Raw genomic sequence first — 57,495 nt, 5'->3', positions numbered from 1 at the left:
ACCCGTATGACGCAGTCCGAGCGCCGCACGAGCGCGGTCGTCCTCGCGGCTGCCGGCTCCCGCGACCCCGACTCCGCCGTCGACACCCGCCGCACGGCCCAGCTCCTCGCCGAACGCCTGGGCGTCCCGGTGGTCCCCGCCTACGCCACCACGGCCGCCCCGACCGTCCCCACGGCCATCCGCGCCCTGACCGCCCGAGGCCGCCACCGCATCGCCGTGGCCTCCTACTTCACCGCGCCGGGCCGCTTCGCGACCGAGTGCGCGCAGGCCGCCCCCTGGATCGCCTCGGCCCCCCTGGGCACCCACGAGGCGATGGCCCGCCTGATCCTGCACCGCTACGACCAGGCGCTGACCACACCGGTGAGCACGACCCCGGAGCTGGCGTCCGCGTAGAAGGGGCGCGACGGCGGCCCACGCGGCATTGTCACCCCGTGCCCTTACTGTCGAGACATGGAAGGCACCCAGACCCCCCACACCCACGCGAACCACATCCCACCTCCCGCCTACACCCCCACCTCCGTGGCCCGCTGGGCACCGGAGCCCGACAAACGCCCCGGCCGCACCGCCTTCCAGAGGGACCGCGCACGCGTCCTGCACTCCTCCGCCCTGAGACGCCTCGCCGGCAAGACCCAGGTCGTCGCCCCGGGGGAACTCACCCAGGCCTGGGACGCCACCCCCCGCACCCGCCTGACCCACTCACTCGAATGCGCCCAGGTCGGCCGCGAACTCGGCGCCGCCCTCGGCTGCGACCCCGACCTCGTCGAGGCCGCCTGCCTCTCCCACGACCTCGGCCATCCCCCCTTCGGCCACAACGGCGAACAGGCACTGAACGCCTTCGCGCAGGACTGCGGCGGCTTCGAGGGGAACGCCCAGTCGCTCAGACTCCTCACCCGCATCGAACCCAAGCGCTTCGTCGCCGAGGGCTCCGTCGGCCTCAACCTCACCCGCGCCACCCTCGACGCCGCCACCAAGTACCCGTGGCCCCGCGGCGCCCACCCCACCGACCCGGCGTCCCCCAAGTTCGGCGTCTACGAGGACGACCGTCCCGTCTTCGACTGGGTCCGCGAGGAGGCCCCCGGCACGCGCATCTGCTTCGAGGCGCAGGTCATGGACTGGTCCGACGACGTGGCCTACTCGGTGCACGACGTGGAGGACGGCCTGCACGCCGGCCACATCGACCCCAACTGCCTGCAGGCGGAGCCGGAACGCCAGGAGATCTTCCGCGTCGCCGTCGGCCGCTACGTCCCCGCCGGCACCGACCCCGCCGAACTCGCCGCCGCCCTCGACCGCCTCCAGGACCAGGAGTGGTGGCCGCACGGCTACGACGGCACGGCGGTCGCCCAGGCCCGTCTGAAGGACGCCACCAGTCAGCTCATCGGCCGCTTCTGCCTCGCCGCAGAGGGCGCCACCCGCGCGCGGTACGGGTCGGGGCGCCTCACCCGCTACGGCGCCGAACTCGTCGTACCGCACGAGACCCGCCTGGAGTGCGCGGTCCTCAAGGCCGTCGCGGACCGGTACGTGATGCAGCGCGCCGAGCAGGCGCGGCTCCGCGCCGACCAGCGGGTCGTCATCGGCGAACTGGCCGAGGCGCTCACCGCCCGCGCCCCCGACGGCCTCGACCCCCAGTTCCGCGCGCTGTTCGACCGGGCCCCCGACGACCGGGCCCGCAAGCGGGTGGTCGTCGACCAGATCGCCTCCCTCACCGACGCCTCGGCCCGCTCCCTGCACGCCCGCCTCACCGGACGGACGTGACGAAGGCCCGGGACACAAGGGGCGGATACCCCCGAAAAGACACGAATGTGACAGTGTCTGGCCTGATCGGGCCACGTCCTCTTCCCCCCTCACGTCGCGTGCGGGACGCTCGGATGGCGGCACGTTTACGAGGAGGCATCACGTGGTCGACGCGGATCGGACATTCGTCATCGTCGGAGGAGGCCTGGCCGGTGCCAAGGCGGCCGAGACGCTGCGGGCGGAGGGCTTCACCGGCCGCGTCATACTGATCTGCGACGAACGCGACCACCCCTATGAGCGCCCGCCGCTCTCCAAGGGCTTCCTGCTCGGCAAGGAGACCCGCGAGAGCGTCTTCGTGCACGAGCCAGCCTGGTACGCGCAGAACGACATCGAACTGCACCTCGGCCAGACCGTCGACGAGATCGACCGCACCGCGAAGACGGTCCGCTACGGCGACGACGGCACCCTCGTCCACTACGACAAGCTGCTGCTGGCCACCGGTGCCGAGCCCCGCCGCCTGGACATCCCCGGCACCGGCCTGGCCGGCGTCCACCACCTGCGCCGCCTCGCGCACGCCGAGCGCCTCAAGGGCGTCCTGGCCGCCCTGGGCCGCGACAACGGCCACCTCGTCATCGCCGGGGCCGGCTGGATCGGCCTGGAGATCGCGGCGGCGGCCCGCGAGTACGGCGCCGAGGTCACCGTCGTCGAACCGGAGCCGACCCCGCTGCACGCCGTCCTCGGCCCCGAACTCGGCAACGTCTTCGCCGAACTGCACCGCGAGCACGGCGTCCGGTTCCACTTCGGCGTCCGGCTCACCGAGATCATCGGCCAGGACGGCATGGTCCTCGCGGCCCGCACGGACGACGGCGAGGAACACCCGGCGCACGGCGTCCTCGCCGCGATCGGCGCGGCCCCCCGCACGGCCCTGGCGGAGGCGGCCGGACTGGAGCTGGCCGACCGCGCCCACGGCGGCGGTGTCTCGGTGGACGCCCGGCTGCGCACCTCCGACCCCGACATCCACGCGGCCGGGGACGTCGCGTCCTTCCCGCACCACCTGTTCGACACGACGTTGCGCGTCGAACACTGGGCGAACGCCCTGAACGGCGGCCCGGCCGCCGCCCGCGCGATGCTCGGCCGGGACGTCACCTACGACCGCGTGCCCTACTTCTTCTCCGACCAGTACGACCTGGGCATGGAGTACAGCGGATGGGCGCCGCCCGGGACGTACGACGAGGTGGTGATCCGGGGAGACGCGGGCAAGCGGGAGTTCCTCTCGTTCTGGCTGAGGGACGGACGCGTGCTGGCCGGGATGAACGTGAACGTGTGGGACGTCACAGAGGCCATCCAGAAGCTGATCCGGGCGGGGGCGCCGGTGGACACGGAGGCGCTGGCGGATCCCCGCGTCCCGCTGGAAAACCTCGCACCTTAGGTGTCGGTCCGCCCCCGTAGAATTCACGCGTGGCAGGACGGATCAACGACGAGGACGTGAAGGCGGTACGGGACGCGGTCCCGATCGACGCCGTGGTGTCCGAGTACCTCCAGCTGCGGGGCGCGGGCGGCGGCAACCTCAAGGGCCTGTGCCCCTTCCACGACGAGAAGTCGCCGTCCTTCCAGGTCAGCCCCAGCAAGGGCCTCTTCCACTGCTTCGGCTGCCAGGAGGGCGGCGACACCATCACGTTCGTGATGAAGGTCGACCACCTCACCTTCTCCGAGGCGGTCGAGCGCCTGGCCGCCCAGGCCGGCATCACCCTGCGTTACGAGGAGGGCGGTTACAACCCCGCCCACCAGCGCGGCGAACGCATCCGCCTGGTCGAGGCCCACAAGATCGCCGCCGAGTGGTACGCCGAACAGCTCGCCACCAGCCCCGAGGCCGACACCGGCCGGATCTTCCTCGCCGAACGCGGCTTCGACCAGGCCGCCGCCGTCCACTTCGGCGTCGGCTACAGCCCCCAGGGCTGGGACCACCTCACCCGTTATCTGCGCGGCAAGGGCTTCACCGACAAGGAACTCCTCCTGTCCGGTCTCGCGCAGGAGGGCCGCCGCGGCCCCATCGACCGCTTCCGCGGCCGGCTGATGTGGCCGATCCGCGACATCGGCGGGGAGGTGGTGGGCTTCGGCGCCCGCAGGCTCTACGAGGCCGACAACGGGCCCAAGTACCTCAACACCCCCGACACGGCGATCTACCGGAAGTCCCAGGTCCTCTACGGCATCGACCTCGCGAAGAAGGAGATCGCCAAGACCTCCCGCGCGGTCGTCGTCGAGGGCTACACCGACGTCATGGCCTGCCACCTCGCCGGAGTGACGACCGCGATCGCCACCTGCGGCACGGCCTTCGGCGGCGACCACATCAAGATCCTCCGCCGCCTGCTGATGGACAACGGCTCCGCCCGGGTGATCTTCACCTTCGACGGCGACGCCGCCGGACAGAAGGCGGCCCTGCGCGCCTTCGAGGACGACCAGAAGTTCGCCGCCGAGACGTACATCGCGATCGCGCCGGACGGCATGGACCCCTGCGACCTGCGCCTGGCGAAGGGCGACGACGCGGTGGCCGACCTGGTCGAACCCCGCACCCCGCTCTTCGAGTTCGCGCTCCGCCAGATCGTCCGCCGCTACGACCTCGACACCCCGGCCGGCCGCGCGGCGGCCCTGGACGAGGCCGCCCCGATCGTCGCCCGCATCAAGAACAGCGGCGCCCAGCACGAGGTCGCCGTGCAGCTCGCCGGCATGCTCGGCATCCTCGACACCCAGTTCGTCGTCAAACGCGTGGCCCAGCTGGCCCGTTGGGCCCGCGACCGCGGCGGCAAGGGCCCGGCGCCGGCCCGCGGCGCCACCGCCCAGTCGTACGAGGCCGCCCCCCGCCCCGCCACCTCCGGCCCCGCCCTCACCCTCCGCAACCCCGTCTACGCCACCGAACGCGAACTGCTCAAACTCGCCCTCCAGCGACCCGAGCTGGTCGCCCCGGCCTTCGACGCGTACGGCGTCGACGAGTTCACCGCCGCCCCCTACGCCGCCGTACGCCAGGCGGTCCAGGACGCGGGCGGCGCCGAGTACGGCGTACCGGACGGGCAGGAGTACCTGATCCGGGTCCGCGACGCCGCGCCCGACGACACCGTCCGCGCCATGGTCACCGAGCTGGCCGTGGAGCCGATCATGCGGCGCGCGGTGGACGAGGTGTACGCGGGCACGGTCCTCGTCCAGGTCCGCCGCCGCGCCGTCGAGCGCCGCATCCGCGACATCCAGTCCCAGCTGGCCCGCCTCGCCGCGGGCGGCGACCCGGCCCAACTGGCCGCCGTGCAGAACGAACTGTGGGTGCTTCAGCAGTACGACCAGGCACTGCGCGAGCACGGAGCCGCCGCTCTCTGACCCGTACCGACCGGCACGGTCACCACGCGGTCACGGACCGGACGCAAAAAGTCATCGCACGCCCCTCGTGGCAGCGATGTGTCGTACTCCACACTGGGTCCGGTGCCTGAGTCCTCGGAGCGCGGCCGATCCGTCCCCAGCGGGTCCCACACCCCCGCGGTTCCGCTCATCGCGTACGGGACGGACAGCGGCGAGGCCGCCGACTCCGCTCCCGAAGCAGCGCTGCCGCACACCTCAGCAGCGATCATCCTGGAGGTCGCCCCCGTGCAGACCCAGACCCTCACCCAGACCGACACGCGTACCGACGGCACGGAACCGGACGCCGAGACGGACGTCCTGGTCGCGGTCCCGCCGCAGAACCGTGCCGTGCACCACCCGGAGACGGAGACGGAGACGGAGACGGAGGGCCCGCCCGCCGACGCTCTGGAAGAGCCGGCCGAGGCCCCCGAGCCCGTCGTGACGCCCGCCCCCCGCGCCGCCGACACGGCCGGCCCGTCCTCCGACCTGTTCCGCCAGTACCTGCGCGAGATCGGCCGGATCCCGCTGCTCACCGCGGCCGAGGAGGTCGAACTCGCCCGCCGCGTCGAGGCAGGCCTCTTCGCCGAGGAGAAGCTGGGCAACACCCCCGACCTGGACAGCGAACTGGCTCTCGACCTCGACCGGCTGGTCGTCATGGGCCGCATGGCCAAACGCCGCCTCATCGAGGCCAACCTGCGTCTCGTCGTCTCCGTCGCCAAGCGGTACGTCGGCCGCGGCCTGACCATGCTCGACCTCGTCCAGGAGGGCAACCTCGGCCTGATCCGGGCGGTCGAGAAGTTCGACTACGCCCGCGGCTACAAGTTCTCCACGTACGCCACCTGGTGGATCCGGCAGGCCATGTCCCGGGCCCTCGCCGACCAGGCCCGCACCATACGGGTCCCCGTCCACGTCGTGGAGTTGATCAACCGGGTCGTCCGCGTCCAGCGCCGCATGCTCCAGGAACGCGGCTACGAGCCGACCGCCGACGAGGTCGCCGCCCAGCTGGACCTGGCGCCGGAACGCGTCGGCGAGGTCCTCCGCCTCGCCCAGGAACCGGTCTCCCTGCACGCCCCGGTGGGCGAGGAGGACGACGTGGCCCTCGGCGACCTCATCGAGGACGGCGACGCGGCGAGCCCCGTCGAATCGGCGGCGTTCCTGCTGCTCAGGGAACACCTGGAAGCGGTCCTGTCGACCCTCGGCGAACGCGAGCGCAAGGTCGTACAGCTCCGCTACGGCCTCGCCGACGGCCGCCCGCGCACCCTGGAGGAGATCGGCCGCATCTTCGGCGTGACGCGCGAGCGGATACGGCAGATCGAGTCGAAGACCCTCAACAAGCTCAGGGACCACGCCTTCGCGGACCAGCTGAGGGGCTACCTGGACTGACCGGGGGCCGCCCCACGGCGGCCCCCGGCCCTCCTCTTCCTCCGGCCTAGTCGACTTCCGCGACCGCCTGCGCGAACTGCGCCTGGTACAGCCGCGCGTACGCCCCGCCGGCCGTCAGCAGGTCGGCGTGCGCGCCCTGCTCGACGATCGACCCGTTCTCCATCACGAGGATCGTGTCGGCGTCCCGGATCGTCGACAGCCGGTGCGCGATGACGAACGACGTCCGCCCGTGCGCCAGCTTCGCCATCGCCTTCTGGATCAGCACCTCCGTACGGGTGTCGACGGAGCTGGTGGCTTCGTCGAGGACGAGGATCACCGGGTCGGACAGGAACGCCCGCGCGATGGTGATCAGCTGCTTCTCACCGGCGCTGACCCCGCTGCCCTCGTCGTCGATCACCGTGTCGTAGCCGTCGGGCAGCGTCCGGATGAACCGGTCCGCGTGGGCCGCCCGCGCCGCCTCCTCGATCTCCCCACGGGTGACCTCGCGCGCGGCGCCGTACGCGATGTTCTCCGCGATGGTGCCGCCGAACAGCCAGGTGTCCTGGAGGACCATGCCGATCCCGGCGCGCAGTTCGTCCCGCGACATCGCGGCGATGTCGACGCCGTCGAGGGTGATGCGCCCGCCGGAGACGTCGTAGAACCGCATGAGCAGATTGACCAGCGTGGTCTTCCCCGCTCCCGTGGGACCGACGATCGCGACCGTGTGCCCGGGCTCGACGACCAGCGACAGGTCCTCGATCAGCGGCTTCTCGGGGTCGTAGCGGAAGGAGACGTGCTCCAGCGCCACCCGCCCGCGCAGTTCCTCGGGCCGCACCCCCGTCACCGGGTCGGGCTTCTGCTCCTCGGCGTCCAGCAGCTCGAAGATCCGCTCGGCGGAGGCGACGCCCGACTGCACGAGGTTGGCCATCGACGCGACCTGCGTCAGCGGCATCGAGAACTGGCGCGAGTACTGGATGAACGCCTGCACGTCACCGATGGACAGCGAGCCGGACGCGACCCGCAGACCGCCGACGACGGCCACCAGCACGTAGTTGATGTTCGACACGAAGAACATCAGCGGCTGCATGACCCCGCTGTTGAACTGCGCCCTGAACCCGGCCTCGTACAACGCGTCGTTCTGCTCGGCGAACTGCCGCGCCGACCCCTCCTGCCGGCCGAACACCTTGACCAGCGTGTGGCCGGTGTACATCTCCTCGATGTGCGCGTTCAGCTTGCCGGTGGAGCGCCACTGCTGCACGAAGTGCGGCTGCGACCGCTTGCCCACCTTCGCGGCGACGACCGCCGACAGCGGGACGGTGACCAGCGCGACCAGCGCGAGGATCCACGACACCCAGAACATCATCGCCAGCACACCGATGATCGTCAGCAGCGAGTTGATGAGCTGGCCCATCGACTGCTGGAGGGTCTGCCCGATGTTGTCGATGTCGTTCGTCGCCCGGGACAGCACCTCACCGCGCTGCCGCTTGTCGAAGTACGACAGCGGCAGCCGCGACAGCTTCGTCTGCACGTCCTCGCGCATCCGGTACATCGTGCGGTTGACGGACGCGTTCACCAGCCGCGTCGCCACCGCCATCAGCAGACCGGCGACGAGGAACACCCCGACCGCGAACAGCAGGACGTTCCCCACGGCATCGAAGTCGATCCCCTTGCCCGGGGTGAAGTCCGTGCTCCGCAGCATGTCGGCGACCTCGCCCTCGCCGCGCTGCCGCATCGAGTCGAGGACCTGCTCCTTGCTCGCTCCCTCCGGCATCTCCCGCCCGACGATGCCGGCGAAGACCAGGTCGGTGGCCCTGCCGAGGATCTTCGGCCCCACGACGTTGAGGCCGACGCTGAGGACCACGCAGAGCAGCATGGCGTAGAGGGTGAGCCGCTCCGGCTTGAACTGGGCGAGCAGCCGCCGCCCGGACACCTTGAAGTCCAGCGAACGGTTCTCGGGGCCGGTGCCGGCCATCATCCGCCCCATGGGCCCGGCCATCAGGCAGCCTCCGCTTCCGTCAGCTGGGAGAGCACGATCTCCCGGTAGGTCTCGTTGTCCGCCATCAGCTCCTGGTGCGTGCCCGTGCCGACGACCCGGCCCTCGTCGAGGACGACGATCCGGTCGGCGTCGCGGATGGTCGCCACCCGCTGGGCGACGATGACGACGGTCGCCTCGGCGGTCTCCCGCCCGAGCGCCGCGCGCAGGGCCGCGTCGGTGGCGTAGTCGAGGGCCGAGAAGGAGTCGTCGAAGAGGTAGATCTCCGGCCGCTGCACGAGCGTCCGGGCGATGGCGAGCCGCTGCCGCTGACCACCGGAGACGTTCGTCCCGCCCTGCGCGATGGGGGAGTCCAGCCCGTTCTCCAGCCTCCGCACGAACTCCCCGGCCTGCGCCACCTCCAGCGCGTGCCACAGCTCCTCGTCGCTCGCGTCGGGATTGCCGTACCGCAGATTGGTCGCGACCGTCCCCGCGAAGAGATACGGCTTCTGCGGCACGAGTCCGACGGTCCGTGCCAGCAGCTCCGGCTCGATGTCGGCCACCGGCACCCCGTCGACGAGCACCTCGCCGTCGGTGGCGTCGAACAGCCGGGGGACCAGCCCGAGCAGCGTGGACTTGCCGCTGCCGGTGGAGCCGATGACGGCGGTCGTCTCACCGGGCCGCGCGACCAGGTCGATCGCCTTGAGCACGGGCTCCTCGGCACCCGGATAGCGGAAGCCCGCGCCCCGGATCTCCAGATGCCCGTGCCGGCGCAGCTCCCGCACCGGCGCGGGCGGAGGCACCACGCTCGACTCCGTGTCCAGGACTTCCTGGACGCGCTCGGCGCACACCTCCGCGCGCGGCACCATCATGAACATGAAGGTGGCCATCATCACGGACATGACGATCTGCATGAGGTAGGCCAGGAAGGCGGTCAGGTCACCGATCTGCATCCCGCCGTCGTCGATCCGGCGGGCGCCGAACCACACCACGGCGATCGACGACAGGTTCACCGTCGTCATGACCACCGGGAACATCAGCGCCAGCAGGTTGCCGCTCTTGAGCGAGATGTCGGTGAGGTCGGCGTTGGCCTTCCGGAAGCGCTGTTCCTCGTACGCGTCGCGGACGAAGGCGCGGATGACGCGGTTGCCGGTGATCTGCTCGCGCAGCACCCGGTTCACCGTGTCCAGCCGGTCCTGCATGGACCGGAACAGCGGCCGCAGCCGGCGCACGATCAGCGTCACGCAGACGCCCAGCACGGGCACGACGGCGACCAGTACCGCGGACAGCGGAACGTCCAGGCCGAGCGCCATGACGATGCCGCCCACGCACATGATCGGCGCCGACACCATCAGGGTGAACGTCATCAGCGCCAGCATCTGGATCTGCTGGACGTCGTTGGTGGTCCGCGTGATCAGCGAGGGCGCGCCGAAGTGGCCGACCTCACGGGCGGAGAAGGACTGCACCCGGTCGAAGACGGCGCCCCGTATGTCCCGGCCGAGCGCCGCCGCCGTTCTCGCGCCGTAGTACACGGCACCGATGTTGCACACGACCTGCACCAGCGAGATGCCGATCATCAGGCCGCCGTAGGCCAGGATGTAGCCGGTGTCCCCGTTCACGACGCCGTCGTCGATGATGTCGGCGTTCAGGGTCGGCAGGTAGAGGGTGGCGCAGGTCTGCAGGAACTGCAGCAGCACCAGTAAGGCGATGGGTTTCTTGTAGGGCCTGAGATAGGTCCGCAGAAGTCGTATGAGCACGCTACGTCTCTCGGAGTCGGCGGGAGGGGCATCGGTTGCCCCTGGCCCCTATCGTCGGACACTCCACCCGCGTTACCTCAACTGATTAACCCGACGGCGACGTGCTATGGGCGGGTCCTACGCGCGGAACGCCGACGGATGCGTCTGTTCCCGCACCGACACGAACTGCTGCCGCACCGCCTGCCCGACGGCCAGCTCCTCGCCCGGCTCCAGCACCTGCGCCGCCGCCCCGTGCCAGGCCGGCGGCGTCCTCGGATCGAGGGTCCCCTGCGTCACCCCGAGCGCCCAGGCGGCCTGGCGCGCCGCCCCGATCGCCGCGTAGTCGGCGGGCTGCGGTACGACGACCTGCGTGCCGAACAGCGCGGGCGCCGCCGCCTGCACCGCCGGCAGCTCGGCCGCCGCACCCAGCAGGAAGATCCGCCGCACCTCCACGCCCCGCCCGCGCAGCACGTCCAGCGCGTCCGCGAGCCCGCACAGCATGCCCTCGAAGGCGGCCCGCGCGAAGTGCTCCGGCTTCATCGACTCGCGCCGCAGCCCGGCCAGCGTGCCCGCCGTGTGCGGCAGGTTCGGCGTGCGCTCACCCTCCAGGTAGGGCAGCAGCACCAGCCCGTGCGCCCCCGGCGTCGACTTCATCGCCAGCTCGGACAGACTCTCCAGATCCGGCACCCCGAGCAGCTCGGCGGCCCCGCGCAGGGTCCGCACGGCGTTCGACGTGGTGACGACCGGCAGATGCATGCCCGTCGCGTCCGCCAGTGAGGTGATCATGCCGTTCTGGTCGACGAGCGCCTCGGGATGAACGGCCATCACCGACCCGGAGGCCCCGAGCGACACGACCGCGTCGCCCATGCCGAGCCCCAGCCCGAGCGCGGCCGCCATGGTCTCGCCGGTCCCGGCGGAGATCAACAGGCCCTCCGGGGTCGTACCGGCCGCTTCGGAGGGGCCGATCACCTCGGGCAGCATGACCTGGTGGCCGAGCGCCAGCTCGACGAGGTCGGGCCGGTAGCCGCCGGTCGCGGCCGACCAGTACCCGGTCCCGGAGGCCCCGCCCCGGTCGGTGGTCCGGCGCACGGGCCGCCCGAGCAGCTGCCACACCAGCCAGTCGTGGGCCTGGAGGAGAACGGCGGTACGCAGGGCCGCGTCGGGCTCGTTCTTGGCCAGCCACCGCAGCTTGGTCACCGGCTGCGCGGCCTGCGGCACACAGCCCACCGCCTGTGCCCACGCCTCGCGCCCCCCGAGCGCGTCGATCAGATCGGCCGCCGCGACCTGCGCCCGTTTGTCACCACCGACCATCGCCGGCCGCACGGTGTTGCCCTGCGCGTCCAGCGGTACGACCGCGTTCTGCTGCGAGGAGACCCCGATGGCCTGCACACCTTCGAGCAGTCCACCGCCGGCCGCTTCCCCGAGGGACAGCAGCCAGGCCTGAGGATCGACATCGCTGGGCCGCCCCCCGGCCTCCGGACTCTCCACCGGATGCGGCGCATATCCCTGCCTGAGCACGGCCCCTGTGTCCGTGTCGCAGACGACGATGCGAGTGAAATCGGGCGAACTGTCCAACCCGGCGACTATCCCCATGGCGAAAATTCTGCCGCACCGCGGGGGGTGACCGTGTCGGCTCGGGACCCCTACGTGTTACTGGTGCCCCAGTCGTCCGACCCGTTGCTGTGCGCGGAGCGCGCCCGCAGGGACCGCACCCGGTCCGCGACCGAGTCGGGCATCCGGTCCCCGACCTTGTCACTCACCACGTGATAGGCCCTTCCCGCGAACTGACGGCCCTGCTGTGCCGCCGTCTCCGCGGTGTTGCGGACCGCGGGGTTCTGCGCGACCTGCCGGGCCGACTTCTTCAGCTGTTCGTAGCGTTCGCGCCCGGCGCGCGTGCCCAGCACGTAACCCAGGGCGAGTCCGACGACGAACGTGAGCCGGTAGCGCATGGCGGCCACCCTTCCCTCGTGTAGGTCTGTGGTGCGACATCGGTGCCGGGGGGGAACCGATTGGCGGAGCACCCCCCTGCTTGCGCTAATGTATGTGTCGCAGCGAGCGCCCGCCCTCTGGCGAATACCCAGGTAGGCACGTTCGATGCAACGAGGCATTCCTCCGTAGCTCAATTGGCAGAGCAGCCGGCTGTTAACCGGCAGGTTACTGGTTCGAGTCCAGTCGGGGGAGCTCGGTCCTCCGTAGCTCAATTGGCAGAGCAGCCGGCTGTTAACCGGCAGGTTACTGGTTCGAGTCCAGTCGGGGGAGCATCGTGATCGAGGACCCCGTAGGGGTCCTTTTTCATGTCGGTTCCACAACACGGGTGGGAACCACGCAGGTCGCAGGACGGTCCTCACGGTCGGGCGACGTCGGACCAGGCGGAGCGTGAGATCGTATGAGCGGCTATGCTGCGGCAGACGGCGCGCACACATGTACGCGACACGCCGCTATGGGGCGGTAGCTCAGCCGGTTAGAGCAGCGGACTCATAATCCGTCGGCCGTGGGTTCGAGTCCCACCCGCCCCACCTGTGCAGGTCTCTGACCTGCGGAAACGTCTCCTCTGAGGTGTCGGAACGTCAACTCGGGCTCATCGGACCGAATCCGCTGCTCGCGAGTTCGACGGCGAGCGACGGGTGGCGGTAGGCACTGCGCTGACCTGCGTGAATGCGCCGGAGCGTGGTGGGGAAGGAGCCCAAGAGCGGCTTCAGCGAGGAGCCGGAGGCGTCCTTGAGGACGCTGTGAGGACGCAGGTATCGCGAAGTCTGCCTTCGAGTCACCTCAAGGCAGCGTGCACGCTGCGGGCCCAGTGCCATGGCTGCCCGGCACCCATCCGAAGTGCCCGTCCTCGGCTACCCGGGACCGAGAGCAAGGGGTCACGAGCAAGGTTGATGAACGGTACGGGCCGCGGGCGAGTTCCCTGGTTGGCCGATCATTCCCGTGGCTCGGGCGACCGGGTTTCGGCTGAGTCCTCGACAGGCCGTTGCCGCGGGCCACCCCGTTCCTCATCGCCGACTGTGCGGCTGTGGAGGCTCTACTGCCTGAGGTCGATCGTGCGGACCGGCTGTCCCGTGGTGCGGGCGATGGTGTCGAAGTCGTGGTCGCAGTGGAGCAGTGTGAGACCCGCTTCCTCGGCGGCGGCAGCCACTAGGAGGTCGACGGGGCCCGCGCTGCGGTGCTCACCCTTGGCGGTCAGCTGTTCCTGGACGACTCGGGAGCGGCGGTAGACGCCGTCCGGCATGGGGCACCAGACGTAGTGGGCGTCGAGCGCCGCCTTCACACGCGTACGGTCTGCGGCCGAACGGGCTGAGTAAAGGACCTCGAGTTCGGTGATGTCGCAGATCGCGACGAGGCCGGCGCCGATCCTGTCATCCCAGTCGGCCGTGTTCTGGCGGAGCAGGACGCGGACGAGCGCGGAGGTGTCGATGAGGTAATCGGCGACGGTCACTCATGCGCTCCGGTGTCGGAGGCGGCGTCGGCTGTGCTCGTGGGCCGGTACTTGCTCTTGTCCAGGAGAAGGTCCATGTCCAGCGCGCCGTCGGTCACCAGCTCGCGGGCTTCGTCGAGCGCGCGCAGACGCCTATAACGGGCCGTGACTTCCCGCAGCGCGGTGTTGATGGTCTCGCGCTTGGTGGTGGTGCCGAGTTCCTTGGCCGCTTCTTCCAAGGCCTCGTCGTCGAGGTCGATCACGGTACGACTCATGGGTGCCCTCCTATGTATATCAACTGGAGTATACCAAGATACAAGATCTTTTGTATATGGCCGAATGCGGCCCGGCGCCACTGGACGGCGGTCTGGGACAGGTCGAGGCGGGCCAGCGCCGTACCGGCGCTCACGAACGGAATCCATGTGATCGTCGGGTAGAAGCCGGTGAACAGCAGATCGGGCACTCCCACGTCGATGACGCTCGCTCGCGCCGTGCCCGCGCTGATCGACCATGACGACCCCGATACCGGGCAATCAGCCGCGAGGCCACCACCTCCCACTCGCCCGCAGGACCGGCCAAGCCGTGCAGCAGCACAACCGGCTCCCCCGGCCCGCGTCCCGGCAGACAAGCCGAACCCCGTCGCGCACCACCACACGCTCGGACCGCCCCCAGGAATCGTCTCGCCCCGATCATGCCCCGACAGCCACGAGCCGCGCTCAAGGCCGCCCTTCTCGAAGGCGCGCCGCCATGAAACACCGGCCACGTCCGCGGCGACGGTGCCCTGCGACCGCAGCGGGGAGACTGCCACTGTCAGACCCAGGTGGCAGCATCACCGAAGTGAACGCCCTGAGGCGTCCTCAACTCACCTCCGTAGCAAACGAAGAGGAGCATTCCCCTTGCGACTGCATCGCGTAGCGCCCGGCATCGCCGCGGGCATCCTCGCCCCGGCCCTCCTGCTCGCCACCCCGTCCTTCGCCGCCACGGCGGCACCGACCGCGGTGACGGGCCCCGCGGTGTCCTCGTCCGCGGACGAGCCGGACGCCGACGACCTGAGGGTGGCCATAGCCCGGATCCTCGCCGACCCGGACAGCGGCCGGCGTGTGACACGAGAAGCCAACGCCCTCCTGGACCGCGACGACCCCGAGGCGATGCGCGCCTGGCTGGAGACCGGCTACCGCATCGCCCAGGCCGAGGACGACCGCGTCGCCATCTCGCGCCTGCTCGCCGACCCCGACAGCGGCCGGCGCGTCATCGCCGAGGTCAACGCCCTCCTGGACGCCAATGACTCCGACGCGATGCGCGCCTGGCTGGAGACCGGCTACCGCATCGCCCAGGCCGAGGACGACCGCGTCGCCATCGCCCGCATCCTCGCCGACCCGTCCATCAGCCCGGCCCTGCGCGCGGCAGCCAACGCCGCCCTCGACGACAACACACCCGAAGCACTGCGCCACTTCCTGGAAGTCGGCAGGTACCAGGTCGCCTGACCGGCACGGCGTCGCACCACAGCGCGTCGCCCGGGTGGCGCCCCCTGCCGCACGCCCGGTCGCGGGAGCGCCGAGAATCCGGGCGGGGCCGCCTGCACCTCTGTGTGCCGGCGGCCCCGCCCGGCAGACCCTGTGCCGGCTCGGCGCCCTCCGCAGAGCTCTGTGGTCTCGCCGCCCGGTGCGGCATGGGCCACTGACACCTCCGACAGCAGAAAGCACATTCTTCGATGACCACACAACTCCTACGCACCGAGCGCAGCGGTCCGCAGACCGCTTCCGTCGTGACCGACCTGCCGTTCAAGCCTCAGCTCGTCAAAGCGGTGTTCAGGGACGTGACCTCGTTGCACGTCTCCCGGCCGGCCGCGTGGGCCGCCGCGTCGGTGACGCGGACCGTGCTGACGGAGATCATCGACCGCGCGAGAAGCGCGGCGGTCGAGGAGGCCAGGACGAGGCTGATTCCCAAGGACCTCATCTCGGCGATCGACCGGAACGTCGAGGTGGAGGTGGGATCGGCGTGGTACCTGCACAGCCCGACCTTCCACGGCCTGATGGGCGAGGTGCGCAACGCCGATGGTGCGCTCGTGTCTCTTCGTGAGCGCCGCGGGGCGCGTACACCGAGTGGTGTGGCTGGCGCCCACCGGTTCGAGGCCGGGGTGAGAAGGCTGCTGGGGAGCCGGGGGGTGAGGGCCGTCCCGGCGATGGTCCGCGACCTGGACGGAATCGCGAGCGTGTTCCTGACGGCCCTGGCCCGGGGCGCGGCCAAGGTCGTCCGCGAGGGCGGGGTCAAGCGGTTCGGGACGGTCAGTCTGGTGGTGCCGGGCGAGCCAGCCCCGGCCCCGCTGCTCAAGGACCCCCTCCTCGCCCTGTCCACCCGCCGCGGGGACGGGCGGACTGTCGGCGGGGACGACGTCCTGGCCGCCGTCACGATGCAGCTGTTCGGCGATCTCAGACAACGCGCCATCACCGAGGCAGCCGAGATGACACGGAACACCTCGGCCAACTGATCGGGCCCGCCCCTGCGCTCTGCCCGCTGCGCACGGTTCCCACGTGTGCGGCTCCCCGAATCCGCCCCCCGCATTCGGCTCCGGTCGGCTCGCGAGAACGGGCTCGTCGCATGGGCGCGGACCGCCGGCCGCAGGCACCCCACGGGGAAGACCTCCCTTGAATGGCCGTGTTGAGGACACAAGGACAGGAACAGAGCGACAAAGATCAGCTGATCCCAACGCCAACGCTGAAGAGCACGTCTGACCTGCAAGAACGCCATGGATTGGCGTAGAGACGCAAGGGCCGCCAAGATCCTCAAAGGACTCATAATCCGTCGGATGACGTGATCCGGTGTGCAGGCGCGGGCGGGCTTGGATTTACCGACGGGACCCGGCACCAGAACCGGCAGGGTTGTGATGTTGAGCAGCAGTCACTCCCGGTGTACGGACTTTCCGGGGTGCCCGCCCGGGCTCAGCGGACGCGGTTCGCCATAGGGACATGGTTCCGACGGCGATGACTGGCGCTGCCAGTCGGCGCAGCACCGGCAGCCGGTCCACGGCCACCGTCAGGCACAGGATCACGGTGATCGCGACACCCAGGCAGCCGAAGAGGCCGAACGTGGAACCGCTGTGCGGCTCGGCCGCCAGCAGCCCCCAGCCGTCGGGGTCCGACAGCCCACTGCCGATCGGCAGGTCGAAGGATCCCTCTGCCATGCCGGGATCCTGCATGGCACTGCGGTCCTTGAGGACGTCGAAGTCCTTCATGCCAGGCAACCCGGCCATGATCTCCTTGGCGCCGCCGGTCAGCCGGAGCGTCAACCACGAGACGCCTCGTCCGAACGCGATCAGCGCGGGACCGACCACAGCCAGCCGCCGCACGGCGCCCGAGGACAGATCGAGCACGCCCACGCCGGAGAGGCGCGCGATCGGGTCGTAGGAGTCGATGGTGTTCACGATCGATTCGCTGAGCAGCGCCCGCAGGCAGTACGCCACCTGCGGCGCCATGACCGCGAGCGCGACCGCGATGGTCGCGAGGGTCCTGGCCCGCAGCAGGGCAGGGCCAGCAGGAAGTACACCGCGTAGAAGTTGATGATGACGCCGCCGTCGAAGTTGGTCATCGCCGGCGCGGTGCCCACCACGAGCAGGATCACGGCCCGGATCACGATCCTGGCCTTCGCCTGCCGACCCGCCAGTCCGGTCGTCGGCTCCAGGCGGCCGGTGATCAGCACCAGCGAGAATCCGGCGAGGGTGGCGAACGGTACTGGTCGCCGCGATGCCGCGGGTCGGCAGGCTCACTACGAGCCGGCGGTTCTTCCGCTCCGCCTGAAAGGCGAGCGGCGGGGTGACGTCCGAACTCGCGTCGGAACGGCATCCGTGGGAAGTGACCCACCTCGGTGCGTCTTATCGGATGCGGTGGGCCAGCTCGGTCGCCCTGCCCATCAGCCATTCGAGCGGCCCCCGCCGGAAGAAGCGGGACCAGATGGTGGCGAGGACGGTGACGGACGCGATGAGGCCGAGCAGGATGGGCAGCGGCGGGACGGCCGATTGCTCGGTGTCCAGGAACCAGATGGCGACGATGTGGTAGACGTACGCCGTCAGTGACATCGAGCCGACCGCGATGACGGGCTTGGCCAGGCGGCGCAGCCTGGGGAAGCCGTCCATGGCGGCCAGGCACGCGGTGATCACAAGGATCGCCACACCCGTGGCGGCCATGATGGACAGGGTCGCCTCGCTGTGCGGGGCTGAGGCCAGCATCCCGGCGGGGGTGTCGCCGAAGATGCCGATGCTGTCAGGTGATACGGACGACACCGACGACATCCCCGGCCCCTCTTCGGCTGTCCGGACGGCTTCGGCGGCACCGGGTACAAGACGCACCGCCAGCCAGGAGCCGCCGTAGCCGGTGACGGCGAGGGCGACGCCGGTGAGGGCCAGGCGTATCCGGACGGACGTGGCAGCCAGGTCGCAGCGGGCGAGGGCCATACCGGCGATCACGAAGGGGACCCAGGTCAGGGCCGGATAACCGCCGGTGAAGAACAGCGAGACGGGGCCGTCGGCCTGGCCGTAGGAGAGGAACACGCGGCCGCCGACCACCGGCTTCAGCGCGTACAGCAGCTGCGGACCCATCAGGGCCCATCCTGCGGCGAGCAACGCCAGTGGCTTGGCGCCCAGCCGGTACAGCGGCAGCACGAGCAGGAAGAACAGTCCGTAGAAGGCGAGGATCGGCACGACCGGGGTGCCGGTCATGGTCAGGGCGGTGCCCAGGGCAATCAGGATCACGGCCCTGATGATCACCTTGGCGACGGCCTGGCGGCCGGCCAGGCCGGTCTTCGGTGTGCGGCGGCCGGTGATCAGGGCGACCGCGAAGCCGGCCAGGACGGCGAACAGGGCGGAGGAGCGGCCCTGCGCCAGCTCCATCATGAAGCCGATGACCCCGCCCTGGCTGGGGGCGGGGCCCACATGAACCGCGTACATGCCGAAGACGGCCAGGCCGCGGGCCAGGTCCAGCCCGATCAGCCGGCCCACGCCGGGCGCGCCGGTCGAGGGCTCACTGCGCTCGCGTTCGGGGGACGGCGCGTCGGCCGTAAGGGGTCCTTTCACTATGCGCGTCCGATCAGGTCGCGCGACCCGGGCGGGCATAGTGAAAGGACCCCTAAGGGGCCGGGAGTCTGGGTGCTGGGTCATGGCCCTCAGGGTGGAAACTCGGGCCGATCATGGACTATCCGGCAGAAGGCTGCCGTGTCCCTGCCGAGTGGTGGGTGCTACCCCGCCGTGTGGCTGGAGCTGCCGCTCGCCGGGTCGCAAGGGCTCTGCGTGGCTTTAGGGTCGAGTCGGCATGGGCCGTAGGCATGAACGAGGGTGAGGCGGAGCGCGTGATCCGGGTAGTGGTGGTCGACGACGAGGCACTCGTCCGCTCGGGCTTCGAACTCATTCTGGGCGCGTCCGAGGACATCGAGGTCGTCGCGACCACGAGCGGCGGCGAGGCGGTGGAGACCGTCCGGCGGGAGCGGCCGGACGTGGTGCTGCTGGACATCCGGATGCCGGACGTCGACGGGCTCACCGTCCTGCGCGAGTTGCGGACGATGCCGGATCCGCCGGTGGTGGCGATGCTGACGACGTTCGACGCCGACGAGTACATCCTGACCGCGCTGCACTCCGGTGCGGCCGGTTTCCTGCTCAAGGACACGGAGCCGGAACAGCTGGCCCACCTGGTGCGGACCCTGGTCGCGGGCGGTGTGGTGCTGTCGCCCAAGGCGTCGCGGACGCTGCTGCACAGCCATCCCGGCACCGAAGCGGCCGTCGACGAGGAGGCCGCGCGGGTCCGGCTGCTCACCGCGCGGGAGCGCGACGTCCTCGTCCTGGTGGCGGAGGGGCTGTCGAACGCCGACATCGGGGCGCGCATCCACCTGGGGGCGGGCACGGTGAAGGACCACGTCAGCGCGATCCTCACGAAGCTGCGGGTGACGAGCCGGGTGCAGGCCGCGCTGCTCGCGCAGCGGGCCGGGCTGCTCGACGAGCGCACGCGGTCGGAGGCCGGCCGATGAGCCGTGCCCGTGCCGTGTGGCAGCGGGTTCCCGCGCCGGTCGTCGACATCGTCCTGGTGGCGGTGGCGGCCGTGGATGTGCTGGTGGTGGACATGTGGGAGCACACGCGCCCCGAGGCCACGCTGGCCGCGGTCGGCTGCGCCGCGTTGGCGTTCCGGCGCAGGTTCCCGCTCGGCGTCTTCCTGCTCACCCTGCCCATCGCACTGATGCAGGATGTCGCCGTCGCTGTGCTCGCGGCGCTGTTCACGCTGGCCGAACGCTCCCGCAACCGCCGTCTCCTCGCGGTGTGCGTCGTCCTGGCCGCCGTCGCGAGCAGTACGCCGTGGCCCCTGGCCGAGGCGGACCGGACCATGACGCTGGTCTTCTTCGTGTACGGCCTGGCAACCAGCGTCGCCCCGGTCCTCTTCGGCCAGCTTCTCCAGGCACGACGGGACCTGGCGCGGCGGCTGGCCGAGGTCGAGGAGGCCAGGGAGCACGAGCGGACCCTGCACGCCCAGGCCGTGCTCGCCCGTGAACGCGCCCAGCTGGCCCGCGAGATGCACGACGTGGTCTCCCACCAGGTCAGCCTGATCGCCGTACGGGCCGGGGCGTTGCAGGTCGCCGCCAAGGACGCGGACGCCAAGGAGGCCGCCCGCACGATCCGTTCGCTGAGCGTCACCACCCTCGACGAGCTGCGCACCATGGTCACGCTGCTGCGCGCCTCCGGCGGCAGATCCACCGAGCTGACGCCGCAGCCCACCTTGGCCGACCTGCGCAAACTGGTGGAATCCAGCGGCACTCACACGGAGCTGACGGGTGAGCTGCCGGCCACCGTGGGCACACCCACCCAACGCGCCCTTTACCGCACGGTCCAGGAGGCGCTGACCAACGTCCGCAAGCACGCCCCCGGCGCCAACGCTCGCGTGGAGCTGTGGCAGGACGCGGACGGTATGGGAGTGACCGTCACCAACACCCCTCCCACGCGCCCCTCCCTCTCCCTGCCCGGATCGCAGCAGGGCTTGGTCGGTCTGCGCGAACGGGCCGAGATCCTGCACGGCACCCTGGACGCGGGCCCGACCGCGCAGGGCGGCTACCGGGTGCGGCTGAGGATTCCCCTCAGCGCGGACTGACATGCTGTTCCGTCGGCTTGCGGCTCACAAGACCCACGCGTGAGCCGCGGCCGGCAACGGACGCCGGCGCCCCTGGACCGGGCTCCGCCGGCTCGCCCGCTCGTCCAGCTCCCCGTCCTGACCGTGTCCGGTGCCACGTCAGCCCGGTGAGGATCCCGGCAACAGGCTGACAGTCCTGATCGCCACCTCATTTCAGCAGGGTGCTGACCAAGGCGACGGCCACTCCCAAGAGCGCGTCAGTACCGCCGATCCTGACGGCTCGTCCCCACGTACGGCCTGCGGCCCGGGAGGCGAGCAGGCCCCAGCCCAGCAGCAGGACGGTGTTGATTCCGAAGGCGACGTACTCGATGCCTGCGGAGCGCCACCAGCCAAGGCCCGCCCCGCACAGCAGCAGTGTGGTGGGCAGCGCCGCCACTACCAGCGGCCATTCGGCGAGCACGGCACGCACCACACCTCGTACGCCGGGATGGCCCTGCGCGTCGCGGTGGGCGATCTGGTGGGCGTACCCATGAGCCAGGGCCGAGGCAAGGGCGGTGAACAGGACCCACACGGCGTCGTCCATGCGCGCCGCTCGAGTCACCTCGCCGAACTGCGTGAGCGCGGCAACGGCCGAACTCGACACCAGGAGCCCGTACACGCCACCGAACAGCGCAGTCGGCTGGGCCGGCCGGTCCCCTAGGCCCTGTCGTCACATTCCCGCCTGCTCGGCGACGACAGGGCCTAGCCCACGTCTGCAACGGATGGCGGACTCGGTGCGCACAGGCGGCCTTTCGGGGTCTTGGCTTTTCGTGGGTGTCGGTGCGTGGGTTGTCCGGCCGGGACCGGGGCAGTGGACGACCGGACAACCCTGCGTGTGGTGGGTCATCGCGCGGGGGCCAGGAGCTGGGTGGCCGCCAGCCGCGCGTACAGCCGGTCCTGGTCCACCAGTTCCTCATGGGTGCCCACGGCCCGGACCCGGCCGGCGTCCATGACGACGATCCGGTCGGCGCCCGTCACCGTCGACAGGCGGTGGGCCACCACCAGCACAGTGGTCTCCCGGGCCACGTCCGCGATGACGTCCCGCAGCGCCGACTCGTTGACGGCGTCGAGTTGCGAGGTCGCCTCGTCCAACAGCAGCAGCCGGGGCTTGCGCAGGACGGCGCGGGCGATGGCGATGCCCCCCCACCTTCGGCGGGGGGACCCCCAGCCGCTCACCGCCCGACAGCTTCGAGCCGCGATGGCCGACCGGGGCGTCCAGGCCGTGGGGCAGACGCTCCACGAGGGTGTCGAGCTTCGTGCGGGGCAGTCCTCGCGCTCCTCGTGCCGGCGCGGTCTGTCATGCCTCCAGCCTTCAAGCCCGGCCGCCACGCGCCCATCCGGCAACCGTCGGGTCCACCCCCGCCAAGTGGCTGAACAACACCGTCCGTCCGGTCACACCGGACCGACGGGTCGGACGAGACTCCGCCGGTCGGCAGGGCGGTACCCGCCGATCGGCGGGAGAGAGCCCGAAGACTGCCGGATGGTCCGCCCCCGGACGCCCACGCGAGGTTCTCCGTATGACACAGACACAGCCGCCGCAGGAGACGTCAGCTCCGCAGGAGAACTCGCCTCCGCCGCCCCAGACCTCCCCCGAGTCCCCGGCCGCGCCCGGTCCCTCGATGGGACGCCTCGTCGGGGTGGACCTGGCCCGCGCGCTGGCGGTGTTCGGCATGTACGTCGTGCACATCGGCCCCCCGCTGTCCGCCACCACTGGCGTCGCCAGCTGGATCCGATACATGTCGGACGGCCACTCGTCGGTCCTGTTCGCCACCCTCGCCGGGTTCTCACTGATGCTGCTCGCCGGCCGCCGCGAGCCCAAGACCGGCCGGGCGGGCCGGCAGGCGAGGGCCCGCATCGCGATCCGCGCCGTGATCCTGCTGGCGCTGGGCACCGTGATGGCGATGGAGTACGGGGGCGTGATCATCCTCGGCTTCTACGGCGTCTACTTCCTCCTCGCCCTGCCCCTGGTGCGACTGAGCGCCAGGAACCTCGCGATCATCGCGGCCGCGTTCGCCCTCGTCACACCGCAGCTGGCGTTCGTCCTCACCTCGCTGCTGACCCCGTCGGTTCAGCAGAGCATCAACACCTACGACCCGCTCCGCCACCTCAGCGAGGTCGGCGTCCTCGATCTGCTGCTCACCGGCTTCTACCCGGCGCTCACCTGGATGTCGTTCGTCATCGCGGGCATGGCGCTGGGCCGCCTGGACCTCTCCTGCGGCACCATCCAGAAGCGCCTGGCCGTGCTCGGCGCCACCCTGACCGCGGCCGCCTACGGCATGTCCCTGCTGCTCGCCGGCAAGGGCGCGTTGCGGAGCCTCGCGGAAGACGGGCCGTCGTCCGGCGGCTCCGGGTCGGTGCCCCTCGACAGCGGGTCGGTGCCCGACGGGGGGTCGTTCCCCGACATGCCGTCGTCGACGCTCCTGACGGCCGGCCCGCACAGCGGCACCACGTTCGACATCATCGGCAGCGTCGGAATCGCGATCCTCGTGATCGTGGGCGCGACGGTGGCGATGGACCGCCTGCCGCGACTGCGCCGCCTGGCCAAGCCGGTCATCGCCGTGGGCACCATGTCCCTGACCGCCTACGTCGGCCACTTCCTCGCACAGACCGCACTGTCCACGCCCGCCGGAACCGGCACCCAGCAGTCCTGGCTGCCCCTGATCATGTACGTCCTCGCAGCCATCCTGTTCGCCGCGATCTGGTCCCGCTTCTTCCGCCGCGGCCCCCTGGAGTACCTGCTCAACGCCGCCACCAAGCCTGCGAAGCACATCCGATGAGACCCGGGCCGGGGTGTGAACCTCCACACTCCACCCCGGCCCGGGCCGCTCATGGATCCAGCATCTGCCGCTGCTGGGCGAGGGCGGAGGTGTCGATGAGGTGGTCGGCGACGGTCACTCGTCCGTTGCTGTGCCTGGCGGGCGCGGCAGGGCCCGCGTTCAGCTGATCGTGGCGGCGAAGGCGCCGGTCCGCGGACGCTCACCACTCCGGACAAGACCGCTTGCCGTCCTTCTCGGCGTTCCTTCGGGTCAGGATGTCGTCAGCTTCACCTGCCTCGCGGCACACCTCCTTCTCCTGTGGGGACCGTGACCGGGGGATGGTCGCGGGCATGGCCACCCCCGGTGACCGGGTCCAGGATGACCCCCTCAAAACCGGTCGCATAGGCTGGTCTCATTGTCGCCGGTAAAGAGGCGCAGGCCGCGGCAGCGTGCGCTCGCCGTCCGTCCGAGGGAGGCGTTCGAGTGGCAGTTGCCGGGGGCCGGTCGACGAAGCGGCTCCAACGGGGAACCCTTTCCCAGGGGCTCATCGTGGGGGCTGCGCTGCGGATCCTCGACGAAGACGGGCCGGACGCGCTGACCTTCCAGCGACTCGGCAAGGAACTGTCCTCCTCCGCAACCGCGGTCTACCGGCACTTCGCGAATCGCGACCACATCATGGTCGCCGTCGCCGAGGAGCTCGACAGGATCTCCCTCGAGGGGTACGAGCCGCACGAGTCGTGGACCGAGTCGCTGCGGGACCTGGCGATCCGTGCCTGGAACACCGCGCTGGACCACCCGGCGGCCGCCGCGCTCTGCATGGGGAGAGTCACCCGAGGCGTTCACGAGTTGCGCGCCGTCGACGCGGTCCTGGAAGCGTTCCACCGCGGCGGCTGGCGCGGACGGGCGGCCGTCCTGCACTACCAGGCGTTCTCGAACTTCATCCTCGCCATGGCGAGCAACAACGCCTGGCGGCTCGTCAACCAGCGGTTCGGCGCCGAAGTGAACTGGGTGCAGGAGTACCAGCCGGCGGATCCGACCACGTACCCCTACGCCGAGGCGGCAAAGGAACACCTGCGCAGCATCGACATGACCGACGTCTTCCACCGACAGATGGACATCCTCCTGGCGGCCCTCGAGGCGGAGGCGGCGACGCTCCCGCGCGACTGACGCGCGCCCTCTGCCAGGCTTCACGGCTACCGCCCAGCAACGTTCCGCGCGTGGCGCGCACAAAGATAGTTAACGCTATTGACTACGTCGTTCACTTGGCTGCATCCTCTCCACACCGATTGCTCCACGGCTCGCTCCTAGGCGGCGCCCACCGAGGGCCGCGCGCACCGCCTCCGCCCTGAACTGCTCGCGCTCGTCTCTCCCGATCCCGCCCGATCCCATGCGACCTGCGCAGAGCCCGACTCCCTCTCCAGGAGCACCCATGCGCCAGACCCGTACCCGCGCTGTCCCTGTGACCGCAGCCGTCGCCATGACGGCCGTGCTCGCCGGCTGCACCACGACGGGATCGACGTCCGGAGACCCGAGCAGCGGCGGTGCCGCAACCGGGACGAAGATCCGGACGACGATCGACGTGCCGGCCGGCTTCGACCCGGCCAAGGCCTTGTCACTGCCGGACTACCTGCTCGCCCGGAACAGTTACGACACCCTCGTGCGCAAGGACGACGGCGGGCTCGTCGGCGGGCTGGCCACCAAGTGGACGAATACGCCGACCTCGGCAACGTTCACCCTGCGCACCGACGCTACGTGCGCCGACGGGACGCCGATCACGCCGACGGTCGTCAAGGCGTCCCTCGACCGCTACGTCGACCCGAAGACGGCGGCGCCCGATCTTCCAACGGTCTTCGGCCCCGGCAACACGGTGAGAGTGACCGCCGACGACACGGCGCACACTGTGAAAATCACGCTCGCCAAACCATGGGGCGACATGGTCACAGGCCTGTCGATCGCCAGCACGGGCATCGTCTGCCCGGCGGGACTCAAGGACCTCAAGGCCCTTGCTGCCGGCAAAGCCACGGGCTCGCAGTCCGGCCCCTACCTTCTTCAGAAGTCCCAGTCCGGCGTCTCGTACTCATACACGCTTCGCCCCGAGTACAAGGCATGGCCGGCCTGGCGCACGAAGATTTCCGGCAAGGTCGCCAAGACCCTGGAGTACCTGGTCTCGCCCGACCCGACGGCGACAGGCAACCTGGTGACAAGCGGCCAGCTCGACATCGGCAAGATCGACGCCTCCGGCATCCCGCGCTTCGACGGCGTGGGCGGCCACAGCGTGAGCATCAGCCGGTTCTCCGACTTCTACCTGCTCTTCAACGAACGACCCGGCACGGTCTTCGCGGACGTCGCCACCCGCCGGGCAGTCGCCCAGGCCGTCGACCGCGCCGCCTTCACCAAGGTCGTCTCGAAGGACACGGGTGAGCCGTCGACGATGTTCGTGCAGAAGAGCACTCCCTGTAACGACCCGAGCACCTCCTTCCTCGTACCGACGGACAAAGCCGCGGCGGCGGCCGTGCTCAAGGGCAAGAAGATCCGCCTCGTCGGCCCCCAGGTCGTCGGGCCCGCCGGCGCCGGAAACCAGTACATCCAGGAGGCGCTGCGGGCCGCGGGCGCGGACGTCACCCTCGCCAACGTCGACGTCGGGGCCTGGGTCGGGACCGTGTTCGGCAAGCCTGACGCCTGGGACCTCACGGTCTTCGCCGACCTCAACTTCCTCGGTAGCCTCGCGGGCCCGCTCGCCCACTTCGTGGGCCCGACCGTCCCCGAAGGCGGCGGCAACCTCGGCGCGGTGAAGAACCCCGCGTTGAACAAGGCCTTCGCCCAGGGCGCCGAGGCGACGACCGACAAGGCCCGCTGCGCCGCCTACCAGAAGGCCGCCAAGGCCGTGATCTCGCAGGTGGACGCGGTGCCGCTGGTCAACGACCCGTTCATCTACGCGCTGCGCAAGGGCTTCAGCGCACAGATGCTCGGCGGCTCGCTCGACGACCCCATCCTGCGCATCACCGGCTGACGGACTGGCTGCCCGCACACGGCAAAGACCCCCGCGGCCGGACCCGACCGTCCGGCACGGAGACTCCCCGCGCCGTTCCGCCGCCCCGCGCCGAGACCCTTGCACCTTTCCGACAGGAGCCCTCTGGTGATCGACCCATTCAGTACCGCCCAGCAGATCGCCGACCTCGTGCGCACGAAAGAGGTCAGCCCGGTGGAGGTGGCCGAGACCTACCTCGACCGCATCGAGCGGATCAATCCCGTCGTCAACGCCGTCGTCTGGCTCGACGCCGAAGCCGTGCGCGCGGCGGCCGTCCGGGCCGAGCAGGCGGTGCTGCGCGGCGATCCGCTCGGCCCGCTGCACGGCGTCCCCGTCCCCATCAAGGACCTCAACTCCGTCGCGGGACAACCCAACACGATGTCCTCACTGGCCATCCGGGACACTCCGCAGATGGTCACGGACCCCGACGTCCAGCTCCTCCTGAATGCCGGCGCGATCCCCCTCGGCCGGACGAACTCACCGGAGTTCGGCGCTCTGACCGTCTCCGAGAACGCCCGGCACGGCAAGACACGCAACCCGTGGAATCCGGCGCACACCTCCGGCGGGTCGAGCGGCGGCGCTTCGGCGGCCGTCGCTGCCGGGCTGGCCCCGGTGGCACACGCCTCCGACGGCGGCGGATCGATCCGGGTCCCGGCGTCCGTCACCGGCCTCGTGGGCCTCAAACCGAGTCGGGGACGCGTGCCCGCGTTCGTCCGGGGCTGGGAACACTCCACGACCGAAGGCGCGATCACCCGCACCGTGCACGACGCGGCCCTCATGCTCGACGTCATGGGCCGTGCCGACCGGCTCGCCTGGTACAGCGCGCCCGAACCGCGTCGCCCGTACATCGAGGAGGTGGGTGCCGATCCCGGGCGGCTGCGGATCGGCCTGCTCCTCGACGCGCCGACCGGGCTGCCGGTCGACGAGGAGTGCCTCAAGGCGGCGCTGACGGCCGCGCAGGCACTGCGCGACCTGGGACACGACGTCGTCGAGGCCCGCCCGAAGATGTTCTCGTACGAGGCGATCATGGGCTTCACCTGGACGATCATCAGTGCCTCCACCTACGCCATCGAGGTCGACGATCCCGATGCGGTGGACCCCTACATCCGGCGCCGCCGGGAAACCGCCCTCGAGGTCACCGCGGGCGACTACGCCCGGGCGGCGGCCCGTCTGCAGGCCGAGTCACGCGAGGTGGTCGCCCAGTGGGGCCGGGACTTCGACGTTCTCCTCACCCCGACCACGGCGGTCGTGGCGCCACCGGTCGGCCCTGTGTACGACGAGGCGAACTCCGACCCGGACGGCCCGCGGCACACCGAGACCCGGATGGTCTCGTTCACCGCGTGGGTCAACATCGCCGGGCTGCCCGCCGTCTCGCTGCCCGTCCACACGACCGCGGACGGACTGCCGGTCGGTGCGCAACTCGTCGGCGCGCCCTACGACGAGGCGACGCTGCTGCGACTCTCTGCCCAGCTCGAACCGCGGTTCCACTGGTACGAGCGGCATCCGGACGACGCGGCACTCGTGGGGGCGCTATGAGCGCCGGGGCCGCCGTCCCGACCGGGCCGCTGCCGGCCGCACCCGTCCGGCGCATCCCCCGGCTGCGGCTGCGCGGTGGCTGGGCCGGGTTCGCCGTCCGCCGGGCGGGCGGCCTGCTGATGTCCATGCTGCTGCTCGTCCTCGTGACGTTCCTCATCGTGCCCCTGCTGCCCGGGGACCCGGCCCGAGCGATCGCCGGCACCAACTCGTCCCCGGCCACGCTCGCGGCGATACGCGAACGACTGGGCCTCGACGAGCCGCTGGCGACGCGGTTCGTCCACTACCTCGGCGACATCGCGTCCGGACGCCTCGGCACCTCGTTCCGGTTCGACACCCCGGTCGCGGACATCGTCGCGACCCGGTTGCCGTACACCGTCCAGCTCGTCATCCCGGCCGTCCTGCTCTCCCTGGTCATCGCCGTCCCGCTGGGCATGACCGTCGGTGTCCTCACCCGTGACGGACGCTGCCGCCGGCTCGGCGTCGGATTCGGCACGGTCGCCGGGCTCCTGGCGTCGGCGCCGGTCTACGTCGTCGCGACCCTCCTCATCGTCCTGTTCTCGATCAGCCTCGGGCTGCTGCCGTCCGGCGGCGCCACGACGCCGAGCGCGCTCGTCCTGCCGATCGCCGCGCTCTGCATCGGCCCGGCCTTCGCCATCGCCCGGGTCGTCCGGCAGGAGACGGCCTCGGTGCTCGCCCAGGACTACATGAGGACCGCCCGCGGCCACCGCCTGGGATCCGTGCGCCTCCACCTCCGCCACGCACTGCCCAACCTCGTGACGAGTGTCCTCACCCTGAGCGGTCTCGTCCTCACGTCCCTGCTCGGCGGGACGATCATCCTGGAGAACGTCTTCACCTATCCCGGGCTCGGCACCGAGGTCGTCCAGGCGATCATCTACACGGACTATCCGGTGATCCAGGGCATCATCCTCGTCGTCGGCATGCTCGCCCTGCTCGTCAACCTCCTCGTCGACGTCATCCTCGGAATCGTCGACCCCCGCACTCTCGAGGGAGGTCGTCGTGGCCACTGACGCGACCGCGCGCCGATGGCGCCGCAACCCCTCGCTGCTGTCCGGCGCCGTGATCCTCGGACTGCTCCTCGTCGTGGCCCTCGTGGCCCCGCCGCTGCTGAGCGGTTCCGCCGAGACCCTCACCGACGACGCCCGGCTGGGGCCCGGTGCCGAGCATCTCCTCGGCACCGACGCCTTCGGCCGTGACGTCCTCGCCCGGGCCCTCGTCGCGACCCGGCTCACCCTGCTCATGGCCGCCGCCGCCACCGCCGCCTCGTTCGTCGTCGGCGTCGCGATCGGCGCGCTCGTCCACCTGGCCCCCGGGTGGCTGCGCGAGACCTGTCTGCGGCTCATCGACTCGGCGGTGGCCTTCCCCTCGCTCGTGCTCGCCCTCGTCATCGCGGCGGTGCTCGGACCGGGCATGGGGTCCGCGATCGTCGCGATCGCCATCGCCGGGGTCCCCGGGTTCGCACGGTTGACGGCGAATCTCGCCGCGACCGTCGCGGACAAGGACTACGTGCTCACCGCGCGCCTGCTCGGCGTTCCCGGCCTGCGCATCCTGGGCCGCCATGTCCTGCCGAACATCAGCGGGCCTCTGCTGGTGCTCCTCGGTTCGAGCTTCACCCTGTCCCTGCTCGACATCAGCAGTCTGTCGTTCGTCGGCCTCGGTGTGCAGAGCCCGCAGTACGACTGGGGCCGACTGCTCAACGAGGCGCTGCCGTCGATCTTCGCCCAGCCGTCGGTCGTCCTCGCTCCGTCGATCATGCTCATCGTCACCGGTGTGGGCGCCATGCTCCTCGGAGACGGCGTGGCGTCGCTCGTCGATCCGCGAACCCGCGGCACAGCGCCCGCAACGGGCGGGACGGCGGACGCGGCGGGACCGGCTGACCCGGCACAGGCGCCTCGGGCGCTTCAGACGTCGGGCGGTGCGGGGGCGGCGGCCGGCGCGGAGCCGGACGGTCTGCTGACCGTCGCCGGGCTGACCGTGCGGGCCGGTGACCGGACACTCGTCGACGACGTGTCGTTCACCATCGGGGCCGGTCGGATCGTAGGCCTCGTCGGGGAGTCGGGCTCGGGCAAGTCCACCATCGCCATGGCGGTCGCGGGCCTGCTCCCAGAGGGTGTGCGGGCGAACGCGTCGCGCCTCGCCCTCGGCGACCTCGACCTGCTCGGAACACCGCCGGAGCGACGCCTCGCGACCGAGATCGGCATCGTCTACCAGGACCCGATCGGCACGTTCAACCCCGCGCTGAGGCTCGGCACCCAGCTCACCGAGGTGGCCAGGGTGCACCTGGGGACGCCCCGGCGTCAGGCCGCGCAGGACATGGTCCGCGCCCTGGCAGACATCCACGTCACCGAGCCCGACCGGCGGCTGCGCCAGCACCCGCACGAGCTGAGCGGCGGCATGCTCCAGCGTGCCTCGATCGCCTCCGCGATGACGACGAACCCGCGGCTGCTCATCGCCGACGAACCGACGACCGCCCTCGATGTCACCGTCCAGGCGGAGGTGCTGCGCCAGTTCCGGCGCATCAACCGCGAGCACGGCACGGCGATGCTGTTCATCTCGCACGACATCGGCGTGGTCGGCGTGCTCTGTGACACCGTCCTGGTGCTCCACGGCGGCCGGGTCGTCGACAGGACGACGGGCGGCGACCTGCGCCGGGGGACGGTCACCCACCCGTACACCCGCGCGTTGCTCGCGGCGACGCCCGCCGCGGTCGAGGCCGGCGGAACCCTCAGCGCGGTCCGATGGACGGCCGACGTGCACGCGGCGCAGCCGAACGGAACGCCGCCGGACGACCTTTTCGACAAAGCCGCGGACCGCCCCCCGGCCGCGGAAGGGAGCCGCTGATGTCCGCCACCGCCACCGCACCGGACCCGCAGACGGCCGCCACGCTGCTGCGCGTCGAGGACCTCACCGTCGACCTCGGCCACGGCGCCGCGGCCCGCAGGGTGCTCAAGGGAGTCTCGTTCGACATCCCCCGGGGCAGCACCCTCGCACTCGTCGGCGAGTCCGGGTCGGGCAAGACGACGCTCGCGCGGACACTGGTCGGCGTCCACAGGCCGTCGAGCGGTCGGATCCTCGTGGACGGCGCCCCGCTGCGCACCGCGCGCGGACGGGCCGGAGCCGCCACGGTCCAGATGATCCCGCAGGACCCGTACTCCTCGTTCGATCCGCGGCGCACCGTCGCGCAGTCCCTCGCCGAGGCACTCGATCCGATCCGGGCCAGGGTCAAACCGGCCCGGACCCGGATCGCCGAACTGCTCGGCCAGGTGAGCCTCGACCCGGACAGCATGGACCGCTACCCGCACGAGTTCTCCGGCGGTCAGCGGCAGCGGCTGGCGATCGCACGGGCCCTGGCACCGCGTCCCCGGTTCGTCATCGCCGACGAGATCACCTCGGCCCTCGACCTGACGACCCAGGCCGAGATCCTCAACCTGCTCGCCGATCTGCGCCGTCGGCTCTCGCTGACGATGCTGTTCATCTCGCACGACCTGGCCGTCGTCCGGCACGTGAGCGACACGGTCGCGGTCCTGCTGCACGGCGACCTCGTCGAACTCGGCCCGACCGGGGAGACCTTCGCCGAGCCGAACCACCCGTACACCGCTCAACTCCTTGCGTCCGTCCCGGGCGACCCGAGGTTCCGCCTCGACGACGAGCCCGCCACGACGTGAATGACCGGACGCGGTGCGGCTTCCGGACCGTCGACCGGCCCATGCCGGTCGGCGGGTCGTGCCCGCGACGGTGCCCGGCTCGCGGAGGCCGTCGAGCGCGCCAGATCCGTGCCGGGCCCGGACGACGTGCTGCCGGGTGTCGCGGACGTCGTCACCGAGGTGCATGTCGAGGCGGTCTTCGACGACGGTTCGCGGCTCGCGGTCGTGAGCGAGCCGATCGGCGGGAGTCTCGGTGAGCGGGCTCCGGGCGCGCTGCTGCCCGGGCCCGGGCACGCCGAGCCCGAGGCGGCCGTCCGGCTGACGGTCACCAACACCGCCACCGTGCCCGTCTCCGTCACTTCCCACTTCCACTTCCCGCGTCCCCTGGCACCCCTGGCCCTGCACGGCCGCCGACTACCGCACGGCGGTCGCCGCCACCCGACTGGCGCCGCCCCTGCGGGCCGCGGCAGGGGCCCCGTCGGCGGTGGCCCCATGGCGGGCTCGGGAGATCGCCAGGGGACACGCAGGGGACGGAAGGACCCGCTGTCCTGCCGCAAGGGCGGCACCGGATCCGGCCGCCCGTCGGCCGACGTCAGAACGCGCCCCGGTCCTGGGCGGGGCCTCTGCCCTCGGACGCCTCGGACGCCTCGAGCGCCTTGTTGCGGCGCACGGAGGACAGGAACGAGGCCGCGATCAGGAAGACGCCGATCAGGCCGGTGACGATCTCGCTGATCTGGTGCTGGATGGTGATCAGCAGGATCGTGGCGAGGGCACCGATGGCGTAGTGGGCGCCGTGCTCCAGATAGACGTAGTCGTCCAGGGTGCCCTGGCGGACCAGGTAGATCGTGAGGGAGCGGACGTACATGGCGCCGACACCGAGGCCGAGCGCCATCCAGAAGACGTGGTTGGTGATGGCGAAGGCGCCGATCACTCCGTCGAAGGAGAACGACGCGTCCAGGACCTCCAGGTACAGGAAGAGGAAGAACGCGGCCTTGCCGGCGAGGGCGACCGCCGGGACCGGCTTGCCCTCGGCCCTGGCCTTCTCCTCCGCCTCGTGTTCGTGCTCCTCCTCTTCTTCGAGCTTGTCCTCGAAGTATCCGGACAGGCCGCCCACGACCAGGTAGGTGATCAGACCGGCGACGCCGGAGAGCAGCACCGTGGCGGACTTGTCCGCATGGCCGGTGCTGACGTGTGCGTGGGTGGCGAACGTCGTCGCGGAGACCAGCAGCACGATGAGCGCGACGCAGACCGACAGCATGTCGATCGTGCCGAGCCTGGCCAACGGCCGCTCCAGCCGGCCGAGCCACTGGATGTCGCGGTGTTCGAAGATGAAGTCGAGGAAGATCATCAGCAGGAACATGCCGCCGAACGCCGCGATGGCGGGGTGGGCGTCGGTGACGAGGTCCTCGTACCGCTCGGGCTGGTCGATGGCGAGCTCGACCGCCTCGATGGGACCGACCTTGGCACTGATGGCGACGATCACGACCGGGAAGACCAGCCGCATACCGAACACCGCGATCAGAACGCCGATGGTGAGGAAGATCCTCTGCCAGAAGGCGTTCATCTTCTTCAGGATTCCGGCATTGACGACGGCGTTGTCGAAGGACAGCGAGATCTCCAGGATCGACAGGAGCAGTACGATCCCGAACGCCTCCCATCCCCACTGCCACGCGGCGAAGGCGAGGCCGAGCGCCGTGACGGCGAATGACCAGCCGAATGTTCTCAAGATCATCCTTGTCCCATACGGTGAGAGTGAGTTCCGAGGGGCTGACAGCCCACGGCGTCGCCGGTGTCATGGAGTCGGCCGGCCGAGGGCACCCGCCGGCGCGCGGGGGGTGCCCTCTCGAGCCGGCCACCCGGGTGGCCGGGTTCTTCAGGAGTCGGCCTTCACGGCGAGGACCGGGCAGCCGGTCCCCAGCAGGATCCGCTGCGCGGCGGAGCCCATGATCAGCTTGCCGACCGCGCTCCGGCGCCGGAGCCCGATCACCACCAGGGACACATCGGCCTGCTCCGCCAGGTCGATGATCTCCTCGGCGGCGTCGCCTCCGCCGAGCACCTGGCGGATGTCGAACTCGATCCCCAACGCGGCCAGGTCCGCGCGGACATGGGCCAGATCGGGCTCCTGAGCGAAGCGCGGGTCCACGTAGGAGTCACCGCGCGAGGTGTTCACCACCAGCATCTTCTCGCCGCGCAGCCGGGCCTCGTCGATGCCCGCGCGCAGCGCGGCCTCACCCTCGGGTGAGGGTACGTATCCGACCAGTACGGTCATGTCTGCTCTCCCTCCCAGGCACTCTCAGGCATGTCGCTCACGCGGGCGACGTACGGCGAACCGGCGGACCAGCGGCCAGACGAGCACCAGCAGGATCGCCGTGTAGACGGCGTAGGACACAGGTCCGCCCACCAGCCCGGACAGTTCGCCGCCCGACAGTTGCAGGGAGCGCCGTCCCTGCAACTCGGCCCGCGGGCCGAGGATGACGCCGACGATCAGCGGCAGCACCGGCAGTCCGAACCGCCGCATCGCGAACCCGAGCAGCCCCAGCAACAGCAGCAGGAACAGGTCCAGGGGCTGTGCGTTGACGGCGTAGGCACCCATCGACGCGAAGAACAGGATTCCCGCGTACAGATAGGGGCGCGGAATCCGCAGCAGCTTCGCCCAGGCGGGCGCGAGCGGCAGATTCAGCAGGAGCAGCAGCAGATTGCCGATGAACAGGCTGGCGATCAGCACCCAGACGAGACTCGCCTCACGCTCGAACAGCAGCGGCCCGGGCTGGATGCCGTACGACTGGAATGCCGCGAGCATGACCGCGGCGGTCGCGTTCGTCGGCAGCCCGAGGGCCAGCATCGGGACCAGGGTGCCCGCCGCGGAGGCGTTGTTCGCCGCCTCCGGACCGGCCACGCCCTCGATCGCGCCCTTGCCGAACTCCTCGGGGTGCTTGGTCAGCCGCTTCTCCGTCGCGTACGACAGGAAGGTCGGGATCTCCGCACCGCCTGCCGGGAGCGCACCGAACGGGAAACCGTACGCCGTGCCCCGCAGCCAGGGCTTCCACGACCGCTTCCAGTCCTTCCTGCCCATCCACGGCCTGCCGACCGGGATGATCTCGGCGGGCCTGCGCCGCAGATGCGCCGCCACCCACAGCGCCTCGCCGACGGCGAAGATGCCGACGGCCACGACGACCACGTCGATGCCGTCGGCGAGCTGGGGGATGCCCAGGGTGAGCCGTTGCTGTCCGGACACCGCGTCGATGCCGACCAGGCCGATGGTCAGGCCCAGCAGCAGCGAGATCAGACCCCGCACGCGTGACGAGCCCAGCACGGAGGTGACCGCGATGAACGACAGCAGCATCAGGGCGAAGTAGTCCGGCGCGCCCAGGCTGACCGCGAAGTCCACCACGAACGGGGTGACCAGCACCAGCAACAGCGTGCCGATCGTGCCCGCCACGAAGGAGCCGATCGCGGCGGTGGCCAGCGCCTGCGCGGCCCGGCCGGCCTTGGCCATCTTGTTGCCCTCGATGGCCGTCACCACCGAGGACGACTCGCCGGGGGTGTTCAGCAGGATGGAGGTGGTCGAGCCGCCGTACATGCCGCCGTAGAAGATGCCCGCGAACATGATGAACGCCTGCACCGGCTCCATGCCGTAGGTGACCGGCAGCAGCAGGGCCACCGTCATCGCCGGGCCGATGCCCGGCAGCACGCCCACGGCGGTGCCGACGAGGACGCCGATCAGCGCCAGCAGCAGGTTCATCGGGTCCATGACGTCCGCGAAGCCCTGCATGAGGTTGTTCAGGTTTTCCATCACAGGATCCCTTGCAGCACACCGGCCGGGAGGTTGACGCCCAGTCCGATGGCGAAGGCGTAGAACGTGGTGAGGGACAGCGTCGCCGCGATCAGCAGGTTGCGGACGTAGTGCCGGTTCCCGAGGGCGAAGGCGGTGCCCCAGAAGAGCAGCGTGCCGCTGATCACCCAGCCGAGCGGTTCGATCAGCACCGCGTTCACCACGAAAGCGGCGATGAGCATCAGCACCGTGCGCCAGTCGCTGCCCTGGGAGAGGTCGACGTCCTCGCCGGCCTCCGGCTCACCGCGGCCGCCCCGGGCCACGTCGACCGCGTACAGCACGGCGACCACCAGGAGCAGCACACCCAGGAGCACCGGCACCGCGCGCGGCCCGATCGGGTCGGTGCTGCTGGTGACCTGCGCGGTCCCGAGCCCGTCCACGATGACGGCCGCGCCCAGCAGGGCGAGGAACGCGCACACTCCGTACTGTGCGCGGTCCCCGCCTCCGGGCGGACGGGTGTCCTGCACACTCCGTTCGTCCGTCCGGGAGCTCATGCCAGCCCGAGCTCTGCCAGCAGGTCGGCGACGGCCTTGTCCTGCTCCTTCAGGTAGGTGCCGAACTCGTCACCGGTGACGAAGGCGTCCGTCCAGCCGCGCTTGGTCAGCTCGTCCTTCCACTGCTGGGAGTCGTGCATCCTGGTCAGGGCGTCGATCCAGGTCTTCTTCTGGGCGTCGGTGATCCCCGGAGGGGCCACGATGCCGCGCCAGTTGGTGAAGACCAGGTCGATCCCGGAGTCCTTGAGCGTCGGGGCGTCCTTCACCGCGTCGATCGGCTTCTCGCTGGTCACCGCCAGCACCCGCACCTGTCCGGCCTCGATCTGGTCGAGGAACTCGCCGAATCCGCTGGCGCCGAAGGCGACCTTGTCGCCGAGGATGGCGGGCAGCAGCTCACCGCCGCCGTCGTACCCGACGTAGTTGACCTTCTTCGGCTCGATGCCGACGGCCTTCGCCAGCTGCATCGGAAGCAGGTGGTCGGGGCCGCCCGGCGAGGAGCCGCCGCCCACGGGCACCTTCCTGGGGTCCTTCTTCCACGCGGTGACCAGGTCGTCGATCGTCTTGTACGGGGAGTCCTTCGACACGACGATCGCGCCGGCCTCCTCGATCAGCCTGGCGAGCGGCGTGGTGTCGGTCAGCGTCGCCGCCGACTTGGAGGTGTACGCGGCACCGACGACCCCCAGGCCCATCTGCATGGCCAGCTTGCCGTTGCCCTTCTCGTTCACCAGGCGCTGCAGGCCCACGGTGCCGCCGGCACCGGGCAGGTTGTACACCTGGACACCGGACGCCACCTTGGAGTCCTGCATCGCCTGGGAGACGGTCCGGGCGGTGACGTCGTAGCCACTGCCCGGAGTGTTGGGCACCATGAGGCGCAGTCCGGTGACGGGCTTGTCGCCCGCCCCCGCGCTCCCCGATTCCTTCGTGTCCGCGGTGGCGCCGCAGGCACTGGCGGCGAGCATCGACGCGGTGGCAAGAGTGCCGAGAAGTGCGGCTCTGCGAGTTCTCATGGCTCATCTCTTTCGCATGGGCGGGTCCGGCGCCATGATTGTGCGATTCCTCGGACAGCCCGTCTCCGTTGTGTGAGCAGTGAAGATTGAGTTCATAGTGGTCGTAGCGTCCCGCCCGTCCCGCCGCCATACGCTCGCCGGTGAGCTGCTGGTATTGCAGCTCGCCATCGTGGTGATCGTGCTCGTCGCGGTGGCCGCCGTCTCGCTGGCGCAGTCGAAGGCGACGTTCGACCGGGTCGAGGGCCGCCGGGTCACCGCCCTCGCCGAGGAAATGGCCGGAAATCCACTCCTGCGCACCCAGCTCGTCCGTCCCGCACCCGGCGAGACCCTCGCGCCGCTGCTCCAGACCAAGCTCACCCAGGCGAACGTCACCTCCGTCACGGTCGCCGACGCCCAGGGCGACATCGTGGCGGCCACCAACCCCACGCTGGTGGGGACGCGGCTGCCGGTCGACGGGCCGAGCGTCTCGCAGGCGCGCGGCTGGTCGGGGGAGCTGCCCGTGGACGGGGTCCGCGAGCTGGTGGCCCAGGTCCCGGTGCTCGGTGACACACAGCCCGTCGGCGAGCATCTCGGCACGGTCATGGTCGGACGGGCCTCACCGAGCGTCTGGCAGCGGCTGAGCGGCGCCTCGTCGTATCTGCTCACCTACCTCGGCATCGCGAGCGTGCTCGGGGTGGCCGGGTCCTGGCTGCTGGCCCGGCGGATCAAGCGACAGACCCTCGGCCTCGAACCCCGGGAGATCGCCGGTCTCGCCGAGCACCGCGAGGCGATGCTGTTCGGGATCGCCGAGGGCGTGGTCGCGCTCGACCCGCAGCTACGGATCACCCTGGTCAACGAGGTCGGCCGCGGACTGCTCGAACTTCCCGAGGACTGCGTCGGAATGAGCCTGGGCGATCTGGGGATCGCGGGCAGGCTGTACGACGTACTGGCCGGGACCGGCGGGGAACAAGGCGCCGAGCACGGCCCCGAACCCGCCCGACACGGTACCGAGCGGCGCGACGAGGTGGTCGTACGCCGGGGCCGGGTGCTGGTGATGAACCGCATGGACGTCACCAAGGACGGCCGCCGGCTGGGCTCGGTGACGACCCTGCGGGACCGTACCGAGCTGGCCCAGCTCGAACGCGAACTGGGCTCGTTCCGCAGCAGCACCGAACTGCTCCGTGCGCAGGCCCACGAGTTCTCCAACCAGCTGCACACCATCTCGGGACTCATCCAGATCGGCGAGCACGACGAGGTCGTACGCTACGTCCGTGCCCTGCGCAAACACCGTGAGTCGCTCGATCTGACCCTCACCAGCCGGGTCCGCGACCGGGCCGTCGCCGCGCTGCTCATGGCCAAGTCCGCGCTCGCCGCGGAGCGCAGGGTCCGGCTGCGGATCTCGGAACTCACGGCGCTGGACAGGCTGGAGCCGACGGACTCCGCGGACGTGGCGACGGTGCTCGGCAATCTCGTCGACAACGCCCTCGACGCGGCCGCGGCCGCGGCCTCGGACCACGAGGACGATGCCTGGGTGGAGGTCGAGCTGCGCCAGGACGCCTCGAGCGTGGAGATCGTGGTACGCGACTCGGGTCCCGGCGTGGCTCCCGAGCTCGCGCAGGAGGTGTTCGCCCACGGCTTCACCACGAAGGCCGCACAGGGCGGCGACCGGGGCATCGGCCTGGCGCTCACCCGGCTGGTCTGCACGCGCAGAGGTGGTGAGGTGTCGGTGGCCAACACAGAACCGGGCGCCATGTTCACGGCGCGGATGTCCGTGGGGCAGTTGACCGATCGCGAGACGGAGGAAGTCCGGTGATCGACGTACTGGTTGTCGAGGACGATTTCATGGTGGCGCGTATCCACCGAGGATTCGTCGACGGTGTCGAGGGCTTCCGTGTGGTCGGAACGGTGAACTGCGGGGAGCAGGCGCTCGCCGCCGTCGCCGAGTTGCGGCCCGACCTGGTCCTGCTCGACCTCTATCTGCCCGACATGTTCGGTCTGGACGTCATTCCCCGGCTGCGGACGGCGGGTTATGACTGCGATGTGCTGGTGATCAGCGCCGCCCGCGAGGCGGAGGCCGTCCGGGGCGCCGTCCGCCAGGGTGTGGTCGACTACCTGCTGAAGCCGTTCGACGCCGACGACCTCAAGGAGCGGCTGGAACGCTACAGCGCCCGGCGCGGCAATCTGCACGCCGCCATGGTCAACGGGCAGGCCGACGTGGACCGGGCACTGGGCCTGGTGGCGGCGCCCGCGGAGACACCCACGCTGCCGAAGGGTATGAGTGTGGAGACCGCGGAACTGGTCGAACGCGCACTGCGCACGGCCGACGGAACCCTGTCCGCGGCCGAGTGCGCGACGCGGGTCGGCATCTCCCGTGTCAGCGCCCGCCGTTACCTCGAATACCTCAGTGCCACGAACCGGGCCCAGGTGTCGCTGCGCTACGGACACGCGGGCCGCCCCGAGCGCCGCTACCACTGGTACGCCTGACGGGAGCCGCCCGTCCGGCCTGCCGGCCCGGAATCCCGGACCCCTGGTGGGCCCTTGCCGGCCACCGTCTGGAGCCGCCCGGCCGACTGCGCTCGGGCGGCTCCGTGGGCGGTGCAGGCTCAGCCGTTCGGTCCTGCCGGGGGCGTGGTGGTCTTGAAGCCCTCGGTCCTGTCGGCCTGGACGGCGAAGTCATTGGTGAAGGTCTTGCTGAGGTCCACCGACGTCTTCACGTCGCCGACCAGCTTCTCCGTCGCCAACGAGGTCCTCGGACCGCCGGACGGCATGATGCCGTCGGGGAGGAACTGACCCTTGTCCTGGTTCAGGGCCGCGATGTAGTCGGCCTTGGTCACCAACTGGTTCGACACGAACGACGCCGGCAGCTTGTCCGCGATGTCGGCCGCGCTGTGGGTGCTGATCCAGTGCATGGTGGCGACGAGCGCGTCGACGACCTTCTGCACCGTGTCCTTGTGCGCGTTCACCCAGTCGGTGCGGGCGAGCACACCGGCGGCGGGATAGGCGCCGCCCATCGCCGCCGTGGCACCGGCCGTGGTGGCCAGGTCGATCGCGGAGGTGCCGACGCCCTTCTTCTCGATCGCGGCCACCGTCGGCTGCGTCGTCATGACGCAGGCGACCTTGCCGTTCTGCAACGCGGCGATGGCGGTGGAACCCGAGCCGACGCCGATCCGGTGGTACTGGCTGGTCCTGACTCCCTTCTTGGCGGCCAGGAACTGGGTGAGGGTGTCGGTGCCCGAACCCAGGTCGGTGACGCCGAGGGTCTTTCCCCTGAAGTCGGCCGCCGAGTGGACGCCCGACTTCTTGGCGCACATCTCGCGCTCGCCCGGCGCGCCGGAGAGCTGGACGACGTCCTCGACCGCCTTGCCCTTCGCCTGGAATTCGATCGTGTGGTTGTACCAGGCCCCCGCCATGTCCACCTGCCCCGAGGCCATGGCTTCCTCGGCGCCGACACCGCCGTCCTGCTCGGTGCTCAGCTGGACGTCGACGCCGTACTTCTTGTAGTAGCCGAGGTTCTGGGCGAGCTGGTACGGCAGGTAGATCTGCTTGTCGATGCCGCCGACCATGAGTTTCACGGTCGGCGTGCCGCCGGAGCCGCTGCTCGCGGTGGTGCTGCCGGAGTCGCTGGAACAGGCGCTGACCGCGCCGAGGGCGAGAACGGTGAGGAGAGACGCGGCGAGGGCGGCGGGTCGTCCGGACATGGCTGACCACATTCCTTTCCGAGGTGGAACAGGGGGAGACAAGGAGGGGAGGGAAGGGAGGGAGGGTGGGGCGGGGAGGGGCGGTGGTCAGATGGTGTTGGCGGCCTCGGACGGGGCCGGCGGGCGCCAGGACAGCAGCCGGTGCTCGAGCTTGCCGATCAGCCACTCGGCGCCGAGCACGATGACCGAGATGACGAGCATCGTGGCGAACACGCCGTTGGGGTCGAAGTTGTTCTGCGCGGTCTTGATGACCAGGCCGAGGCCGCTCTGCGCGCCGAGCACCTCGCCGACCAGCGCGCCGACGATGGCGAAGCCGAAGGCGCTGTGCAGGCTGGCGATGATCCAGGTGAGGGCGGACGGCACGGTGACGTGCCGGATGATCTGCCACTGCGAGGCGCCCAGGACCCTGGTGTTGGCGAGGATGTTGCGGTCGACCTCGCGGACGCCCTGGAAGGCGTTGAAGAAGACGATGAAGAACACCAGCACCGCGGCGAGCAGGATCTTCGGGAGCACGCCGATGCCGAACGCGACGATGAAGATCGAGCCGAGGACGATGCGCGGGATCGCGTTGACCATCTTGATGTAGGGGCCGAGCACGTCGGCGAGGAAGCGGCTCTGGCCGAGCGCGACGCCGAAGACCACCCCGGTGACGGCCCCGAGGGCGAAGCCGGCGAGCGCCTCCTGGATCGTGGTCCAGATGTTGGCGTAGAAGGACCCGAACTCGGTGCCGTGCCGGAAGAGGTCGACCAGCCGCTGGGCGATGCCGGACGGCTGCCCGAAGAAGAACTTGTCGACGATCCCCCAGGTGGTGAAGGCCTGCCAGCCGCCGATGACGAAGACCGCGAGACCGACGCGGCCCGCCCACACCAGCGCGGTGCGCCGCCGGACGGCGCTCCTGGCGGCGGCCGCCGCCGAGACCTGTGAGCCGTCCCTGACCGGGGCGGGGGACACGGTGGACGCCGTACTCATGCCGTACCTCCTGCGGTGCGTGCGTAGGCGCGCTCCACCTCCTCGCGCAGCGAGTCCCAGATCTGGTGCTGGAGTTCGATGAAGCGGGGCTGGAAGCGGATCTCCTGGACCGAGCCGCGCGGACGCGGCAGGTCGATGTCGAAGACCGCCTTGACCGAGCCGGGGCCGGACGTCATGACGACGACCCGGTCGGCGAGCGCCACGGCCTCGTCGAGGTCGTGGGTGATGAAGATGACCGACGGGCGGATCTGCTCCCACAGGCCGAGCAGTTCGGTCGACATGATCGCCTTGGTCTGCACGTCCAGGGCGCCGAACGGCTCGTCCATGATCAGGATCTTGGGTTCGTTGATCAGCGCCGCGGCCATCGCCACGCGCTTGCGCATGCCGCCGGAGAGCTGGTGCGGGTAGCGGTCCTCGAACCCCGTCAGGCCCACCCGGCGCAGCCAGTCGCGGGCCGAGGCCTGGGCCTGCTGCCTGGGCACTCCGCGGAAGACGGGGCCCATCAGGACGTTGCCGAGGACCGTCTTCCAGGGCAGCAGCGCGTCGGACTGGAACATGAAGCTGACGCCGTCGGTGACGCCGTCCACCGCACGGCCGCCGACCTTGACCGATCCCTCGCTGGGCCGGTCGAGCCCGGACACCAGGCTCAGCGTCGTCGACTTGCCGCAGCCGGTCGGGCCCACCACCGCGCAGAACTGGCCCGGCTCCACGGTGAACGAGACGTCCCGCAGTGCCGTGAACACCTCACCCGCGGGAGTCAGAAATCGTTTGGTGAGTCCTGAGATCTCGACTCGCGCGCCGTCCCGGCCGATCTTCTCGGCGACGGGGCCGGCCGCGACATCGTTTCGCGAAGCCATCTGAGGCCGTCTCCTTCCCAACTCGGAGGTCGAGGAAGGCAGACGCTAGAGGCCGCCCGGTGTTACGTCGCTGTTTCAGGCGTATCCCGCGTTAGTCGCGTTAACAGGGGTTCTGCGCGTTCTGCTCAGCGGGCCGGGGGGTGGGCAATCCGCCCCCGGTGGGACACAATCACGCCACCACGGGTACGGCGAAGGGGTCGAGCCCGGCAGCACGACAAGGGCGAAGGCACCTGTGATGCCCATCCGTATCCGGATCGGCCGCGGCCGGAAGGGGAGGCTCTCGGCGCGGATCCTGACCAGCCAGCTGGCCATCCTGGCCCTCACCGGAGCCATCGGCTTCGTCCTGTTCTCGTTCGCCCAGCGGGCCGAGATCGACCGCTCCTACGAGCAGCGGGCACTGGCCGTCGCGCAGACCACGGCCGCCGAGCCGCAGATCCGGCAGGCCATGGAGGACGGCGGTGGCGGCGCCGTCGTGCAGACCGTCGCCGAACGGATCCGGAAGGCGTCGGGGGCGTCGTACGTGGTCGTGATCGACCTGCGCGGCATCCGCCACTCGCACCCCGACCCGGCGCTGATCGGCGAGCCGGTGGGCGATCCGATCGTGGTGCTGGACGGCCACACCCACGTGGGCTCCGACCAGGGCGCGACCGGGCGGTCCGCCAACGGCAAGGCCCCGCTGTACGGGCCCACGGGCACCCTGGTCGGCGAGGTGTCGGCCGGCCTCCCGGAACGGGACGTGCTCGGCGAGCTGTGGCGGGAACTGCCCACCTTCGGCCTGTACGCCGCGATCGCCGTCGCGCTCGGCTCGGCGGCGGCGTTCCTGCTGGCCGGGCGGCTGAAGCGGTCGACGTTCGGGCTGGAACTGGAGGAGATCGCCGGACTGCTCCAGGACCGCGAGGCCATGCTCCACGGCATCCGGGAGGGAGTGATCGCCTTCGGCCCCGACGGCCGGATCACCGTGGTCAACGACGAGGCCCGCACCCTGCTCGGCCTCGGGACGGCGCTCGGCAGCAGGCTCGAGGAGGTGCTGCCCGACGGGCGGCTGCGCCGCGCCCTGGACGGCACCCTGACCGGCACCGACCTCAGCGTGCTGACCGACGACCACTGCCTGGTGGTCAACCGGATGCCGGTGACGCTGCGCGGCCGTGAACTGGGCGCGGTGGTCACCGTGCGCGACCGCACCGAACTGATCGGGCTGCTGCGCGAACTGGACTCGGTGCGCGGGCTGACCGACGCCCTGCGCGCCCAGCAGCACGAGTTCACCAACCGCATGCACACCGTGGCCGGGCTGCTGGACATCGGCGACCACGACGCCGCCTTCGAGTACGCCGTCGAGTCGGCCGGCGCCGACCAGGCGCTGACCGAGTCCGTGCGCGAACGGATCGGCAACCCGCTGCTCGTGGGGCTGATCGTCGCCAAGACCACGGTGGCCGCGGAACGCGGGGTACGGATGGTGCTCAGCGACGACTCCGCGCTCGGCGAGGACCCGCCGCACTTGCGCCGGCTGCTGACCATCGTCGGCAACCTGCTGGACAACGCGATCGACGCGGCGGCCGGCGGGCCGCCCCCGGCGGGTGGCCGCGAGGTGCGGCTCGCGCTGGTGGAGGCCGTCGACCAGGTGATGGTGCGGGTCGAGGACAGCGGCCCGGGGATTCCGCCGGGCGCCGCCGAGTCGATCTTCGAGGACGGCTGGTCGACCCGGCCCGACCGGGGCACCGCCCGGCGCGGGCTCGGCCTGGCCCTCGTCCACCGGCTGACCCAGCGTCACGGCGGGACGATCACGGTCAGCGAGGGGCCGGGCGCCGTCTTCACCGTCTCACTGCCGCTGCCGGACCCCACACCGCTACCGGCGGACGCGGAGTTCACGATGGCCTCGCCGACGAGAGGTGACCGCGGATGATCCGGATCCTGGTGGTGGAGGACGACTTCCGCGTCAGCCACATCCACTGCGACTACGCGTCCCGCGTCGAGGGCTTCGAGGTGGTCGGCCGGGTGGCGACCGTGGCCGGGACGCTGGACGCGGTGCGCGCCCTCCACCCCGACCTGCTGCTGCTCGACGTCTTCCTGCCGGACGGCAGCGGACTCGACGTGCTGCGGCAGCTCAGCGGGGACGAGGGCGGCGCCCGCCCCGACGCGATCATGATCACCGCCGACCGGGACATCACCTCGGTGCGGACGGCGATGAAGCTCGGCGCCGTGGGCTATGTGGTCAAGCCGTTCGGCTCCGCCGACCTGGCCGAGCGGCTCACCGCCTACCGGGAACTCCAGCAGCGCGCGGACGCCCTCGGCCTGGCCCCCCGAACCGACCAGGCCGACGTGGACGCCCTCTTCAGCGCCGCCCGGCCACCGGCCGTCCCCCGGGTCCCGGCCAAGGGGCACTCCGCGCCGACCCTCGCCCTCCTGCACCAGGTCCTGCGCACCGCCCACGAGGCCCTGTCCGCGGCCCAGGCCGCCGAACTCACCGGCGTCTCCCGCGCCACGGCCCAGCGCTACCTCTCGTACCTCGTACGGGAGGGCATGGTCCGGCTGGAACTTCGCTACGGAGCCACGGGCCGCCCCGAACACCGGTACCGGATCGCCCCTTGAGCCGGGGGCCGGGCCCCACCCGACAGGGCTCGGCCCGCCGGCCGTGAGGGTACGTTCCAGGTGATCAGGTCGTGCTCCGCGGCGGAGGCGTGGTCACCGGCGTGCGGGGCGAGGTCCGACGGCGTCGCACCTCGCGAGCAGGCCCGTACCGCCGGTACCCGGTGGTGATCGTCGGGCGCGGGCCGCAGATCGAGCTGGTGCATCGACAACCGCGGTTCGGCCGAAGCCCTCCGACTCCTGTGCCGACGTCGCCGCGCGCGTCGCGGTCAGGTCGCCGAGCCGCACGGACCCCGGCTGCCGCGGGCTCTGCGCCCACTCGGCCGGAGGCTCTGCCACGGTGGCGGCGCCTGCGGCGTCACCGGATCGTCCCGCCGGCCAGGAAGTCACGCAGATGTTCCAGCAGGGCCTCGGGGCGCTCCTCCGCGATGAAGTGGCCGCATTCGGGGATCTCCGCCCCTGTGACGTCCTCCGCGTACCCGCGCCAGATCTCCAGTGCCGGCAGACGGGCCGGCAGCCCCACGGAACCCCACAGCGCCAGCACCGGCATGGCCAGGCGGCGGCCCGCCGCGTAGTCCGCGTCGTCCAGTGCGAGGTCCTGTTCCTGGGCGCGGTAGTCGTCGAAGCTGGCGCGCAGGGCGCCGGGGCGGGAGAACGCCTCGACATAGGCATCGACCGCTTCGGGTGTCAGCCCGTGGCGGTTGTAGGTCCACCGCTCGTAGAAGTACTCCAGATATCCGCGGACGTCATGCCCCACGAGGCGCTCGGGCAGATCGGGCTGGAGGTGGAACAGCCAGTGCCAGTAGCCGGAGGCGACCGAGGCGTCGAGCCGGCGGAACATCTCCCGGGTCGGTACCACGTCGAGCACGGCCAGCCGTTCCACCTGCTCCGGGCGGTCCAGCGCCCAGCGGTGCGCCACGCGGGCGCCGCGGTCGTGGCCGACGACCGCGGCGCGTTCGAAGCCGAGTGCCTCCACGAGGCCGGCCATGTCGGCGGCCATCCGCCGCTTGTCGTAACCGGTTACGGGCTTGTCGCTCAGCCCGTATCCGCGCAGGTCGGGGGCGACGACGGTGTGGTCGGCGGCGAGTTCCGCGAGGACCGGGCGCCAGCACAGGGCGGTCTGCGGCCAGCCGTGGAGCAGGACGAGCAGCGGGCCGGAACCCGCTCGCACGTAATGCAGGCGGACCCCGTCCACCCGCGTCACACCGGTTGTCACTGTCGACTGCCCCATGGTGGCTCTCCTCGGAAAGACGGGACTAACCCCCTTAGGGGGTTAAGCTAGCGTGCACAATGGACCCGTGACAACGGACGACCTGTGGATCTGGGACGGCGGGCGGGTCTGCCTGGACTTCGTCAACACCCTCCGGCACCGGTGGAGGACCGCTCCCGAGGAGACCCTTCGTGAACCGGACGACCTGACGCGCTGGCTTCACGAGGCCGGCCTGCTCGCACCCGGCGACTCCGGCACCGCCACCGAGGCCGTCCTCACAGCCGGCCGGCGACTGCGGGAGGCGGTCGACCGGGCGGTGCTCGCGGTCGCCGACGGCGGACTGCCCGCGTCCGAGGACGTGGCGGTCCTCAACCGAGCGGCGGTGGCCGCCCCCAGGCCCGCCCCGCAACTCGTCGTCACGGGCGGGCGCCTGGAGCGCGCGGGCACCGCGAACCTCGCCGACCACTGCGAAACCGCCCTCGGGCTCGTCGCACAGGACGCCGTCGACCTGCTCCTCTCCGCCGAGATCCGGCGAATGCGCGTCTGCGGCTCCGACCGCTGCGGGCTGCGCTTCGTCGACCGCTCACCCGCCCACAACCGCCGCTGGTGCTCCATGTCGCGCTGCGGCAACCGCACCAAGGTCCGCCTCCACCAGGCACGAGCCAGACAGCGGGATCACGTTCCCGAGGGATGAGGGGGGGAAGGCCGCCCCGGGCGGGCCGGCGGTTCCACCGGGGAGGGCGGAGGGCCCCGCCACCGCGGGAGGACGCGCAACGGCCGGCCCGTCGAGCCGCCGCGGCAGCCGGTGGCCGTGGCGGAGGGGCTCCGCCGGGAGGGACGCGGGCGGTCCGGAAGCGGATCGGAAGCGGATCAGCAGGCGGAAAGTCTGGCTGGGGAAGCGGGATTTCTGGTCGCATCTCGTCATGCGGAACCGGGCCCCGCCCGATCGGCATCGGGCGGGGCCCGGTTCCGCGTCACCTCCGGAAGGAAACGGTCTGGGCACAGTTGCCGCACCGCTGTATGACGGGGCGTCAAGGCGTGTGCGCGGTCTGTGACTCTGGTAGTGCCAGTGAGAAGAGCGAGATTCCGGTCAACTGCCGGGAATCGAGGGACCATGAGCCATGTCAACCACCGTGCCGACCGCGGCGGGCCGTACCAGCCACCCGGGCTGTTACCCGCCCCCGGACAGGAGCGGACGCTCGCACTGCTCATCGCCGGGGCACCCCTGCTGCTGATCCTGCTGATCGGCCTCTGGCCCACGCTGACCTCGGCGAAGTCCGGCTCCGACGCCTCTGGCACCGACGGCTACTCGTACGCACCGCCGGTCACCGGGCAGTCCGCCGACGACCCCGCGGACGACTCGTTCCCCTCGGCACCGGACACCTCCGCCGCCGACGACACGTCGCTGTGGGGGCCCGCCGACACCGCCGGCCCCACCGACACCGGCGCCACCGAGAGCACGGACCCCACCGACAGCACGGACCCGACCGGGAGCCCCGGATCCTCCGACGGGTCGGACGATCCCGGTACGACGGTCACCCGCTACTTCGAGGCCATCAACGCGCACGACTTCGCGACCGCCTGGGAGCTCGGCGGCAAGAACCTCGACGACGACTTCTCGTCCTTCAAGGCGGGTTTCGCCGACACCGCGCGGGACGTGGTCACCATCAACTCCGTCGAGGGCGACACCGTCTCGGTGGATCTCCGCGCCGAACTGAGCGACGGCACACAGCAGTCGTACAGCGGCACCTACACCGTGGTGGACGGCGTCATCACCGCCGCCTCGATGACCCGTACCGGATGAACCCCCCAGAGCGGAGCAGCGAAGCCATGGCGAGCGACACCCTTTCCGTACCCGCCCCGCCGCCGGAACCGGCCGGCCCGGCCGCCGATCGCACGGCCGGCGACGCGGTGAGCAACGCGACCCGGCTGCTGTGCGCGGGCACCTACCTCGACGCGGTCTACCGCGCCACCGTCATCCGCGAGTTGCTGACCCACCGGTTCCGGGTGGTGGCACCGTCCTACGGCTACGACGCGGTTCCCGTCCTCGGGCACGCGCTGGCCGCGCGCCGGCTGCACCGCGCCCGGCTGATCGCCCTCGGCGCGGGCGCCTGCCTCGTCTTCTTCCTCATGGGCGTCGATGTCCTGGGCGGGTTCAGCGGCACCCTGGCGCTGCTGTGGCTGGTGTGGGCCACCGCCTACCTGCGGCGGGTCGTCACCCTGCAGACCCTGATGACCCGGCTGCGGCGCCCCGACGGTGCGGGCGGTGCGGGCGCGTTCACCGGCTCGTACCCCGAGAACCCCCGGCTGACGGCCGAGCTGGTGGCCAAGATCGACCGCGAGCAGGCGGCGGACGGCAGCCTGATCCGCTACGGCGGCTACAAGCCGTTCGTCGGTGCCGGGGAGCCGGTGCGGCGCTGGTCGACCGCCGAGCTGCTGGTCGGGGCGCCGGTCGGGGTGTTCGAGCAGCAGCGCGCGGACAGGACCGGCGGCACGGGGGCGCGCGGCCAGGAACCCTCCCGCAAGGAGGTCATCCCCTTCACCGTCGAGGAGATCACCGCCTACGTCGCCGAGCGCATGACCGCCGACCTGCGCGACGAGGCACGGCAGACCGAGCGGATCGACGGTCTCGCCGTCGAGCGGTCCACGTTCACCACGGCCGTCACCACCCGCACCGGCGTGTGGGAGCGGACCCCGGCGCAGGGCGACGGCCACTGGGACGACGTCTACGACTCGGCACGCGCGTACCTGTGCGTCCGGGTGGGCTCGTGGAACCAGGAGCTGGTCACCACGGCGTTCGTGGGCTTCGACCTCAAGGGGAACACCCTGCACACCGAGTTCTACTCGTACGTGCTGGCACCGATCCAGGCGGGCTTCCACCTGGTGGACCGGCTGCCGACCGCCCTGGACGCCGCGCTGCTCGGCCGCATCGCGTGGCACACCCTGCGCAGCGCACCCGCGGCCGCGGTGAGACCGCTCCTCACCCAGGCGCGTGCCTGGCTGCCGAACCTGCTGCCGTGGCACTGGAACAAGACCCGCATCCCGGTGCTCCAGCCGGCCGACACCAGCGAGTTCGGTCTCGGCCGCTACGCGGAGGCCGTGCTGAACCGCGGGGCGCTCACCAGCATCCGGGAGATGGCCACCAGCAGCGACTTCCACCACTTCTTCCAGGAGACGGACACGATCAAGTACACGCAGATCGTGGAGCGTCAGCTGCTCCACGTCGTCCGCGACTTCCTGCACGAGCACAACGTGGACCTGGCCGAGCACGAGGCCCGTCAGACGAACATCCTCAACCAGGACTTCGGACGCGGCAACACCTTCGGCAGCCACAGCAACTTCGGTCCCGGCAGCCAGGACAACAGCAACTCCGGCACACAGAACTTCCACCAGGGGGCATGACTTCGATGGCCGACACCTCCGACACGGCTGGCTCCCGTACCAGCAACAACACGTTCGGCAACGGCAACAACTTCGGCAGCCACAGCAACTTCGGCTCCGGGAACCAGGACAACAGCAACTCGGGAACACAGCACTTCACCAGCGGTGCCGCGGCCGCCGCCGAGCCCGGTGGCTCCGGCGAGCGGCCGCAGGCGGGCGGGAACCGCGACGACCGGCCCTCCCCGGACCGCAGCCGCAACGTCTTCGTCGTCCACGGGCGGGACGAGGAGGTGCGGGTGAAGATGTTCGACCTGCTGCGGCTGCTCGATCTGCATCCGCTGGAGTGGGAGGACCTGGTCAAGGCCACCGGCAAGACCGCGCCGTTCCTCGGCGAGGTCGTCGCGGCGGCCCCCGCCCAGGCCCAGGCGGCCCTGGTGCTGCTCACCCCGGACGACGTCGTCCAGCTGCACCCGGACCTGCGGGGCCCGAACGAGCCGTCGTACGAGAGGGAACCGACCGGGCAGCCCCGGCCGAACGTCCTGATCGAGCTGGGCCTGGTGCTGATGGCCTACCCGGAACGGACGCTGATGGTGGAGATCGGCGAGCTGCGCACGATCTCCGACATCGCGGGCATGAACGTCATCCGCTTCGACGGCTCCGAGACCGCCCTCGGCAAGATCGTCGAGCGGCTGAAGCTGGCGGGCTGCAAGGTCAACGACACCGGCTCCGACTGGCGCCAGACCTGGCCGTACCGGCGCCTGGGGGCATACGGCCGCAACGGGCGCGGGGTGCCGCCCACCCAGTGAGCCGCGGTACGGGCCCGGTGGTCGTCCACGGCCGGGGGAGGGGCCCGTACCGCTCGCCGGGGCGCCCGGGGTCAGAGATGGCGCCGGGCGCCCGACGCGAGGCTCGCCAGGAACGCCCCGGCCTCCGGCAGGTCGATCCGCCCCAGCTCGCCGGGGCGGATCACCACGCGCAGCTCCCGGCAGACCGCCCGCTCCCACGAGTGGACGACGAACGACAGCAGGATCAGCCGCAGCAGGCTGTCCTCGTCGAGGTCGTGCAGCCGCGCCAGCCCGGCACCGGTCAACGGCATGGACACGCACTCCAGTTGAGCGTGCCGGTGGACGGCGTCCCAGAGCCGGTCCAGGCCGTGCCACAGGTCCTGAACACCGGAGGAGGCGACGCAGTCGTTGCCCATCCGGCTGTAGGCGACGGCGAAGACCAGCTGCGGCCGGCCGCCGAGGACGGCGACGGTGCCGATCGGATAGCGGTCGCGTTTGCCGCGCGGCTTGTCCCGCGCGCTCTCCCGCGCCACCGGGGCCACCCCGGCGAGCGCCGTGGCCAGCTCGGCGTCCAGCCGCCGGACGTCTCCCCCGAAGCGCCGGGCCAGCAACTGCCCCTGCACACTGCTGTCGTTGATGACGACACCGTCGTCCACGAGGGTGTCGAAGGTGTCGGTGAACCCCACGACCAGATGGCCGGGCTGGTCGAACAGATCGCCCTCCTCGACCACCACCGTCATGCCGGGGCGCCCGAACTCCTGCCGTACGGCGGCCTGGGGACGCGCGCGGGCCAGTCCCCAGGCCAGGCACAGCGCCACGGAGCCGGCCGTCACCAGACCGGGGTGGCGAAGGGCCGCCGGGAACATCTGGTCGACGAACTGCACGAGGGCCGACACGGCGCCGAAGGCCGCGAGCACACTGCCCGCGAACAGGCGCCGGCCGCGCCGTGAGCCCGGAAGCCGGGGGCGCGGGCGTAGGCGCGGTCCCGGCCGGGGCCGTGGGGCGCGTGCGGGCGGACGCGGTGAGAAGAGCGGGCGGATCGATCGCACGGTTCCCTCCAGGGCACCTTGGTACGCTGACGACACTGCTGACGGGACGTCACGCGGCGGAGGGGGCGAGGCGCGTGCAGACCCGCACACCGTGCGTACGCGTGAGCGTTCTGGGACCCGTCCGTCTGGACGTGAACGGCACACCGGCACGCCTCACACCGCTCACCGCGCGCCTGCTGGTCCGTCTGGTCGCCGCCGAGGGCGAGGCCGTCCCGGCCCGGCAGCTGTACCGGGACGTCTGGCAGCAGTCCGCCGAACTGCCGCGCCAGGACCTGCGAGGCCGCAACGAGGTGCAGAAGCGGATCCTGGAGCTGCGCCGCGCGTTCGATCTGGGCGGGCCCGGTGCCGGCGCCCGGATCGTACGCACCGGACAGCTCCCGACCGCCCGTGGCGCGGAGAGCACCTACCGGCTGGAGCTGCGCACCGAGGAGCTGGACAGCGCCCTGTTCGCGCACCTGGTGGGCGGCGCGCTGCGCGCCGCACCGGCCTCGGCCGTCCGGCTGCTGACGGAGGCCCTGGGACTGTGGCGCGGGCGGCCACTGGCCGAGGTGCACGACGAGGAGTTCGCCACCGTCCCCGTACGGCGGCTGACCCTGCTGCGCGAGGCGGCCCTGCGGGACCTGGTCGGCGCTCACACCGCGCTGGGCCGCTACGACCTCGCCCTGCCGGTGGCCGAGCAGACGGTCCGGGAACGGCCGGACGACCCCGAGGCCGCCGCCACCCTGGCGCGTCTGCGCGCCCGGCTGCGGGAACGGCACGGCAACGAACTGCTGCGCCACACCCTGCGCGGGCTGCGGGTGGACGTCGTCGTGGTCCGCGGCGACCTGTTCGACCAGGAGGACGCCAACCTGGTCGTCGGGTTCTCCGACACCTTCGACACCTCCACCGACCAGGACGTGGTGATCAGCCGGGAGAGCGTGCAGGGCCAGCTGGTCGACCGGCTCTTCGAGGGCCGGCACCGGCTGCTGGACGACCAGCTGCGCCGCGGCCTGAAGGAGTTCACCCCCCTCGCGACGGAGAGCGTCCGGGCGAAGCGACGCGGCCGGCGCACCCGCTATCCGGTGGGTACGGCGGTGGCGCTCCCCGTCGGCAAACGGCGCGTCTTCGCCCTCGCCTACTCCCGGCTGGGCAACGACCTGCGCGCCCGGTCCGCGCCGGCGGACCTGCGGCTGAGCCTGGAGCGCCTGTGGCCGTCGGTCGCCCTGCACGGGCGGTTCAAGCCGGTGGCGACACCGCTGATCGGCTCGGGGCTGGCCCGGATCGTCGAACTCGACCACACACAGCTGCTGTTGATGGTCGTGGACACCTTCACCCGGAGTCTGCGTGACGACCCCGCCGTCTCCCCCGAGCTGCGTGTCGTCCTGCGGGCCGAGGAGCTGGAGAAGACCGATCTGTCGGCGGTCGAGGCGTTCCTGCGGGACGTGGACGAAGGGCTGTCCGGCCCGCCGGCCGCGGGCGGGGCCGGTGCGGACGGCGCGCACGTCCCCGGCGGTTGACCGCCCGGGGTGCGAGGCCGGGCGCGGTGGTGTGCTGGTCACCTCCCCACAGAAATACGTCGGCCGCTTCCGCCGACAGCCACCGTCCGCTTCCGGAACGCTTCCGGAACACTTCCGACCGGGCCGCCTGCCCCGGTCGCTGCGCTCGGTGCCGCGTCCACTCCGCCGTCGGCGAGTACTGCCCGTTCGGTCGGCCCGTGTTGCCCTCGGATACCTGGTCCCGGTCCCCGTCCGTCGCGTAAGCAGGAAGGATCGCATTCCGACTCCGGAAGAGGACCCGTGCGCACCCGAGACAATGCCCGACAGCCCGACCCCGGCAAGGAGCGGACATCGGCCCGCCCGCCCGCCGGAGGCAGCGCGCCGCTCCAGGGGATACCCGCCCTTCAGGGCACCGCCGGGAACGCGGCGGTGGTGCAGTTGCTCCGCCGGGCCGGGCACGCCTGGGCCCAGGAGCAGCACGAGCACGGTGCCGGATGCGGGCACCGGCCCGGACCACCGTCGGTGCAGCGCTCCGCCGTGCACGACGTCCTGCGCGGTGGCGGCCGGCCGCTCGACGACTCCACCCGCACCGACATGGAGGCGCGCTTCGGCGCCGACTTCTCCGACGTCCGGATCCACAACGACAGTGCGGCGCGGGCGTCGGCGGTGGAGGTGGGGGCCCGTGCCTACACCTCCGGCAACCACATCGTCATCGGTGACGACGGCGCCGACAGGCACACCCTCGCCCACGAGCTGACCCACGTCGTCCAGCAGCGCCAAGGGCCCGTCGCCGGTACCGACAACGGGGCGGGACTGAGGATCTCCGACCCCTCGGACCGGTTCGAACGCGAGGCGGAGGCCACCGCGGCGAGGGTGCTGCGAGGCCCGGCGCCGGTTCAACGGCAGGCCTCGGACCGGACGACGAAGGGGTCCGACAGCGCCCGCACGTCCTTCGTCCAGCGGATGCCGTCCGAAGCCGCCGCGGAGCCTCCCGTGGCGATCATCCAGCCGGGCTACGCCTCCGGAGACCAGTTCGCGGTCGCCGCCATGCTGATGCACGACCCGGCGCGGCACGTGTACCTCACCTTCCCCCCGGGCGAGCGGAAGCCGGCCGAGAACGTCGAGAAGTTCTACCTCGCGTCCGGCATCACGGCCGACCGGATCCACCTGGTCGAGGTCGGCCCGTCGGCGACCGCGAAGAACGCGGTGGGGGCGCAGTACAAGGAGGACTTCAAGGACCAGGGCGCGGCCACCATGTCCGGGGCGGCGCTCGGCAAGAAGTTCATCGCCGTGGGTGACGCCACGAAGTACGTGGGTGACCGGTTCAGCGACGAGATGCGCGGGGAGGTGCGGGCCGGCTGGGGACTGGCGAAGGACACGACGGCCGGCCACCCCCAGGACGCGCAGGTCGAGAAGTGGCTGGCGGGGAAGGGCGTGGACGCCAAGGGGAAGACCATCGCGGTCCTGTGGTCCCGGTTCAGCGGCAAGAAGGGCGAGGTCCACATCGAGCACGATTCCAGCTACGTCGGCATGGCGCAGATCATCGCCGGACTCAGTGGTGTGGACACGGTGCTGATCGTGGGCGACGCCGCCCCGAAGGCGCAGCCGCAGCGCAAGTACGGTGCGGTCGCGGGCAGTTACGGCAACGAGGGCCAGGCGCCGCCCGAGCACGAGGTGCGGGTGCCGGACTTCGGCGCCAGGGTCGTCGACCTCACCGAGTTCTGGAAGGACCCGGCCGTCAAGGACTGGGGCGGTGACTCCCGCACCGGCCAGTTCCTGGTGTTCGACTACCTGCACCGCAGCGGGGCCACCCGCCATCTGGGATTCCGCAGCGGGAACCTGGAGGCGATGGCCCTCATGGGGTTCACCGTCAGGTACATGGAGGAGCCCGACAGCGCCATCGGGGGCAGCCGCATGGAGGCCTGGCACGCGGTCGACGGCACGGACCGTACGAAGGGCGGCGGCATGGCGCCGGGCTATGAGCGTCTGCGGGTCAGCGCGCCGCCGACCCGCTCGGGCAAGTACCAGAAGTCGCTCACCCTCGACGAACAGAAGGGGGACCAGAAGCATGCCGACTGGCACAGGGCGCCGAAGGCGGAGTACGCGGACCTGAAGAAGACGGGGCGCGATCCGGACGGCGCCTCTCTGCCCAAGGGCTTCGCCGAGGAGGACCTCGCCAACATCGACGCCTATCTGGTCACCGGAAGGAGCGAGGAAGGACTCGCTCCCGAACTGATCGACGGGGTCAGGAAGCTCGCCCGTGACTTCACCGCCGCCGAGGACCGGCTCCTCGGCGCCGAGGACGCGGCGAAGAAGGCGAGGGCCGTCGCCGAGAAGGCGGCGGTGGATCCCAAGAAGAAGGAGAGCGTGAAGCTCTCCCTTCAGCAGAAGGCGGAGGAACTGACGAACGAGGAGAGTGCCGTCAGGGCCTCGTCCGAGTCGGTCATGGAAGCCGCGCGGCAGGAGTTCCGCGCACTGTGCGCACGACACGGCCTGGTCGAGGGCCTCCGGGCGCGCAATCTCTACGCCTCGAACATCGCCCACCGGCTCTCACCCGGCGCCCCGGCCTGAGCCGGCCCGCCGCCGCGCCGCGGGGACTACTCCGGGCCCCGCAGCGCGGCCCAGGTGTCGCGTCCCACGATGCCGTCCACGCCCAGGCCCTTGTCGTTCTGGAAGCTCCGTACGGCGGACTCCGTGCCGGGGCCGAAGTCGCCGTCCACGCCGCCGTCCCCCACGGCGTAGCCGCGCTTCGTCAGCATGCACTGCACCTGCGACACGCGTTTGCCGGTGTCGCCCTGGCGGGTGCGGCCGTTGCCGGAGTAGTGGGCGCAGTCGGAGACCCAGGGCGGGGCGGCGGGGCTGGAGGAGGGGCTGTCGGGGGAGGAGGGCGCCGGGGTTCCGGGGGCGCTCGGGGTGGCGGCCGGGAGGTCCGTGCGGTCGCCGTCGGTGGGGGAGCCGGACGGCTCCGGGGCCGACTCCGGGTTCGAGACCTCGCCGGCGGCGCCATCGGGGTCGGTGGCGTTTCTCCCGGTGCCGCCCTCGGCGGACGGGTCGCCAGGGGCCGGGGCGGGGGAGGCGTCCCCGGGTGCGGCGCCGGTGGTGGCCGTCCGGCCGGTTCCCGCGGAGTGGGCGGAGGCGGGGGCGTCCTGGCGGGTGAGGACGAAGACGGCCGCCGCCACCGTGCACAGGGCGAGCGCCGCGGCCGCGGCCAGGACCGGCTTCCGCCGGCGCCAGGAGCGGCGTAACGGTGCGGGCGGCACGATCCCGCCCCTGGACGGATGCCGCGGAACCGGGTCCGCCGCCAAGCCGGCGGGGACGGCCGCCGGCGGGGCCGGGGTGCCCGGCGCGACGGGGACGCGGTACAGGGCGTCGTACGCCTGGCCGCGGGCCCGCACCCTGGCGCCCAGCGGCTCGGGCCAGTCGGAGGCCGCGGTATGGGCCTCGGCCACTTCGGTCAGGGCCTGGGGGGTGGGGCGTTCCGCGGGCTCCTTGGCCAGGCAGGCGGAGAGCAGGGAGCCGAGCGCCGGGTCCGTCGAGGCAATCTCGCCGAGCACCTCCGCGTTGGGCTCCTCGAACGCCACCCGGTGCATCACGTCGACGCCCGTGCCGTCGCCGAACGGCGCCCGGCCCGTCGCCGCGTAGACCAGTGTCCCGGCGAGCGAGAACACGTCGGACGCCGTGTCGGAGTGGCCCGTCCTCAGGTGCTCCGGCGACATGTACGCCGGGGTGCCCACCCGGTTGCCGGTGCCGGTGATGGCGCTGGAGTCCACCGCCTTGGAGATGCCGAAGTCGATGACGTGCGCGCCCCGCACGGACAGCAGGACGTTGGAGGGCTTCAGGTCCCGGTGCACGATCCCGGCGGCGGACAGCGCGGCGAGCGCCCGCGCCAGTTCGGCCGTCAGCCGCCAGACCCCGTCCGGGCCGAGGGCGCCGTCCGCCCGTACGGCCTCCGCGAGGTCGAGGCCCGGGAGGTACTCGGTGGCCATCCACAGCAGTTCGTCCCGGAATCCGGTGCCGCACAGCCTCGGCGTGTGCGGTGTGCGGAGCCGGGCGTGCACGGACGCCTCGCGCTCGAACCGGCGGCGGAAGCGGGGGTCCTCCGCGTACTCCGGTCTGATCACCTTCACCGCGACCAGGCCGGGACTGCCGTCCACGGGGCGGGCGAGGTACACCCGGCCCATGCCGCCGCTGCCCAGGAGCGCCAGCGGCACGTAGGGGCCGACCAGGTCCGGGTCGCCGGGCCGCAGGGGTGCGGCGCCGGCCTGTCGGAGCGCGGCCGCCGCGCTCGTCGTCGAGCCCGGCGGCACCGGCCGCTGTTCTGCCACGAATCCCCCGAAGTTGTTTTCTACGTACGCCAGTTCGCCCTCAAGAGAAGACGAGGCTAGCCCAGCCCCGGCGTACGGTCAGGGATTCCCCGACTTCAGCCGGGACCGGGCTGGTCCCCGGGCCGCAGCGGGTCAG

General features: G+C 71.3%; 48 protein-coding genes, 3 tRNA genes and 2 pseudogenes (2 of these 53 cut by a window edge). 30 read left to right on the top strand and 23 right to left on the bottom strand.

The genetic code is table 11. From position 1 onward, the window contains the following. The 5 genes from ACF1A1_RS04000 to ACF1A1_RS03980 all read left to right on the top strand — a co-directional run. Positions 1-393 carry the end of a sirohydrochlorin chelatase gene (locus ACF1A1_RS04000; protein WP_391645157.1) on the top strand. 516 nt of this gene lie to the left of the window's left edge, so only the last 393 of its 909 coding nucleotides appear in the window; its start codon lies beyond the left edge, outside the window; it ends in the stop codon at positions 391-393. A 57-nt stretch (positions 394-450) separates the two neighbouring features. After that, the gene (locus ACF1A1_RS03995) at positions 451-1,752 is read left to right on the top strand and encodes a deoxyguanosinetriphosphate triphosphohydrolase (protein WP_391645155.1); all 1,302 of its coding nucleotides are present in this window, start codon (positions 451-453) and stop codon (positions 1,750-1,752) included. Between the two features lie 142 nt (positions 1,753-1,894). Next, the gene (locus ACF1A1_RS03990) at positions 1,895-3,160 is read left to right on the top strand and encodes an NAD(P)/FAD-dependent oxidoreductase (RefSeq protein ID WP_391645153.1); all 1,266 of its coding nucleotides are present in this window, start codon (positions 1,895-1,897) and stop codon (positions 3,158-3,160) included. A gap of 29 nt (positions 3,161-3,189) precedes the next feature. Continuing rightward, a complete protein-coding gene (dnaG, locus tag ACF1A1_RS03985) occupies positions 3,190-5,094 on the top strand; it encodes a DNA primase (protein ID WP_391645151.1) in 1,905 nt (634 codons plus the stop codon). Positions 5,095-5,196: 102 nt separating this feature from the next. Next, complete coding sequence (locus ACF1A1_RS03980) at positions 5,197-6,495, top strand: RNA polymerase sigma factor (RefSeq protein WP_391645149.1); 1,299 nt, start codon at positions 5,197-5,199, stop codon at positions 6,493-6,495. 46 nt (positions 6,496-6,541) lie between these two features. On the opposite strand, the gene ACF1A1_RS03975 is transcribed toward ACF1A1_RS03980, so the two are convergent. The 4 genes from ACF1A1_RS03975 to ACF1A1_RS03960 all read right to left on the bottom strand — a co-directional run bounded on the left by ACF1A1_RS03975 (position 6,542) and on the right by ACF1A1_RS03960 (position 12,131). Next, positions 6,542-8,470: an ABC transporter ATP-binding protein gene (locus ACF1A1_RS03975; protein ID WP_391645147.1), complete on the bottom strand. Its 1,929-nt coding sequence runs from the start codon at positions 8,468-8,470 to the stop codon at positions 6,542-6,544. After that, positions 8,470-10,203 carry an ABC transporter ATP-binding protein gene (locus ACF1A1_RS03970; RefSeq protein WP_391645145.1) on the bottom strand — a complete coding sequence of 578 codons (1,734 nt, stop codon included), beginning with the start codon at positions 10,201-10,203 and terminating at the stop codon, positions 8,470-8,472. The genes ACF1A1_RS03975 and ACF1A1_RS03970 overlap by 1 nt, the downstream gene beginning before the upstream one ends. A 117-nt stretch (positions 10,204-10,320) precedes the next feature. Next, entirely contained in the window at positions 10,321-11,775 is a 1,455-nt protein-coding gene (locus ACF1A1_RS03965; protein WP_391645143.1) for an FGGY-family carbohydrate kinase, read from the bottom strand. A 50-nt stretch (positions 11,776-11,825) separates the two neighbouring features. Beyond that, positions 11,826-12,131 carry a YtxH domain-containing protein gene (locus ACF1A1_RS03960; protein WP_391645141.1) on the bottom strand — a complete coding sequence of 102 codons (306 nt, stop codon included), beginning with the start codon at positions 12,129-12,131 and terminating at the stop codon, positions 11,826-11,828. Between the two features lie 159 nt (positions 12,132-12,290). Between ACF1A1_RS03960 and ACF1A1_RS03955 the strand changes: the two genes are divergently transcribed. From ACF1A1_RS03955 to ACF1A1_RS03945, 3 genes are all read left to right on the top strand, one after another. Next, positions 12,291-12,363, top strand: a tRNA-Asn gene (locus ACF1A1_RS03955). A gap of 5 nt (positions 12,364-12,368) precedes the next feature. After that, positions 12,369-12,441 (top strand) — tRNA-Asn (locus ACF1A1_RS03950). Positions 12,442-12,624: 183 nt separating this feature from the next. Continuing rightward, positions 12,625-12,698 (top strand) — tRNA-Ile (locus ACF1A1_RS03945). Positions 12,699-13,204: 506 nt separating this feature from the next. On the opposite strand, the gene ACF1A1_RS03940 is transcribed toward ACF1A1_RS03945, so the two are convergent. Continuing rightward, on the bottom strand, positions 13,205-13,618 hold the full coding sequence (locus ACF1A1_RS03940) for a PIN domain nuclease (RefSeq protein WP_391645139.1): 414 nt from the start codon (positions 13,616-13,618) through the stop codon (positions 13,205-13,207). Then, positions 13,615-13,872 (bottom strand): type II toxin-antitoxin system VapB family antitoxin, encoded by a 258-nt coding sequence (locus ACF1A1_RS03935; RefSeq protein WP_356252029.1) that lies wholly within the window; start codon positions 13,870-13,872, stop codon positions 13,615-13,617. The genes ACF1A1_RS03940 and ACF1A1_RS03935 overlap by 4 nt, the downstream gene beginning before the upstream one ends. 621 nt (positions 13,873-14,493) lie before the next feature. Here ACF1A1_RS03935 and ACF1A1_RS03930 point away from each other — a divergent pair. Together ACF1A1_RS03930 and ACF1A1_RS03925 are read left to right on the top strand one after the other, a co-directional pair. Further along, positions 14,494-15,081 (top strand): ALF repeat-containing protein, encoded by a 588-nt coding sequence (locus ACF1A1_RS03930; protein WP_391645137.1) that lies wholly within the window; start codon positions 14,494-14,496, stop codon positions 15,079-15,081. Positions 15,082-15,308: 227 nt separating this feature from the next. Beyond that, a complete protein-coding gene (locus tag ACF1A1_RS03925; RefSeq protein ID WP_391645135.1) occupies positions 15,309-16,085 on the top strand; it encodes a hypothetical protein in 777 nt (258 codons plus the stop codon). Positions 16,086-16,442: 357 nt separating this feature from the next. Here the strand turns inward: ACF1A1_RS03925 and ACF1A1_RS03920 are convergent, their stop codons facing one another. From ACF1A1_RS03920 to ACF1A1_RS03910, 3 genes are all read right to left on the bottom strand, one after another. Beyond that, on the bottom strand, positions 16,443-17,069 hold the full coding sequence (locus tag ACF1A1_RS03920; RefSeq protein WP_391645133.1) for a hypothetical protein: 627 nt from the start codon (positions 17,067-17,069) through the stop codon (positions 16,443-16,445). Beyond that, the gene (locus ACF1A1_RS03915; RefSeq protein ID WP_391645131.1) at positions 17,015-17,293 is read right to left on the bottom strand and encodes a hypothetical protein; all 279 of its coding nucleotides are present in this window, start codon (positions 17,291-17,293) and stop codon (positions 17,015-17,017) included. Before ACF1A1_RS03915 ends, ACF1A1_RS03920 begins: the two co-directional genes overlap by 55 nt. Positions 17,294-17,465: 172 nt before the next feature. Further along, complete coding sequence (locus ACF1A1_RS03910) at positions 17,466-18,701, bottom strand: DUF418 domain-containing protein (protein WP_391645129.1); 1,236 nt, start codon at positions 18,699-18,701, stop codon at positions 17,466-17,468. 209 nt (positions 18,702-18,910) lie between these two features. On the opposite strand from ACF1A1_RS03910, the gene ACF1A1_RS03905 reads away from it, so the two are divergent. After that, positions 18,911-19,606: a response regulator gene (locus tag ACF1A1_RS03905; protein ID WP_391645127.1), complete on the top strand. Its 696-nt coding sequence runs from the start codon at positions 18,911-18,913 to the stop codon at positions 19,604-19,606. After that, positions 19,603-20,715, top strand: coding sequence for a sensor histidine kinase (locus tag ACF1A1_RS03900; protein WP_391645125.1), 1,113 nt, complete (start codon positions 19,603-19,605; stop codon positions 20,713-20,715). The genes ACF1A1_RS03905 and ACF1A1_RS03900 overlap by 4 nt, the downstream gene beginning before the upstream one ends. Positions 20,716-20,902: 187 nt before the next feature. On the opposite strand, the gene ACF1A1_RS03895 is transcribed toward ACF1A1_RS03900, so the two are convergent. Both ACF1A1_RS03895 and ACF1A1_RS03890 read right to left on the bottom strand, forming a co-directional pair. Next, on the bottom strand, positions 20,903-21,277 hold the full coding sequence (locus ACF1A1_RS03895) for a hypothetical protein (RefSeq protein ID WP_391645123.1): 375 nt from the start codon (positions 21,275-21,277) through the stop codon (positions 20,903-20,905). 299 nt (positions 21,278-21,576) lie between these two features. Beyond that, positions 21,577-22,000, bottom strand: a pseudogene (locus ACF1A1_RS03890) (ABC transporter ATP-binding protein); the annotation flags it as partial. A 250-nt stretch (positions 22,001-22,250) separates the two neighbouring features. On the opposite strand from ACF1A1_RS03890, the gene ACF1A1_RS03885 reads away from it, so the two are divergent. The 8 genes and pseudogenes from ACF1A1_RS03885 to ACF1A1_RS03850 form a co-directional block, all read left to right on the top strand. Continuing rightward, complete coding sequence (locus ACF1A1_RS03885; protein ID WP_391645121.1) at positions 22,251-23,510, top strand: DUF418 domain-containing protein; 1,260 nt, start codon at positions 22,251-22,253, stop codon at positions 23,508-23,510. Between the two features lie 528 nt (positions 23,511-24,038). Beyond that, positions 24,039-24,656 carry a TetR/AcrR family transcriptional regulator gene (locus ACF1A1_RS03880; protein ID WP_391645119.1) on the top strand — a complete coding sequence of 206 codons (618 nt, stop codon included), beginning with the start codon at positions 24,039-24,041 and terminating at the stop codon, positions 24,654-24,656. 262 nt (positions 24,657-24,918) lie between these two features. After that, complete coding sequence (locus ACF1A1_RS03875; protein WP_391645117.1) at positions 24,919-26,499, top strand: ABC transporter substrate-binding protein; 1,581 nt, start codon at positions 24,919-24,921, stop codon at positions 26,497-26,499. 126 nt (positions 26,500-26,625) lie between these two features. Beyond that, complete coding sequence (locus ACF1A1_RS03870) at positions 26,626-28,053, top strand: amidase (protein ID WP_391645115.1); 1,428 nt, start codon at positions 26,626-26,628, stop codon at positions 28,051-28,053. After that, complete coding sequence (locus ACF1A1_RS03865) at positions 28,050-29,081, top strand: ABC transporter permease (RefSeq protein WP_391645113.1); 1,032 nt, start codon at positions 28,050-28,052, stop codon at positions 29,079-29,081. The genes ACF1A1_RS03870 and ACF1A1_RS03865 overlap by 4 nt, the downstream gene beginning before the upstream one ends. After that, a complete protein-coding gene (locus ACF1A1_RS03860) occupies positions 29,071-30,912 on the top strand; it encodes a dipeptide/oligopeptide/nickel ABC transporter permease/ATP-binding protein (RefSeq protein WP_391645111.1) in 1,842 nt (613 codons plus the stop codon). The genes ACF1A1_RS03865 and ACF1A1_RS03860 overlap by 11 nt, the downstream gene beginning before the upstream one ends. After that, positions 30,912-31,736 carry an ABC transporter ATP-binding protein gene (locus ACF1A1_RS03855; protein ID WP_391645109.1) on the top strand — a complete coding sequence of 275 codons (825 nt, stop codon included), beginning with the start codon at positions 30,912-30,914 and terminating at the stop codon, positions 31,734-31,736. Before ACF1A1_RS03860 ends, ACF1A1_RS03855 begins: the two co-directional genes overlap by 1 nt. 60 nt (positions 31,737-31,796) lie before the next feature. Then, positions 31,797-32,240: pseudogene (locus tag ACF1A1_RS03850) on the top strand (urease subunit gamma); the annotation flags it as partial. A 67-nt stretch (positions 32,241-32,307) separates the two neighbouring features. On the opposite strand, the gene ACF1A1_RS03845 reads toward ACF1A1_RS03850, so the two are convergent. The 5 genes from ACF1A1_RS03845 to ACF1A1_RS03825 all read right to left on the bottom strand — a co-directional run bounded on the left by ACF1A1_RS03845 (position 32,308) and on the right by ACF1A1_RS03825 (position 37,048). Continuing rightward, positions 32,308-33,447: a DUF475 domain-containing protein gene (locus ACF1A1_RS03845; RefSeq protein ID WP_391645107.1), complete on the bottom strand. Its 1,140-nt coding sequence runs from the start codon at positions 33,445-33,447 to the stop codon at positions 32,308-32,310. Between the two features lie 141 nt (positions 33,448-33,588). After that, a complete protein-coding gene (locus ACF1A1_RS03840; protein WP_391645105.1) occupies positions 33,589-33,984 on the bottom strand; it encodes a universal stress protein in 396 nt (131 codons plus the stop codon). A gap of 24 nt (positions 33,985-34,008) precedes the next feature. After that, positions 34,009-35,508, bottom strand: a complete 1,500-nt coding sequence (locus ACF1A1_RS03835) for a tripartite tricarboxylate transporter permease (protein ID WP_391645103.1) — start codon at positions 35,506-35,508, stop codon at positions 34,009-34,011. Beyond that, entirely contained in the window at positions 35,508-36,041 is a 534-nt protein-coding gene (locus tag ACF1A1_RS03830; protein WP_391645101.1) for a tripartite tricarboxylate transporter TctB family protein, read from the bottom strand. The genes ACF1A1_RS03835 and ACF1A1_RS03830 overlap by 1 nt, the downstream gene beginning before the upstream one ends. Further along, positions 36,038-37,048, bottom strand: coding sequence for a Bug family tripartite tricarboxylate transporter substrate binding protein (locus tag ACF1A1_RS03825; protein ID WP_391645099.1), 1,011 nt, complete (start codon positions 37,046-37,048; stop codon positions 36,038-36,040). The genes ACF1A1_RS03830 and ACF1A1_RS03825 overlap by 4 nt, the downstream gene beginning before the upstream one ends. Positions 37,049-37,145: 97 nt before the next feature. Between ACF1A1_RS03825 and ACF1A1_RS03820 the strand changes: the two genes are divergently transcribed. Continuing rightward, the gene (locus tag ACF1A1_RS03820) at positions 37,146-38,840 is read left to right on the top strand and encodes an ATP-binding protein (protein WP_391645097.1); all 1,695 of its coding nucleotides are present in this window, start codon (positions 37,146-37,148) and stop codon (positions 38,838-38,840) included. Beyond that, entirely contained in the window at positions 38,837-39,511 is a 675-nt protein-coding gene (locus tag ACF1A1_RS03815) for a response regulator (protein ID WP_391645095.1), read from the top strand. Before ACF1A1_RS03820 ends, ACF1A1_RS03815 begins: the two co-directional genes overlap by 4 nt. A gap of 119 nt (positions 39,512-39,630) precedes the next feature. Here the strand turns inward: ACF1A1_RS03815 and ACF1A1_RS03810 are convergent, their stop codons facing one another. From ACF1A1_RS03810 to ACF1A1_RS03800, 3 genes are all read right to left on the bottom strand, one after another. Further along, a complete protein-coding gene (locus ACF1A1_RS03810; RefSeq protein WP_391645093.1) occupies positions 39,631-40,725 on the bottom strand; it encodes an ABC transporter substrate-binding protein in 1,095 nt (364 codons plus the stop codon). An 87-nt stretch (positions 40,726-40,812) separates the two neighbouring features. After that, entirely contained in the window at positions 40,813-41,694 is an 882-nt protein-coding gene (locus ACF1A1_RS03805; RefSeq protein ID WP_391645091.1) for an ABC transporter permease, read from the bottom strand. Continuing rightward, positions 41,691-42,551, bottom strand: a complete 861-nt coding sequence (locus ACF1A1_RS03800; protein WP_391645089.1) for an ABC transporter ATP-binding protein — start codon at positions 42,549-42,551, stop codon at positions 41,691-41,693. Before ACF1A1_RS03800 ends, ACF1A1_RS03805 begins: the two co-directional genes overlap by 4 nt. A 235-nt stretch (positions 42,552-42,786) precedes the next feature. Between ACF1A1_RS03800 and ACF1A1_RS03795 the strand changes: the two genes are divergently transcribed. Both ACF1A1_RS03795 and ACF1A1_RS03790 read left to right on the top strand, forming a co-directional pair. Beyond that, on the top strand, positions 42,787-44,451 hold the full coding sequence (locus ACF1A1_RS03795) for an ATP-binding protein (RefSeq protein WP_391645087.1): 1,665 nt from the start codon (positions 42,787-42,789) through the stop codon (positions 44,449-44,451). Then, on the top strand, positions 44,448-45,137 hold the full coding sequence (locus ACF1A1_RS03790; RefSeq protein ID WP_391645085.1) for a response regulator: 690 nt from the start codon (positions 44,448-44,450) through the stop codon (positions 45,135-45,137). The genes ACF1A1_RS03795 and ACF1A1_RS03790 overlap by 4 nt, the downstream gene beginning before the upstream one ends. 355 nt (positions 45,138-45,492) lie before the next feature. Here ACF1A1_RS03790 and ACF1A1_RS03785 read toward each other — a convergent pair whose 3' ends face one another. Continuing rightward, complete coding sequence (locus ACF1A1_RS03785; protein WP_391645083.1) at positions 45,493-46,365, bottom strand: alpha/beta fold hydrolase; 873 nt, start codon at positions 46,363-46,365, stop codon at positions 45,493-45,495. 67 nt (positions 46,366-46,432) lie between these two features. Here ACF1A1_RS03785 and ACF1A1_RS03780 point away from each other — a divergent pair, with 67 nt between their 5' ends. From ACF1A1_RS03780 to ACF1A1_RS03765, 4 genes are all read left to right on the top strand, one after another. Further along, positions 46,433-47,038 (top strand): CGNR zinc finger domain-containing protein, encoded by a 606-nt coding sequence (locus ACF1A1_RS03780; RefSeq protein ID WP_391645081.1) that lies wholly within the window; start codon positions 46,433-46,435, stop codon positions 47,036-47,038. A 420-nt stretch (positions 47,039-47,458) separates the two neighbouring features. Then, positions 47,459-48,148 (top strand): hypothetical protein, encoded by a 690-nt coding sequence (locus ACF1A1_RS03775; protein ID WP_391645079.1) that lies wholly within the window; start codon positions 47,459-47,461, stop codon positions 48,146-48,148. Positions 48,149-48,174: 26 nt separating this feature from the next. Then, a complete protein-coding gene (locus ACF1A1_RS03770) occupies positions 48,175-49,746 on the top strand; it encodes a hypothetical protein (RefSeq protein ID WP_391645077.1) in 1,572 nt (523 codons plus the stop codon). Further along, positions 49,743-50,531 (top strand): TIR domain-containing protein, encoded by a 789-nt coding sequence (locus ACF1A1_RS03765; protein WP_391645075.1) that lies wholly within the window; start codon positions 49,743-49,745, stop codon positions 50,529-50,531. Before ACF1A1_RS03770 ends, ACF1A1_RS03765 begins: the two co-directional genes overlap by 4 nt. Before the next feature lie 71 nt (positions 50,532-50,602). On the opposite strand, the gene ACF1A1_RS03760 is transcribed toward ACF1A1_RS03765, so the two are convergent. After that, positions 50,603-51,406: a macro domain-containing protein gene (locus ACF1A1_RS03760; protein ID WP_391645073.1), complete on the bottom strand. Its 804-nt coding sequence runs from the start codon at positions 51,404-51,406 to the stop codon at positions 50,603-50,605. Positions 51,407-51,660: 254 nt separating this feature from the next. Here ACF1A1_RS03760 and ACF1A1_RS03755 point away from each other — a divergent pair, with 254 nt between their 5' ends. Next, positions 51,661-53,055, top strand: a complete 1,395-nt coding sequence (locus ACF1A1_RS03755; RefSeq protein ID WP_391645071.1) for a macro domain-containing protein — start codon at positions 51,661-51,663, stop codon at positions 53,053-53,055. A gap of 279 nt (positions 53,056-53,334) precedes the next feature. Beyond that, a complete protein-coding gene (locus tag ACF1A1_RS03750; protein WP_391645069.1) occupies positions 53,335-55,605 on the top strand; it encodes a DUF4157 domain-containing protein in 2,271 nt (756 codons plus the stop codon). Positions 55,606-55,631: 26 nt separating this feature from the next. On the opposite strand, the gene ACF1A1_RS03745 is transcribed toward ACF1A1_RS03750, so the two are convergent. Both ACF1A1_RS03745 and ACF1A1_RS03740 read right to left on the bottom strand, forming a co-directional pair. Then, positions 55,632-57,359: a protein kinase gene (locus ACF1A1_RS03745; protein WP_391645067.1), complete on the bottom strand. Its 1,728-nt coding sequence runs from the start codon at positions 57,357-57,359 to the stop codon at positions 55,632-55,634. 132 nt (positions 57,360-57,491) lie between these two features. Further along, positions 57,492-57,495, bottom strand: partial view of a glycoside hydrolase family 5 protein gene (locus ACF1A1_RS03740; protein ID WP_391645065.1) — the end only. Its footprint extends 1,052 nt past the window's final position; 4 of the gene's 1,056 nt are visible here — the last part of the coding sequence; its start codon lies beyond the right edge, outside the window; its stop codon occupies positions 57,492-57,494.

The organism is Streptomyces sp. NPDC014995, assembly GCF_043080745.1.
GTDB lineage: Bacteria > Actinomycetota > Actinomycetes > Streptomycetales > Streptomycetaceae > Streptomyces.
The sequence above is the reverse complement of the archived record's forward strand: the minus strand, read 5'-3'. Positions and strand labels throughout refer to the sequence as shown.

Bases quoted from the DNA above. Each gene is read 5' to 3' on its own strand.
- ACF1A1_RS03790 (WP_391645085.1), top strand. From the start codon at position 44,448: ATGATCCGGATCCTGGTGGTGGAGGACGACTTCCGCGTCAGCCACATC.
- ACF1A1_RS03830 (WP_391645101.1), bottom strand. From the start codon at position 36,041: ATGAGCTCCCGGACGGACGAACGGAGTGTGCAGGACACCCGTCCGCCC.
- ACF1A1_RS03800 (WP_391645089.1), bottom strand. From the start codon at position 42,551: ATGGCTTCGCGAAACGATGTCGCGGCCGGCCCCGTCGCCGAGAAGATC.
- ACF1A1_RS03965 (WP_391645143.1), bottom strand. From the start codon at position 11,775: ATGGGGATAGTCGCCGGGTTGGACAGTTCGCCCGATTTCACTCGCATC.
- ACF1A1_RS03905 (WP_391645127.1), top strand. From the start codon at position 18,911: ATGAACGAGGGTGAGGCGGAGCGCGTGATCCGGGTAGTGGTGGTCGAC.
- ACF1A1_RS03865 (WP_391645113.1), top strand. From the start codon at position 28,050: ATGAGCGCCGGGGCCGCCGTCCCGACCGGGCCGCTGCCGGCCGCACCC.
- ACF1A1_RS03795 (WP_391645087.1), top strand. From the start codon at position 42,787: ATGCCCATCCGTATCCGGATCGGCCGCGGCCGGAAGGGGAGGCTCTCG.
- ACF1A1_RS03925 (WP_391645135.1), top strand. From the start codon at position 15,309: ATGACCACACAACTCCTACGCACCGAGCGCAGCGGTCCGCAGACCGCT.
- ACF1A1_RS03920 (WP_391645133.1), bottom strand. From the start codon at position 17,069: ATGGCGCCGCAGGTGGCGTACTGCCTGCGGGCGCTGCTCAGCGAATCG.
- ACF1A1_RS03935 (WP_356252029.1), bottom strand. From the start codon at position 13,872: ATGAGTCGTACCGTGATCGACCTCGACGACGAGGCCTTGGAAGAAGCG.
- ACF1A1_RS03910 (WP_391645129.1), bottom strand. From the start codon at position 18,701: ATGCCCGCCCGGGTCGCGCGACCTGATCGGACGCGCATAGTGAAAGGA.
- ACF1A1_RS03785 (WP_391645083.1), bottom strand. From the start codon at position 46,365: ATGGGGCAGTCGACAGTGACAACCGGTGTGACGCGGGTGGACGGGGTC.
- ACF1A1_RS03900 (WP_391645125.1), top strand. From the start codon at position 19,603: ATGAGCCGTGCCCGTGCCGTGTGGCAGCGGGTTCCCGCGCCGGTCGTC.
- ACF1A1_RS03825 (WP_391645099.1), bottom strand. From the start codon at position 37,048: ATGAGAACTCGCAGAGCCGCACTTCTCGGCACTCTTGCCACCGCGTCG.
- ACF1A1_RS03840 (WP_391645105.1), bottom strand. From the start codon at position 33,984: ATGACCGTACTGGTCGGATACGTACCCTCACCCGAGGGTGAGGCCGCG.
- ACF1A1_RS03810 (WP_391645093.1), bottom strand. From the start codon at position 40,725: ATGTCCGGACGACCCGCCGCCCTCGCCGCGTCTCTCCTCACCGTTCTC.
- ACF1A1_RS03975 (WP_391645147.1), bottom strand. From the start codon at position 8,470: ATGGCCGGGCCCATGGGGCGGATGATGGCCGGCACCGGCCCCGAGAAC.
- ACF1A1_RS03775 (WP_391645079.1), top strand. From the start codon at position 47,459: ATGAGCCATGTCAACCACCGTGCCGACCGCGGCGGGCCGTACCAGCCA.
- ACF1A1_RS03995 (WP_391645155.1), top strand. From the start codon at position 451: ATGGAAGGCACCCAGACCCCCCACACCCACGCGAACCACATCCCACCT.
- ACF1A1_RS03960 (WP_391645141.1), bottom strand. From the start codon at position 12,131: ATGCGCTACCGGCTCACGTTCGTCGTCGGACTCGCCCTGGGTTACGTG.
- ACF1A1_RS03845 (WP_391645107.1), bottom strand. From the start codon at position 33,447: ATGATCTTGAGAACATTCGGCTGGTCATTCGCCGTCACGGCGCTCGGC.
- ACF1A1_RS03885 (WP_391645121.1), top strand. From the start codon at position 22,251: ATGACACAGACACAGCCGCCGCAGGAGACGTCAGCTCCGCAGGAGAAC.
- ACF1A1_RS03765 (WP_391645075.1), top strand. From the start codon at position 49,743: ATGACTTCGATGGCCGACACCTCCGACACGGCTGGCTCCCGTACCAGC.
- ACF1A1_RS03875 (WP_391645117.1), top strand. From the start codon at position 24,919: ATGCGCCAGACCCGTACCCGCGCTGTCCCTGTGACCGCAGCCGTCGCC.
- ACF1A1_RS03855 (WP_391645109.1), top strand. From the start codon at position 30,912: ATGTCCGCCACCGCCACCGCACCGGACCCGCAGACGGCCGCCACGCTG.
- ACF1A1_RS03835 (WP_391645103.1), bottom strand. From the start codon at position 35,508: ATGGAAAACCTGAACAACCTCATGCAGGGCTTCGCGGACGTCATGGAC.
- ACF1A1_RS03770 (WP_391645077.1), top strand. From the start codon at position 48,175: ATGGCGAGCGACACCCTTTCCGTACCCGCCCCGCCGCCGGAACCGGCC.
- ACF1A1_RS03895 (WP_391645123.1), bottom strand. From the start codon at position 21,277: ATGGACGACGCCGTGTGGGTCCTGTTCACCGCCCTTGCCTCGGCCCTG.
- ACF1A1_RS03805 (WP_391645091.1), bottom strand. From the start codon at position 41,694: ATGAGTACGGCGTCCACCGTGTCCCCCGCCCCGGTCAGGGACGGCTCA.